The 55,383-nt window shown below is 64.6% G+C and carries 56 protein-coding genes and 1 tRNA gene (1 of these 57 cut by a window edge); 31 read left to right on the top strand and 26 right to left on the bottom strand.

Annotated elements, in window-relative coordinates; genetic code table 11:
• On the top strand, positions 1-832 hold the 3' portion of the coding sequence (locus I6F28_RS05270; RefSeq protein ID WP_225139399.1) for an MDR family MFS transporter. It extends 782 nt beyond the left edge of the window; the window shows 832 of its 1,614 coding nt (coding positions 783-1,614); its start codon lies off the left edge, out of view; it ends in the stop codon at positions 830-832.
• A 25-nt stretch (positions 833-857) separates the two neighbouring features.
• Positions 858-1,319 carry a carboxymuconolactone decarboxylase family protein gene (locus I6F28_RS05275; RefSeq protein ID WP_225139400.1) on the top strand — a complete coding sequence of 154 codons (462 nt, stop codon included), beginning with the start codon at positions 858-860 and terminating at the stop codon, positions 1,317-1,319.
• A gap of 133 nt (positions 1,320-1,452) precedes the next feature.
• On the opposite strand, the gene I6F28_RS05280 is transcribed toward I6F28_RS05275, so the two are convergent.
• The 6 genes from I6F28_RS05280 to I6F28_RS05305 all read right to left on the bottom strand — a co-directional run bounded on the left by I6F28_RS05280 (position 1,453) and on the right by I6F28_RS05305 (position 7,203).
• Entirely contained in the window at positions 1,453-2,313 is an 861-nt protein-coding gene (locus tag I6F28_RS05280) for a D-amino-acid transaminase (protein ID WP_225139401.1), read from the bottom strand.
• Between the two features lie 203 nt (positions 2,314-2,516).
• On the bottom strand, positions 2,517-3,248 hold the full coding sequence (locus tag I6F28_RS05285; RefSeq protein WP_036036333.1) for an amino acid ABC transporter ATP-binding protein: 732 nt from the start codon (positions 3,246-3,248) through the stop codon (positions 2,517-2,519).
• A 12-nt stretch (positions 3,249-3,260) separates the two neighbouring features.
• A complete protein-coding gene (locus tag I6F28_RS05290) occupies positions 3,261-3,953 on the bottom strand; it encodes an amino acid ABC transporter permease (RefSeq protein ID WP_035997282.1) in 693 nt (230 codons plus the stop codon).
• A gap of 3 nt (positions 3,954-3,956) precedes the next feature.
• Positions 3,957-4,688, bottom strand: a complete 732-nt coding sequence (locus I6F28_RS05295; protein WP_035997279.1) for an amino acid ABC transporter permease — start codon at positions 4,686-4,688, stop codon at positions 3,957-3,959.
• Positions 4,689-4,806: 118 nt separating this feature from the next.
• On the bottom strand, positions 4,807-5,718 hold the full coding sequence (locus tag I6F28_RS05300; protein ID WP_225139402.1) for an amino acid ABC transporter substrate-binding protein: 912 nt from the start codon (positions 5,716-5,718) through the stop codon (positions 4,807-4,809).
• A gap of 87 nt (positions 5,719-5,805) precedes the next feature.
• Complete coding sequence (locus I6F28_RS05305) at positions 5,806-7,203, bottom strand: M20 family metallopeptidase (RefSeq protein WP_225139403.1); 1,398 nt, start codon at positions 7,201-7,203, stop codon at positions 5,806-5,808.
• Positions 7,204-7,497: 294 nt separating this feature from the next.
• On the opposite strand from I6F28_RS05305, the gene I6F28_RS05310 reads away from it, so the two are divergent.
• Positions 7,498-8,877 carry an LLM class flavin-dependent oxidoreductase gene (locus I6F28_RS05310; RefSeq protein WP_225139404.1) on the top strand — a complete coding sequence of 460 codons (1,380 nt, stop codon included), beginning with the start codon at positions 7,498-7,500 and terminating at the stop codon, positions 8,875-8,877.
• Between the two features lie 161 nt (positions 8,878-9,038).
• On the opposite strand, the gene I6F28_RS05315 is transcribed toward I6F28_RS05310, so the two are convergent.
• The 4 genes from I6F28_RS05315 to I6F28_RS05330 form a co-directional block, all read right to left on the bottom strand.
• On the bottom strand, positions 9,039-10,700 hold the full coding sequence (locus I6F28_RS05315) for a thiamine pyrophosphate-binding protein (protein ID WP_225126588.1): 1,662 nt from the start codon (positions 10,698-10,700) through the stop codon (positions 9,039-9,041).
• A gap of 108 nt (positions 10,701-10,808) precedes the next feature.
• Positions 10,809-11,312, bottom strand: coding sequence for a GFA family protein (locus tag I6F28_RS05320; RefSeq protein WP_036021041.1), 504 nt, complete (start codon positions 11,310-11,312; stop codon positions 10,809-10,811).
• 151 nt (positions 11,313-11,463) lie between these two features.
• Complete coding sequence (locus I6F28_RS05325; protein WP_036021039.1) at positions 11,464-12,591, bottom strand: alkene reductase; 1,128 nt, start codon at positions 12,589-12,591, stop codon at positions 11,464-11,466.
• 236 nt (positions 12,592-12,827) lie between these two features.
• A complete protein-coding gene (locus tag I6F28_RS05330; protein ID WP_225139405.1) occupies positions 12,828-14,324 on the bottom strand; it encodes an aldehyde dehydrogenase family protein in 1,497 nt (498 codons plus the stop codon).
• Positions 14,325-14,505: 181 nt separating this feature from the next.
• Here I6F28_RS05330 and I6F28_RS05335 point away from each other — a divergent pair, with 181 nt between their 5' ends.
• The 6 genes from I6F28_RS05335 (at position 14,506) to I6F28_RS05360 (ending at position 20,857) form a co-directional block, all read left to right on the top strand.
• The gene (locus tag I6F28_RS05335; RefSeq protein ID WP_225139406.1) at positions 14,506-15,351 is read left to right on the top strand and encodes an SDR family NAD(P)-dependent oxidoreductase; all 846 of its coding nucleotides are present in this window, start codon (positions 14,506-14,508) and stop codon (positions 15,349-15,351) included.
• A 342-nt stretch (positions 15,352-15,693) separates the two neighbouring features.
• Positions 15,694-16,503 carry a crotonase/enoyl-CoA hydratase family protein gene (locus I6F28_RS05340; protein WP_035997250.1) on the top strand — a complete coding sequence of 270 codons (810 nt, stop codon included), beginning with the start codon at positions 15,694-15,696 and terminating at the stop codon, positions 16,501-16,503.
• Between the two features lie 10 nt (positions 16,504-16,513).
• Entirely contained in the window at positions 16,514-18,397 is a 1,884-nt protein-coding gene (locus tag I6F28_RS05345) for a feruloyl-CoA synthase (RefSeq protein ID WP_036021034.1), read from the top strand.
• Positions 18,398-18,422: 25 nt separating this feature from the next.
• A complete protein-coding gene (locus I6F28_RS05350) occupies positions 18,423-19,184 on the top strand; it encodes an SDR family NAD(P)-dependent oxidoreductase (RefSeq protein ID WP_225139407.1) in 762 nt (253 codons plus the stop codon).
• Between the two features lie 23 nt (positions 19,185-19,207).
• A complete protein-coding gene (locus tag I6F28_RS05355; protein WP_157283120.1) occupies positions 19,208-19,627 on the top strand; it encodes an acyl-CoA thioesterase in 420 nt (139 codons plus the stop codon).
• A 78-nt stretch (positions 19,628-19,705) separates the two neighbouring features.
• The gene (locus tag I6F28_RS05360) at positions 19,706-20,857 is read left to right on the top strand and encodes an ABC transporter substrate-binding protein (protein WP_035997239.1); all 1,152 of its coding nucleotides are present in this window, start codon (positions 19,706-19,708) and stop codon (positions 20,855-20,857) included.
• 261 nt (positions 20,858-21,118) lie between these two features.
• Here the strand turns inward: I6F28_RS05360 and I6F28_RS05365 are convergent, their stop codons facing one another.
• Positions 21,119-21,847: a glutathione S-transferase family protein gene (locus I6F28_RS05365; protein ID WP_036021027.1), complete on the bottom strand. Its 729-nt coding sequence runs from the start codon at positions 21,845-21,847 to the stop codon at positions 21,119-21,121.
• A 38-nt stretch (positions 21,848-21,885) separates the two neighbouring features.
• Positions 21,886-22,161, bottom strand: a complete 276-nt coding sequence (locus I6F28_RS05370; RefSeq protein WP_225126601.1) for a hypothetical protein — start codon at positions 22,159-22,161, stop codon at positions 21,886-21,888.
• A 113-nt stretch (positions 22,162-22,274) separates the two neighbouring features.
• On the opposite strand from I6F28_RS05370, the gene I6F28_RS05375 reads away from it, so the two are divergent.
• Together I6F28_RS05375 and I6F28_RS05380 are read left to right on the top strand one after the other, a co-directional pair.
• Entirely contained in the window at positions 22,275-22,973 is a 699-nt protein-coding gene (locus I6F28_RS05375) for a helix-turn-helix transcriptional regulator (RefSeq protein ID WP_225111545.1), read from the top strand.
• A 5-nt stretch (positions 22,974-22,978) separates the two neighbouring features.
• Positions 22,979-23,293: a YkgJ family cysteine cluster protein gene (locus I6F28_RS05380; RefSeq protein ID WP_035997229.1), complete on the top strand. Its 315-nt coding sequence runs from the start codon at positions 22,979-22,981 to the stop codon at positions 23,291-23,293.
• On the opposite strand, the gene I6F28_RS05385 is transcribed toward I6F28_RS05380, so the two are convergent.
• The gene (locus I6F28_RS05385; protein WP_035997226.1) at positions 23,290-23,688 is read right to left on the bottom strand and encodes a hypothetical protein; all 399 of its coding nucleotides are present in this window, start codon (positions 23,686-23,688) and stop codon (positions 23,290-23,292) included. The two genes, I6F28_RS05380 and I6F28_RS05385, sit on opposite strands and share 4 nt — an antisense overlap.
• Positions 23,689-23,968: 280 nt before the next feature.
• A complete protein-coding gene (locus I6F28_RS05390; protein WP_050995827.1) occupies positions 23,969-24,316 on the bottom strand; it encodes a DUF3307 domain-containing protein in 348 nt (115 codons plus the stop codon).
• Between the two features lie 403 nt (positions 24,317-24,719).
• On the opposite strand from I6F28_RS05390, the gene I6F28_RS05395 reads away from it, so the two are divergent.
• From I6F28_RS05395 to I6F28_RS05405, 3 genes are all read left to right on the top strand, one after another.
• Entirely contained in the window at positions 24,720-26,165 is a 1,446-nt protein-coding gene (locus I6F28_RS05395; protein WP_225139408.1) for a TAXI family TRAP transporter solute-binding subunit, read from the top strand.
• A 240-nt stretch (positions 26,166-26,405) separates the two neighbouring features.
• A complete protein-coding gene (locus I6F28_RS05400) occupies positions 26,406-26,624 on the top strand; it encodes a hypothetical protein (protein ID WP_035997220.1) in 219 nt (72 codons plus the stop codon).
• Between the two features lie 123 nt (positions 26,625-26,747).
• Positions 26,748-27,533 (top strand): enoyl-CoA hydratase/isomerase family protein, encoded by a 786-nt coding sequence (locus I6F28_RS05405; protein WP_225139409.1) that lies wholly within the window; start codon positions 26,748-26,750, stop codon positions 27,531-27,533.
• Positions 27,534-27,540: 7 nt separating this feature from the next.
• On the opposite strand, the gene I6F28_RS05410 is transcribed toward I6F28_RS05405, so the two are convergent.
• Positions 27,541-28,185 (bottom strand): glutathione S-transferase family protein, encoded by a 645-nt coding sequence (locus I6F28_RS05410; RefSeq protein WP_225139410.1) that lies wholly within the window; start codon positions 28,183-28,185, stop codon positions 27,541-27,543.
• Positions 28,186-28,271: 86 nt separating this feature from the next.
• On the opposite strand from I6F28_RS05410, the gene I6F28_RS05415 reads away from it, so the two are divergent.
• Positions 28,272-29,252, top strand: a complete 981-nt coding sequence (locus I6F28_RS05415) for a helix-turn-helix transcriptional regulator (protein WP_225139411.1) — start codon at positions 28,272-28,274, stop codon at positions 29,250-29,252.
• Between the two features lie 137 nt (positions 29,253-29,389).
• Positions 29,390-29,638 carry a hypothetical protein gene (locus I6F28_RS05420; protein ID WP_035997328.1) on the top strand — a complete coding sequence of 83 codons (249 nt, stop codon included), beginning with the start codon at positions 29,390-29,392 and terminating at the stop codon, positions 29,636-29,638.
• A gap of 56 nt (positions 29,639-29,694) precedes the next feature.
• Here I6F28_RS05420 and I6F28_RS05425 read toward each other — a convergent pair whose 3' ends face one another.
• From I6F28_RS05425 to I6F28_RS05435, 3 genes are all read right to left on the bottom strand, one after another.
• Complete coding sequence (locus I6F28_RS05425) at positions 29,695-30,642, bottom strand: fatty acid desaturase (RefSeq protein WP_225139412.1); 948 nt, start codon at positions 30,640-30,642, stop codon at positions 29,695-29,697.
• 15 nt (positions 30,643-30,657) lie between these two features.
• Complete coding sequence (locus tag I6F28_RS05430; protein ID WP_225139413.1) at positions 30,658-31,674, bottom strand: alpha/beta fold hydrolase; 1,017 nt, start codon at positions 31,672-31,674, stop codon at positions 30,658-30,660.
• A 160-nt stretch (positions 31,675-31,834) separates the two neighbouring features.
• A complete protein-coding gene (locus I6F28_RS05435) occupies positions 31,835-32,638 on the bottom strand; it encodes an MBL fold metallo-hydrolase (protein ID WP_035997206.1) in 804 nt (267 codons plus the stop codon).
• A 179-nt stretch (positions 32,639-32,817) separates the two neighbouring features.
• Between I6F28_RS05435 and I6F28_RS05440 the strand changes: the two genes are divergently transcribed.
• On the top strand, positions 32,818-34,017 hold the full coding sequence (locus I6F28_RS05440; protein ID WP_035997203.1) for an MFS transporter: 1,200 nt from the start codon (positions 32,818-32,820) through the stop codon (positions 34,015-34,017).
• Positions 34,018-34,214: 197 nt separating this feature from the next.
• Positions 34,215-35,165 (top strand): AraC family transcriptional regulator, encoded by a 951-nt coding sequence (locus tag I6F28_RS05445; RefSeq protein ID WP_035997200.1) that lies wholly within the window; start codon positions 34,215-34,217, stop codon positions 35,163-35,165.
• Between the two features lie 35 nt (positions 35,166-35,200).
• Here I6F28_RS05445 and I6F28_RS05450 read toward each other — a convergent pair whose 3' ends face one another.
• From I6F28_RS05450 to I6F28_RS05460, 3 genes are all read right to left on the bottom strand, one after another.
• Positions 35,201-36,814 carry an acyl-CoA synthetase gene (locus I6F28_RS05450; protein ID WP_225139414.1) on the bottom strand — a complete coding sequence of 538 codons (1,614 nt, stop codon included), beginning with the start codon at positions 36,812-36,814 and terminating at the stop codon, positions 35,201-35,203.
• 578 nt (positions 36,815-37,392) lie between these two features.
• The gene (locus I6F28_RS05455) at positions 37,393-38,619 is read right to left on the bottom strand and encodes an ABC transporter substrate-binding protein (protein WP_225139415.1); all 1,227 of its coding nucleotides are present in this window, start codon (positions 38,617-38,619) and stop codon (positions 37,393-37,395) included.
• A gap of 53 nt (positions 38,620-38,672) precedes the next feature.
• Positions 38,673-39,377 carry a DJ-1/PfpI family protein gene (locus I6F28_RS05460; protein WP_225139416.1) on the bottom strand — a complete coding sequence of 235 codons (705 nt, stop codon included), beginning with the start codon at positions 39,375-39,377 and terminating at the stop codon, positions 38,673-38,675.
• A 107-nt stretch (positions 39,378-39,484) separates the two neighbouring features.
• Here I6F28_RS05460 and I6F28_RS05465 point away from each other — a divergent pair, with 107 nt between their 5' ends.
• Positions 39,485-40,462 (top strand): GlxA family transcriptional regulator, encoded by a 978-nt coding sequence (locus tag I6F28_RS05465; protein ID WP_225126619.1) that lies wholly within the window; start codon positions 39,485-39,487, stop codon positions 40,460-40,462.
• A gap of 66 nt (positions 40,463-40,528) precedes the next feature.
• Here I6F28_RS05465 and I6F28_RS05470 read toward each other — a convergent pair whose 3' ends face one another.
• Positions 40,529-41,305 (bottom strand): cyclase family protein, encoded by a 777-nt coding sequence (locus tag I6F28_RS05470; RefSeq protein ID WP_225139418.1) that lies wholly within the window; start codon positions 41,303-41,305, stop codon positions 40,529-40,531.
• 74 nt (positions 41,306-41,379) lie between these two features.
• Positions 41,380-42,369 (bottom strand): fumarylacetoacetate hydrolase family protein, encoded by a 990-nt coding sequence (locus tag I6F28_RS05475; protein WP_074447727.1) that lies wholly within the window; start codon positions 42,367-42,369, stop codon positions 41,380-41,382.
• A gap of 109 nt (positions 42,370-42,478) precedes the next feature.
• Between I6F28_RS05475 and I6F28_RS05480 the strand changes: the two genes are divergently transcribed.
• The 5 genes from I6F28_RS05480 to I6F28_RS05500 are packed head-to-tail and all read left to right on the top strand — an operon-like array spanning position 42,479 to position 46,444.
• Positions 42,479-43,399 (top strand): ABC transporter substrate-binding protein, encoded by a 921-nt coding sequence (locus tag I6F28_RS05480; protein WP_225139419.1) that lies wholly within the window; start codon positions 42,479-42,481, stop codon positions 43,397-43,399.
• A gap of 12 nt (positions 43,400-43,411) precedes the next feature.
• Positions 43,412-44,116, top strand: a complete 705-nt coding sequence (locus I6F28_RS05485) for a GntR family transcriptional regulator (RefSeq protein WP_225139420.1) — start codon at positions 43,412-43,414, stop codon at positions 44,114-44,116.
• Positions 44,113-44,919 (top strand): ABC transporter ATP-binding protein, encoded by an 807-nt coding sequence (locus tag I6F28_RS05490; RefSeq protein ID WP_225139421.1) that lies wholly within the window; start codon positions 44,113-44,115, stop codon positions 44,917-44,919. Before I6F28_RS05485 ends, I6F28_RS05490 begins: the two co-directional genes overlap by 4 nt.
• Positions 44,916-45,680: an ABC transporter permease gene (locus I6F28_RS05495; protein WP_225139422.1), complete on the top strand. Its 765-nt coding sequence runs from the start codon at positions 44,916-44,918 to the stop codon at positions 45,678-45,680. Before I6F28_RS05490 ends, I6F28_RS05495 begins: the two co-directional genes overlap by 4 nt.
• Positions 45,677-46,444: an ABC transporter permease gene (locus I6F28_RS05500; RefSeq protein WP_225139423.1), complete on the top strand. Its 768-nt coding sequence runs from the start codon at positions 45,677-45,679 to the stop codon at positions 46,442-46,444. Before I6F28_RS05495 ends, I6F28_RS05500 begins: the two co-directional genes overlap by 4 nt.
• Before the next feature lie 72 nt (positions 46,445-46,516).
• Here I6F28_RS05500 and I6F28_RS05505 read toward each other — a convergent pair.
• Positions 46,517-46,593, bottom strand: a tRNA-Met gene (locus I6F28_RS05505).
• A 388-nt stretch (positions 46,594-46,981) separates the two neighbouring features.
• Between I6F28_RS05505 and I6F28_RS05510 the strand changes: the two genes are divergently transcribed.
• Positions 46,982-48,580 carry a GMC family oxidoreductase gene (locus tag I6F28_RS05510; protein WP_225139424.1) on the top strand — a complete coding sequence of 533 codons (1,599 nt, stop codon included), beginning with the start codon at positions 46,982-46,984 and terminating at the stop codon, positions 48,578-48,580.
• Positions 48,581-48,768: 188 nt separating this feature from the next.
• Here I6F28_RS05510 and I6F28_RS05515 read toward each other — a convergent pair whose 3' ends face one another.
• Complete coding sequence (locus I6F28_RS05515; protein ID WP_225139425.1) at positions 48,769-49,530, bottom strand: SDR family oxidoreductase; 762 nt, start codon at positions 49,528-49,530, stop codon at positions 48,769-48,771.
• Between the two features lie 121 nt (positions 49,531-49,651).
• Between I6F28_RS05515 and I6F28_RS05520 the strand changes: the two genes are divergently transcribed.
• Both I6F28_RS05520 and I6F28_RS05525 read left to right on the top strand, forming a co-directional pair.
• Complete coding sequence (locus I6F28_RS05520; RefSeq protein WP_035997319.1) at positions 49,652-50,164, top strand: CvpA family protein; 513 nt, start codon at positions 49,652-49,654, stop codon at positions 50,162-50,164.
• A 139-nt stretch (positions 50,165-50,303) separates the two neighbouring features.
• The gene (locus I6F28_RS05525; RefSeq protein ID WP_035997153.1) at positions 50,304-51,086 is read left to right on the top strand and encodes an SDR family oxidoreductase; all 783 of its coding nucleotides are present in this window, start codon (positions 50,304-50,306) and stop codon (positions 51,084-51,086) included.
• Positions 51,087-51,245: 159 nt separating this feature from the next.
• Here I6F28_RS05525 and I6F28_RS05530 read toward each other — a convergent pair whose 3' ends face one another.
• A complete protein-coding gene (locus I6F28_RS05530) occupies positions 51,246-51,722 on the bottom strand; it encodes a DUF3775 domain-containing protein (RefSeq protein WP_035997316.1) in 477 nt (158 codons plus the stop codon).
• Between the two features lie 125 nt (positions 51,723-51,847).
• Here I6F28_RS05530 and I6F28_RS05535 point away from each other — a divergent pair, with 125 nt between their 5' ends.
• The 4 genes from I6F28_RS05535 to I6F28_RS05550 all read left to right on the top strand — a co-directional run bounded on the left by I6F28_RS05535 (position 51,848) and on the right by I6F28_RS05550 (position 55,250).
• Entirely contained in the window at positions 51,848-52,696 is an 849-nt protein-coding gene (locus I6F28_RS05535; protein WP_225139426.1) for an MBL fold metallo-hydrolase, read from the top strand.
• A gap of 84 nt (positions 52,697-52,780) precedes the next feature.
• Positions 52,781-53,623 carry a fumarylacetoacetate hydrolase family protein gene (locus I6F28_RS05540; RefSeq protein ID WP_035997147.1) on the top strand — a complete coding sequence of 281 codons (843 nt, stop codon included), beginning with the start codon at positions 52,781-52,783 and terminating at the stop codon, positions 53,621-53,623.
• A 133-nt stretch (positions 53,624-53,756) separates the two neighbouring features.
• Positions 53,757-54,368, top strand: a complete 612-nt coding sequence (locus tag I6F28_RS05545; protein ID WP_225139427.1) for a glutathione S-transferase family protein — start codon at positions 53,757-53,759, stop codon at positions 54,366-54,368.
• 15 nt (positions 54,369-54,383) lie between these two features.
• Positions 54,384-55,250, top strand: coding sequence for an MBL fold metallo-hydrolase (locus I6F28_RS05550; protein ID WP_225139428.1), 867 nt, complete (start codon positions 54,384-54,386; stop codon positions 55,248-55,250).
• The last annotated feature ends 133 nt before the right edge of the window (positions 55,251-55,383 follow it).

The raw sequence follows: 55,383 nt of genomic DNA on the forward strand, positions 1-55,383 counted from the left end.
TGTTGCGCTGACGGCATTCCTGATCATCGAGCTCACGGTGAAGAAGCCACTGCTCAATCTGCGTCTGCTCGTGCGTCGCAATTTCGGCTTCGGCATGCTCGCGAACTTCCTGCTCGGCATTGCACTCTACGGCTCCGTGTTCATCCTGCCGCAATATCTGGCGCGTATTCAGGGCTACAATGCCGAGCAGATCGGCATGGTGCTGGCCTGGACCGGGCTGCCGCAACTCGTGCTGATCCCGCTGGTGCCGCGCCTGATGCAGAAGTTCGATGCGCGGATCATCATCGGCGTCGGCTTCGTTCTGTTCGCAGCATCCAACTTCATGAACATCAACATGACCAACGACTATGCCGCCGACCAGCTGCTGTGGCCCAATATCGTGCGCGCCATCGGCCAGGCGCTGGTGATGGCGCCGTTGTCGGCGGTCGCGACCGCAGGCATCGAAGCGGAGAATGCGGGCTCGGCCTCCGGCCTGTTCAACATGATGCGCAATCTCGGCGGCGCCGTCGGCATCGCGCTGCTGCAAACCGTGCTGTCCAAGCGCGAGCAATATCACTCCAACGTGCTGATGCAGTCGGTCTCTGTGTTCGAAGAGGCCACGCGCACGCGGCTCGAGCAGCTCACGCAATATTTCGTCAATCACGGCGTTATCGACCGTGCGGACGCCGCGCATCGCGCCTATGTCGCGATCGGCCATACCGTACAGAAGCAGGCCTTCATCTTCGCCTTCAGCGACACGTTCTACCTGCTCGGAATGGCGCTGATCGTCGCTCTCATCGCCGTATTCTTTCTGAAGAGGCCCGGCCAAGTCTCGGCCGGCGGAGCCCACTGATCAACCAACGAAAAGGAGAACGACCATGAAGCCCCGCATGAACTACTACCAGGCCGCGCCCGATACGATCAAAGCGCTGGTGGCGCTTGAGCAGCAGATCCAGTCGACCGGCCTGGAGAAATCGCTGATCGAGCTGGTCAAGATCCGGGCCTCGCAGATCAACGGCTGCGCCTTCTGCATCAACATGCACACCGAGGACGCCCGCAAGCGCGGCGAGACCGAGCAGCGCATCTACCTGCTCAATGCCTGGCGCGAATCCCCGCTCTATTCCGACCGCGAGCGCGCCGCACTGGCCTGGACCGAAGCGGTGACGCTGATCGCCGAGACGCATGCGCCCGACGAGACTTACGAACAGGTCCGCGCGCAGTTCTCCGAGGAGGAGACGGTGAACCTGACCATGCTGATCGGTGCCATCAATGCCTGGAACAGGATCGCGATCGCATTCCGCGCCGTGCATCCGCTGAAGGTGAAGGCGTCAGTGGCTTAAACCGACGGCAACGGACGGTCTCGTAGGGTGGGCAAAGCGTAAGCGTGCCCACCATTCTTCAGCAAAAACGGGAGAAGGCGTGGGCACGGCGCAAGCGCGCCTTTGCCCACCCTACGACAGCTACGTATGCCGCTTACACCGCCGTCGCCTTGGCGAAGTCCACGTAGATCTCGCGCAGGCGCGTCGCCATCGGGCCGGGCTTGCCGTCGCCGATCGTCTTGCCGTCGATGGCGACCACCGGCTGCACGAAAGAGGATGCGCTGGTGATGAACGCTTCCTTGGCGGCGAGCGCTTCGGCGACCGTGAAGGAGCGTTCCTCGACGCGGAGCTGACGCTCCTCGGCAAGCGCAATCACGGCCTTGCGGGTGCAGCCGGGCAGGATCGCGTTGGAGTTCTGGCGGGTGACGATGACGTCGTCCTTGGTCAGGATGAACGCCGTGGACGAGCCGCCTTCGGTCACATAGCCATCCTGCAGCATCCAGGCTTCGCCGGCGCCGGCTTCCGCCGCGGCCTGCTTTGCCAGCACCTGCGCCAGCAGCGCCACGCTTTTGATGTCGCGGCGCTCCCAGCGGATGTCGGGCACCGTGATGACATTGATGCCGGTCTTGGCCACCGCGGCGTTGATGATGTCCTTCTCGGACGTGAACATCACCAGGCTCGACCCGACGTCGGACTTGGGAAACGGGAAGTCGCGCCCCTTGTCGGCGCCGCGCGTCACCTGGAGATAGACGAGGCCGTTCACGAGCTTGTTGCGCGCGATCAGCTCCTTCTGCAGCTCGGTGATGCGCTCGATGGTCTCCGGCAGCTTCAACTTGATCTCGCCGACGGACCGCTCCAGCCGCGCCAGATGCGAAGCATTGTCGACCAGCTTGCCATCGAGGACGGCCGAGACCTCGTAGATGCCGTCGGCGAACAGGAAGCCGCGATCGAGCACCGAGATCTTGGCTTCCGAGAGCGGGACGAATGAGCCGTTGACGTAGGCGATCGAGTCCAAGGCAGATCTCCTGGGGAGGGAAGGGATTTGGCCACCGGTATAGGGGATTTGGCGGGCTGGATAAACCCTACCCTCGTCATCCCGGGACGCGCGTAGCGCGAGCTATGGTGCGCAATTGCGCACCTGAGGATCCATACCCCCGATGGTGGTTATGGATTCCGGGCTCACGACTGCGTCGCGCCCCGGAATGACGGTGGCGGTGATTAATGCGAAAGAATCTTCGACAAGAACTTCTGCGCGCGGTCGCTGCGGGGCTTGCCGAAGAAATCGTCCTTCGCCGCGTCCTCGACGATCTCGCCGCGGTCCATGAAGATGACGCGGTTGGCGACCTTGCGGGCAAAACCCATCTCGTGGGTTACGACCATCATGGTCATGCCCTCGCGGGCGAGATCGACCATGACGTCGAGCACCTCGCTGACCATTTCCGGATCGAGCGCCGAGGTCGGCTCGTCGAACAGCATCACGATCGGATCCATTGCGAGCGCGCGCGCGATGGCGACACGCTGCTGCTGGCCGCCGGAGAGCTGCGCCGGGAATTTCTGTGCCTGCTCCTTCAAGCCGACGCGCTCGAGCAGCTGCACGGCCTTGGCCTGCGCCTTGTCATGCCCCCTGCCCAGCACCTTCTCCTGCGCCAGGCAGAGATTGTCGATGATCTTAAGGTGCGGAAACAGCTCGAAATGCTGGAACACCATGCCGACGCGCGAGCGCAGCTTCGGCAGATCGGTCTTGGGATCGTTGACCTTGGTGCCGTCGACCAGGATGTCGCCGCTCTGGAACGGCTCCAGCGCATTGACGCATTTGATCAGCGTCGACTTGCCCGAGCCGGAGGGGCCGCAGACCACGACGACCTCGCCCTTGGTGACATTGGTGGTGCAGTCGGTCAGCACCTGGAAGGTGGGGCTGTACCATTTGTTGACGTGGCTGATTTCGATCATGAGCGGGGAGCCCTAGCGAATGATGGCGATGCGCGCCTGGAGGCGGCGGACGCCGTAGGACGCGATACAGGAGATGGTGAAGTAGACCACGGCGGCGAACAGATACATTTCGACCAGGCGGCCGTCACGCTGCGCCACCTTGCTCGCCGCGCCCAGGAAGTCGGTGATCGACAGGACGTAGACCAGCGAGGTGTCCTGGAACAGCACGATGGTTTGCGTTATCAGCACCGGCAGCATGTTGCGGAAGGCCTGCGGCAGCACGACGTAGCGCATGCTCTGGGCGTAGGTCAGCCCCAGCGCACTCGCCGCGGCCGGCTGGCCGCGCGAGATCGACTGGATGCCGGCGCGCATGATCTCGGAGAAATATGCCGCCTCGAACATGATGAAAGTGACGAGCGAGGACGTGAACGCGCCGACGCTGATCGGACGCGAGGCGCCTGTCACCCACTGCCCGATATAGGGCACCAGGAAGTAGAACCAGAAGATCACCAGCACCAGCGGCAGGGAGCGCATGAAGTCGACATAGATGCCGGCGATGCGCCCGAGAATCTTGAATCCGGACAGGCGCATCAGGGCGAGCGCCGTACCGAAGACTAGGCCGCCGAGAGCTGCGAGGAAGGTCAGCGTCAGCGTGAACGTCATGCCCTCGTAGAACAGATACGGCAGCGCGCGGCGGATGACGTCGAAATCGAGATTGCCGAGCATCGCTTATTTCCCCGTGATGTAGCCGGGGATCGCAACCCAGCGCTCGAGGAAGCGCATCGCGGTCACGACGACGGCGTTGACGAGGAGATAGAGGATGGTCGCGGCGGTGAAGGCCTCGAACACCTGGAACGAGAATTCCTGCATCGAGCGCGCCTGTCCGGTCAGCTCGAGCAGGCCGATGGTGATGGCGACGGCGGTGTTCTTGATGGTGTTGAGGAATTCAGACGTCAGCGGCGGCAGGATGATGCGGAAGGCCATCGGCAGCAGCACGTAGCGATAGCCCTGCACGGTGGTCAGGCCGAGCGCAGTCGCCGCCATCTTCTGCCCGCGCGGCAGCGAGGAGATGCCGGCCTGCAGCTGCACGGCTACGCGCGCCGACATGAAGAAGCCGACCCCGATCGCCGCCGTCCAGAACGGCGCGTTCGGCAATTGCTTCAGCCACAGCCCGGCCGCCCTCGGCAGAATTTCCGGCAGCACGAAAAACCACAGGAAGAGCTGCACCAGAAGCGGCATGTTGCGGAAGAATTCGACGTAGGCGAAGCCGAACCAATTGGCGCCCTTCGACGGCAGCGTGCGCATGACGCCGACGATCGAGCCTGTGATCAGCGCGATCACCCAGGCCAGCGCCGCGGTCTTGAGGGTCAGCGCCAGCCCCGACAGCAGCATGTCGAGGTAGGTGCCGGTCCCCATCGGGTTCGGCTGGAAGAAGATTCCCCAGTTCCAGTTGTAGTTCACGTGTCCCCCGCGCGAACGCGCCCGTCATTGGACGTCTTGAGCGCCTATGCAAATGTCCGGCCACCCCAGTGTCAAGAGTGGCCGGACATGATCCCGATCGAAAGATCGAGGTTTTAGCTTACTTGTAGTCGTCCGGGTTCGGCGAGTCCGTCGGCTTGGCGAACTCGTTCTTCAGCTCGGCCGAGATCGGCGTGTTGAGGTTCAGTCCCTTCGGCGGGATCTTCTGGGTGAACCACTTATCGTAGATCTTCTGGGCCTCGCCGGAGGTGTAGAGCGCAGCCGTGGCCGCATCGACGACCTTCTTGAACGCGGGATCGTCCTTGCGCAGCATGATGCCGTAGGGCTCCGGCTTGGAGAACGCATCCTTGGAGATAACGTAGTCGCCCGGGTTCTTCGAACCGGCGACGAGGCTCGCCAGCAAGATGTCGTCCATGACGAAGGCGACCGCGCGGTCGGTCTCGACCATCAGGAAGGCTTCGGCGTGATCCTTGGCCGGAATGATGTTAGCGCCGAGGCCCTTGGCGACATTGGCTTCGGTGAGCTGCTTAATGTTGGTGGTGCCGGCGGTCGAGACCACGGTCTTGCCCTTGAGGTCATCGATCGACTTCAGGCCGCTCGACTTCTTGAAGACATAGCGGCTGGCGGTCAGGTAGTGGGTGTTGGTGAAGGCGACCTGCTTCTGGCGCTCGGCATTGTTGGTGGTCGAGCCGCATTCGAGGTCGATGGTGCCGTTGGCCATCAGCGGGATACGGGTCGCCGAGGTCACCGGGTTGAGCTTGACCTCGAGCTTGTCGAGCTTGAGCTCCTTCTTCACGGCGTCGACGATCTTGTAGCAGATGTCCATCGCGAACCCGACGGGCTTCTGGTTGTCGTCGAGATAGGAGAACGGGATCGAGGAATCGCGGAAGCCGAGCGTGATCGCGCCGGTGTCCTTGATGTTCTTCAGCGTGCCGGTCAGCTCCTGGGCCCCGGCTTGGCTGACGACGAGGGTCGCGGCGAGCGCGAGCCCGATGTGACGGAAATGTTTCACGTTTTTCTTCCCCTTTCGGATGATGCGGCCCGGATGCAAGCACAAATCGGGCCGGATTAGAATGTAACTTTCGGCTGGATTATCGGCTCAGGTTAACGGGCCAGTCGGTGGCTTTGGCAACTCGCCGAGATCCCAGAACAGCCCGGCCATCACCGTCAAGGCCTCTTCGGTCAATGGCAGCAGGATGTGCTCATTGGGCGCATGCTGGGAGCAGCCGGGATAGGAATGCGGCACCCAGATCGTCGGCAGTCCCAGGATCTCGGAAAACACGTCGTTGGGCAGCGAACCGCCGAAATTCGGCAGCACGGCCGGCGCCTTGCCGGTGGTCTCTCGCACCGAATCCGCCGCCCATTTGATCCACGGGCTGTCGAAATCGGTGCGCGATGCAGCAAAACTCTGCGCCGCGCGCACCTCGACCATCGGAAAACCGCGTCCGACCAGATGCGCGCGGACAGCGTCGATCAGCCCCTCAACCTTCGTCCCGACCACGAAACGCAGTTGCAGCACGGCATTGGCCTGGCCCGGAATCGCGTTGGCCGGCTTCTCGATATTGCCTGAGGACATCGCCAGCACTTCCAGCGTGTTCCAGGCGTAGAGCCGTTCAGCGGCCGATAGACCCTCCTCGCCCCAATTTTCGGCCAGCGCCGGCTCGTCCGCAGTCGGCACCACCTCGACGTCGGCGAGATAGGAGCGGATCTGGTTGGTCAGCCGCGGCGGCTTCAAGGCATCGAGCTGGAGACGGCCGCGGCCGTCGACCAGGGTGGAGATCGCGTTGACCAGGATGGTCGCGGGGTTGGCGAGCACGCCGCCCCAATTGCCGGAATGGTGGCCGCCGTCGCGCAAGTTCACGTCGAGATGGATGCGGATGCCTCCACGACAGCCGAGAAACAGCGTCGGCCGATCGGCCGAGAGGCGCGGCCCGTCGGAGGCCATGAACAGGTCGGCCTTGAGCGCGTCGCGATGGAGATCGCAGACCTTGCCGAGATCGGGCGAGCCGATCTCCTCGCCCATCTCGATGATGAACTTGGCGTTGAAGCCGAGCTTACCGCCGCGCGCCTCGCGCACCGCACGCAGCGCGGCCATATTGATGCTGTGCTGCCCCTTGTTGTCGGCGGTGCCGCGGCCATAGAGGCGCGTCCCGGAAGCATTGGTGCGCCAGGGATCCCGGCCATCACGCCACTCGCCTTCCATGCCGTCGACGACATCGCCATGGCCGTAGACCAGCACGGTCGGCGCAGACGCGCTCTCGTGATGCTCGGCGAACAGGAACGGCGCCTTGCCGCTCGGGGATTCGACGATGCGGCTGGAAAAATCGAGCGCGGCGAAAGCCGGCTGCATCTCCTGCTCCAGATAGGCGCGCAGCTCGGGGCCGCGCTGCGGATTCTGGCTCTCGGTCTTGTAGGCGACGCGGCGATCGAGTTCAGCGAGGAACGCGCCGGACTTGAAATCCTCACGGGCGCGGGCGATGGCGTCGGCTCTGGTCATGCTTGCTTTTCGAGACTGTGAGACGAAGGACCTTACCCGACATGGGTTGGCCCTCGAAAGTGGCGGGGACTTGGATGGTTTCTTGTAGTTCTCTTGTAGCTCTCTTGGGATTTCGTTCTTGCTTCCTTGAGACTGGCTTGCCAGGCACAGCTGCGACGCTGACTTTGGCCTTGCCAAGCGCAAGCCTTCTATCTTGGCCCTTGCCAAGGGCCAATTATATGCAAGAACTTCGCCAAGTTGGGGCGCACATCTATCATTCGAAGAGCGCTCAGTACAGGGCGCCGAGGGACCAGCATGGCCAAAGAGATCAGGCTCAACGCCTTTGCGATGAATTGCGTCGCACACCAATCACCGGGCCTGTGGACCCATCCGCGCGACCGTACCGCGGAGTATAACCGCCTGTTCTACTGGATCGATCTCGCCAAGACGCTGGAGCGCGGCCGTTTCGACGGGCTGTTCCTGGCCGACGTGCTTGGCGTCTATGACGTGTATGGCAACAGCCCTGACGCAGCCTTGCGCAATGCAGCGCAGACGCCGTCGAACGAGCCGCTGCTGCTGCTGTCGGCGATGGCGGCGGTGACGCAAAATCTCGGCTTCGGCGTCACCAGCAATCTGTCCTTCGAGCCGCCCTATCCGTTCGCACGGCGGATGTCGACGCTCGATCACCTCACCGAGGGGCGGATCGGCTGGAACGTCGTCACCGGCTATCTCGACAGCGCCGCGCGCGGTGCCGGCAAGGACAAGCAGACCGGCCATGACGACCGCTACGACATCGCCGACGAATATATGGAGGTCGTCTACAAGCTCTGGGAAGGCAGCTGGGAAGACGATGCCGTGCTGCGCGACCGCAAGCGCGGCATCTTCACCGACCCGGCAAAAGTTCATCGCGTCAATCATGCGGGCGCGAACTACCGCATCAACAACACCATTCACCTCAGCGAGCCCTCGCCGCAGCGCACGCCCGTGCTGTACCAGGCCGGCACCTCGCCGCGCGGCCGGCAGTTCGCGGCCAGGCACGCCGAGTGCGTGTTCATGTCGGGACCGTCAGCCAAGGTGATCGCGCCGCGCGTCTCCGCAATCCGGCAGGAGGCGGCCGCACTCGGCCGCGATCCGGCGGAGATCCTGATGTTCTCGATGATGACGATCATCCTCGGACGGACGGAAGCCGAGGCGAAGGAAAAATACGCCGACTACCGCCGCCACATCAGCCCAGAAGGCGCGCTGGCGCTGATGTCGGGATGGACCGGCGTCGACTTCTCCGGCTACGACCTCGACCAGCAGGTGCGCCACGTCCAGAACGATGCCGGCCGCAGCGCGATGGACAACGTGACCCGCGCCGACCCTGACCGCGTCTGGACCGTGCGCGACGTCATCGAGCATGTCGGCATCGGCGGCGCTGGCCTGGTCGTGGTCGGCACGCCCGAGATGGTCGCAGACAAGATCGAAGCATGGTTCGAGGCGACGGATGTCGACGGCCTCAACGTCGCGTTCGCGATCTCGCCCGGCGATTTCGAGGATATCGCCGACATGCTGGTGCCCGAGCTGACGCGGCGCGGAAGGTACAAGAGCGAGTACGCCAAGGGCACGTTGCGGGAAAAACTGTTCGGCGAGGGCCGCGCGCGCCTCGACGCGCCGCATCCCGCGGCGGAGTATCGCGTGGGGAAGAAGGGGTAGGCGGAAGATCGCGCCACAGCCAGGCTGTCGTCCCCGCGAAGGCGGGGACCCATAACCACAGGAAGTAGTTTGGCGAAGACTCGGGAGCTCGATACGCCTACCAGCCGCAGTCGATAGATCACGCGGTATGGGTCCCCGCCTTCGCGGGGACGACTGCGGGGCTACACCTTCCCGTCCACCATCACCTCGATCAGCTTGGTTCCCGGCCGATTGAACGCTGACGTCAGCGTTGCCTTCAGTTCGCTAACATCGCTGACCTTGATCGCCTCACAGCCGAGTGCCTTGGCGACGCCGGCGAAATCGACCGGCGGATCGACGAAATCCATGCCGACGTAATTGTCATCGCCGTGGAAGGCGAGCAGGCGCTGCTTGATGATGCGATAGCCGCCGTTGTTGGCGATGACGACGTTGAGCGGCAGCTTGTGATGCGCTGCGGTCCAGAGCGACTGGATCGAGTACATCGCGCTGCCATCGCCGGAGAAGCACACCACGGGGCGATCGGGATTGGCAATGCTGGCGCCGACCGAGGCCGGCAGGCCCCAGCCGATGCCGCCGGAGGCGAGCCCGTGATAGCCGTAGCGGTCGCGATGCGGATGCAGGGCCGTGATCTGGCGGCTGGAGGTGAGACCTTCGTCGACCAGGATGGCGTTATCGGGCATGGCCTCGACCATTTGCAGCACCAGGAAGTCCGGATCAATCGGTGTGCGGCCGGCACTCTTGCCGATCTGCTCGACCAACGCGGCGCGGCGCGCGGTCCAGTTCTTCGGCGCGAGCTCGGCGAGACGCTGCTTGGCGCGGCTCGCGAGGGCCGCGCCGCCCATCTCCTTGAGTACCGGGATCAGCGCGCGCAGTGTTTCCTTCAGATCCGCCTTCAGCGCGATCTCGGCCCCGTAGTTCTTGGCAATCTCCCAATCGATGAGACCGATCTGCACGATGCCGAGGCCCTCAGGCAGCGCGTCGACCTCGCTATAGACCGACATCCGCAGCGGGTCGCCGCCGAGGGCGATCAAGAGATCGTACGGCGCGAGCGTATCGCGCGCGGCCTTCTGCACGCGCGCGAGCGTGCCGACGAAGCTCGGACTTTCGGACAGAAAGTGCGAGCCGTAGGGCGTCGAGGACTGATAGGCCGCAGCGCCGAGCAGCTCGGCCAGTTCAGCCGCCTCCGTCAAAGCATCGCTCTTGACCACCTCGTCCATGGTCACGATCACGGGACGCTCGGCCTTGAGCAGACGTGCGGCAAAGGCCTTCAGCGCCTCGTCCGAAGGTTTCGTGCGCGCATCGATGCGGGTGGAACGACCGAGATCGAGTCCCGCCTCGCTGTTGAGGATGTCGCCGGGCAGCGAGATGAACACCGGCCCGGTCGGCGGCGTCATCGCCACCTTGGCGGCGCGGCGCACGATGCGCGGCAGGTCCTCCAGCCGTGTCACCTCGACCGCCCATTTCACCAGCGGCTCGGCCATGCGCACCAGCGGACCATAGAGCACCGGCTCCATCAGACCGTGGCCCTGCTCCTGCTGGCCCGCCGTCAGGATCATCGGCGTGCCCGTGAACTGGGCGTTGTAGAGCGAGCCCATGGCGTTGCCGAGGCCGGGCGCGACGTGAACGTTGCAGGCGACGAGCTTGCCCGAAGCGCGGCTGTAGCCGTCGGCGATCGCGACCACTAGGCTCTCCTGCATCGCCATCACATAAGTGAGATCGGGATGGTCCTTCAGCGCATGCATGATCGGCAGTTCGGTGGTTCCAGGGTTGCCGAACAGATGCGTGATGCCCTCGTCCTTGAGCAGCGCGAGAAAGGCGGAGCGGCCGGTGATCTTGTTCTTCATGTTTCCTCCAGGAGCGGACCGTTGCCGCAAGGACCGAAAGCATGATGGCCGAGATGCTGGCAGAGGCGCAAGGAAGCGCGGTCATGGCTGCGTTGCGCGGGAGAGGCGCTACATCTCCTCCCGCCCGAGTTCGAACGGGTCGTCCCCGCCAGCGCGCTTCTTCCTTTTCGAGCGCTGCCAGACGACGCCGGGAAAGCCCTTCAGCGGCACCAGGGGCTCGCCGGTATAGGCCCATTCCTGCAGCTCCTCGATGGCGATGTGATAGAGCGGCTGGCGGCCGGTGCGCTCGTTGAACAGGGCGCGCGGGATGTTGACCATGTGCGGCCCGCGCGGGCGCTCGTACATGATCGGCGTGCCGCAATGCGAGCAGAAGCTGCGCGCGATCTTCGTCGCCTTGTCCTCGTAGCGGGTCAGCGCGGTCTTGCCTGAGGTGATGCGGAAGCGCTTCTTCCAGCTTCCGACATAGGTGGCGTAGGCCGCGCCATGGGCGCGGCGGCTGGCAGCGGAATGATCGTGCCAGGCCCAGCGCGCGGGAACGTCGATCTCGAAGGCGACCTTGCCGCAGAGGCATTGGCCGGTGGCGATCCCTGCGGCGGCTGCGGCTTTGGCCATGGACGTCTCTCCGTCGTCATTGCTAGCGCAGCGAAGCAAGCTCGTCATTCCGGGGCGATGCGAAGCATCGAGCCCGGAATCCATCCCACGTCCAGGTATGCGGCCCGATGGATTCCGGGTTCGCGACTTCGTCGCGCCCCGGAATGACAGATCAAGCCGGCGTCAGCTCGTCATACACCGGATAATCCGTGTACCCCTTCTCCTCGCCGCTGTAGAACGTCGCGCGATTATACGGCGTGATCGGGTAGCCGTGCTCGAGACGACGCGGCAGATCAGGATTGGAGATGAAGATGCGGCCGAAGGCGATGATGTCCGCATGTCCGTCGGCGATCGCCGCATTCGCGGTCTCCCCGGTGAAGCCGCCGGCGGTCATCAGCACGCCGCTGTAGAGCGGACGGAACAGCACCATCGCCGATGGCACGTTCTGCCAGTTGACCTCGGCGCGGCCCGAGCCGCTGGAGCGCGGTTCGATGAAATGCAGGTACGCCAAACCCAGCTTCTCGAGCGCCTTCACGACATGGGTATAGAGCGGCATCGGATCGGGCTCGCCGGAATCATTGGCGATGCCGTAGGGCGACAGCCGCACAGCGACACGGTTCGAGCCCCAGACGTCGATCGCAGCCTGCGTGACCTCGAGCAGAAGGCGCGCGCGGTTCTCGATTCCGCCGCCATATTGATCGGTGCGCTGGTTGCTGCGCGATTGCAGGAATTGCTCGAGCAGATAGCCGTTTGCGCCGTGGATCTCGACACCGTCGAAGCCGGCGGCGAGCGCATTCTTGGCACCCTGCCGGAACGCCTCGACGATGCCCTTCACCTCATCAGTCTCCAGCGCGCGCGGCGTCTCGTAGTCGGCGATCTTTCCGTCGGCCGTCATCGCCTTCATGCCTTCGGCCTTGATCGGAATTGCCGAGGCCGAAACCGGCAGCTCGCCGCCGTGGAAGGAGGAATGAGAGACGCGGCCGACATGCCAGAGCTGGAGAAAGATGATGCCGCCCTTGGCGTGCACGGCATCCGTCACCTTGCGCCAGCCCGCGACTTGCGCCTCCGAATAGATGCCGGGTGTCGCCGGATTGCCGCGGCCGTGCGAGAGCACCGGCGAGGCTTCGGCGATGATCAGGCCGCCCTTCGTCGCACGCTGGCCGTAATATTCGGCGTTGAGTGGCCGCGGCGCGAAAGTGTCGCGCTCGGCCCGCATGCGCGTTAGCGGCGCCATCGCGACGCGATGCGCGAGCTGGTAGGGACCGACCTGCAACGGCTTGAACAAGGCTTCGAATTTCATGTGGTCCCCGGATGTCTTTGAAAGGATGCAGATGATTGTGAGGGAGACTGACCGCCTGAAGGCGGTGGTTGTTCTCCCTCTCCCCGTTCTTACGGGGAGAGGGTTGGGGTGAGGGGGCTGCCCCGGCAATCGCGGTGAGAGTTGGACTCGCGGAGAGTCCCCCTCACCCGGAATCCGCGCGTTGCGCGAATTCCGGCCTCTCCCCGCAAGCGGGGAGAGGCGAAGGAGAGCCGGCCTTACGCCGTCTTGATCCAGACGGCCTTCACGTTGAGATATTCCTCGACGTGCTGCTTGCCGGATTCGCGGCCGTAGCCGCTCATCTTGTAGCCGCCGAACGGCACGGCCGGATCCATCGCCTGGTAGCAGTTGACCCACACCGAGCCGGCACGCAAGCGTTTCGCCACCGCATGGGCCTTGCTGACGTCGCGCGTCCACAGACCGGAGCCGAGGCCGAACGTGGTGTTGTTGGCGCGTTTGACCAGCTCGTCCATGTCCTTGAACGCGATTGCGGAGATGACGGGGCCGAAAATCTCCTCCTGCGCGATGCGCATGTTGTCCTCGACACCCGCGAACACCGTCGGCGAGACGAAGAAGCCCTTCGACAGCGCGCCTTCGGTGACCCGTCCGCCGCCGGCAAGCGCCTTCGCGCCCTCCTTCTGGCCGATGTCGAGATAGCCGGTGACGCGTTCGAGCTGCTGCTCGGAGACGAGCGGCCCGATCTGCACGTTGGGATCGAGGCCGTTGCCGACCTGCAGCTTCTTGCCGAACTCGGCGACGCGGCCGACGAACTCGTCGTAGATCGAGTGCTCGACGAACAGGCGCGTTCCGGCGCTGCAGATCTGCCCTGAATTGGCGAACACCGCCATCGCCGCGCCGGGCACGGCGGCGTCGAGATCGGCATCGGCGAACACGATGTCCGGCGACTTGCCGCCGAGCTCGAGCGAGACGCGCTTGAGGTTGCCGGCCGAGGCACGGATGATCGACTGGCCCGTGACATGCGAGCCGGTGAAGGCGACCTTGTCGACGTCGTGATGCGAGGCGAGCGCCGCGCCCGCGGTCTCGCCATAGCCGGGCACGACGTTGATGACGCCGGGCGGGATGCCCGCTTCCATCGCGAGCTCGGCGATGCGCAGCGAGGTCAGTGGCGCCTCTTCGGCGGGCTTGAGCACCACGGTACAGCCGGTCGCGATCGCCGGTCCGATCTTCCAGATCGTCGCGGTCAGCGGTCCATTCCACGGGATGATGGCGCCGACGACGCCGATCGGCTCCTTCAGCGTGTAGGAGAATATCTCGCCGGGTAGCGAGTTCTCGATGGTCTCGCCGTGGATCGCGGTGGTCTGGCCGGCGTAATAGCGCAGCATGCCGACGGCGCGCAGGCGGTAGGCACGGGTGCGGCTCAGCGGCGCGCCCATGTCGAGCGTGTCGAGCTGCGACAATTCGTCGAAATTCTTCTCGACGAGATCGGCGAGCCTCAGGAGCAGGTTCTGCCGCTCGAACGGCTTGACCTTGCTCCACGGGCCTTCGAAAGCGCGACGCGCGGCCGCGACCGCACGATCGATGTCTTCCTTGTCGCCTTCGGCAACGGTTGCGAGCAGCTCGCCGGTGGCGGGATTGCGGGTCTCGAAGCGCTTGCCCGAGGCTGCATCGACCCACTTGCCGCCGATCAGCATCTGCTTGTAGGACCCGTTGGCGAACGGATGGCGCGTGATCGGAATAGCCTGCGACACAGCCATGGCTGCACTCCCTGTCAGGTGATTGATTGGTTCGATCTGGGCGGGATCGTTCGGCCGAGGATACAGCCGCGCCTGATAGGCGTAAAGGCAGCGGGGAACGAAGACCTCCCATGCCGACTTGTGCAGGGTCGCACGGCTGCCATGCTATAGCTCGGCTGAAGGCTTTCCACGGAGACGCTCGATGTCACATCCCGCCATCGTCAAGGACAATGTTGCCGTGATCACGGGTGGCGCAGCCGGCATCGGATTTGCCGCCGCCGCGGCATTTGCGCGCGCTGGAATGAAGGTGTGTATCGCGGATGTCGACGAGACACGCTTGGCAGAAGCTGCAACAAAATTGTCATCCGTAACATCGGCCGCAAACGTCATGACCTCGGCCGTCGATGTCAGCAGGATCGAGAGCGTGACGGAACTCGAGCGCGCCGTCCACGCGCGGTTCGGCGGCACCGATGTCCTCATGAACAATGCCGGCATTCAGCCCGGCAGCACCTTGTTCGACGCGCCGGACAATTGGCAACGCATCATCGCCGTCAACATGTGGGGCATCATCAACGGCTCGCGCATCTTCGCGCCAAACATGATCGCCCGTGGCAGGCGCGGCCTCATCATCAACACCGGTTCCAAGCAGGGCATCACCACGCCGCCCGGCGATCCCGCCTACAACGTCTCCAAGGCCGGCGTGAAGGCCTTCACCGAGGCGCTCCAGCACGAGTTGCGCAACACGAATGACTGTCGCGTCACGGCGCACCTGCTGATCCCGGGCTTCGTCTTCACCGGCCTGACCGCAAAGGGACGCACCGAGAAGCCGGCCGGCGCCTGGACGCCGGAGCAGACGGTCGATTTCATGCTGGCGCGGCTGGAGGCCGGCGACTTCTACATTCTCTGCCCGGACAATGACGTGCCGCGCGCGCTCGACGAGAAGCGCATGCTCTGGGCGGCCGGCGACATCGTCGAGAACCGCCCGCCATTGTCGCGCTGGCATCCGGATTACGCCGATGCGTTCGCGAAGTTTGTGACGCGAGAGTAGGCCTGCACCGCTTTCTCGCTCGCCCCCAGGGCTATCGCATATGACTTGTGGCGGCGGTCTGCGCGCACGCCTCGTCCTTCGAGACGGCGCTGACGCGCCTCCTCAGGATGAGGCAAATCGGCGTCAGTGCCCGTTGAAACTGCTGCCGCGCACTCCGACCTCATCCTGAGGAGCCCGCCTCAAGCGGGCGTCTCGAAGGATGGCCGCAGGGAAATCTCAAATGCGATAGCCCTGCGCTCGCCTCGGCCTCCCGGGAGGGTGGGGTCACGGCCACCTGGCCTTGCCCCACCTTGACTCCCCCAAAATTCGTTATACAACATAACTATTCTGACAAGGACGCAAATGACACAAGGAAACGCCGAGACCGCGAATGCGGGTCCCTCCGGGCTGTTGAGGATCGAGCGGGCGGACCGGGTTCTGACCGTGGGTCTGAACCGGCCGGCCAAGCGCAATGCGCTCAATGACGGCATCATCCTGGAAATCGGCGAGTGTTTTGCGAACCTGCCCGAGGATATCGGCGCGGTCGTCATCCACGGTATCGGCGACCATTTCTCCAGTGGCCTCGACCTCTCCGAGCTGACCGAGCACGACGCCACCGGCGGGCTCCTGCACTCCCAGATGTGGCACCGGGTGTTCGACCGCATCCAGTACAGCCGCGTGCCCGTGATCGCAGCGCTCCGGGGCGCCGTGATCGGCGGCGGGCTGGAGCTTGCCTGCGCGGCCCATATCCGCGTCGCCGAGCCCTCGACCTATTTCGCGCTGCCGGAGGGGCAGCGCGGCATTTTCGTCGGCGGCGGCGGCTCGGTGCGGCTGCCGCGGCTGATCGGCGTTGCCCGGATGATGGACATGATGCTGACGGGACGCGTCTACAGCGCGACCGAGGGCGCGTCCTACGGCTTTGCGCAATATCTGACGGAGGCCGGCAACGGGCTCGGCAAAGCGCTGGAGCTTGCGACCAAGGTGGCGTCCAACGCCCCGCTGACGAATTTCGCCGTGCTCCAGGCGCTGCCGATGATCGCAGAGGCCAATCCGCAGACCGGCCTGTTGATGGAGTCGCTGATGGCCACCGTCGCGCAGAGCGACAAGGAGGCCAAGCGGCGGATCCGCGAATTCCTCGAGCACAAGACCGCGAAGGTGAAGCCCAAATCATGAGCGTAAAGTCATGAGCGCCCAGCCGTCCTCTTCCGGCATCGAGCGCGGCGCGAGCAATTTCCCGCTGCGGCCCATCTCGTTCGGCGATCCCGTCGTCAACATCGAGCGGCGCGACGACGGCACGATTTACCTGCGGCCAAAGCAGCCGCTCGGCGACTATCCGGTCCGCATCACCGACCGCCTGCATCATTGGGCCACGACGACGCCGGACCGCGTCTTCATGGCCGAGCGCGAAGGCGGTCGCGGCTGGCGCAAGATCACCTATGCCGAGCTGCTCACCGCGAGCCGTCACATCGCCTCCGCATTGATCCAGCGCGGCCTGTCGGCCGAGCGGCCGGTCGTCATCCTCTCTGGTAATTCGATCGACCACGCGCTCCTGGCGTTCGGCGCGTTCTATGCCGGCGTTCCGTTCTGCCCGGTGTCGCCGGCCTATTCGCTGGTGTCGAAGGATTACGGCAAGCTGTCCTATCTGATGAAGCTGCTCACGCCGGGCCTCGTCTTCGCCGACGATGCCGACAAGTTCGCCGATGCGCTCGCCGCCAACGTCTCGCTCGGCACCGAGATCGCCGCGTCCTATGGCCACGTGCCGGGCCGCGACGTCACCCTGCTGGCCGATCTGATGGCGACGCCGATCCGTGGCGATCTCGACGACGTTCACGGCAGGATCGGCCCCGACACGATCGCAAAATTCCTGCTGACCTCGGGCTCGACCGGCAATCCCAAGGCCGTCATCAACACCCAGCGCATGATCTGCGCCAATCAGGTGATGCTGCGCGAGACGCTCGCCTTCCTGAAGGACGAGCCGCCGGTCATCATCGATTGGCTGCCGTGGAATCACACCTTCGGCGGCAATCACAACATCGGCCTGACGCTCTACAACGGCGGCTCGATGTATCTGGACGCCGGTAAGCCGGTGCCTGGGGGCATCGAGGAGACCGTGCGCAATCTCCGGGAGATTTCACCGACGGTCTATTTCAACGTGCCCAAGGGTTATGAATCGCTGCTGCCCTATCTGCGCGACGACCAGGGCTTGCGCGCCAAGTTCTTCGACCGGCTGCATGCGATGTTCTTCTCCGGCGCGGCGCTGTCGCCGTTCGTTTGGGACAGCCTCGATGAGCTCGCGGCGAAGGAGAAGGGCTATCGCGTGCCGATGCTGACCGGTCTCGGCGCGACCGAGACCGCGCCGTTCTTCATGTCGGTCAATCCGCGCACCAGCCGCTCCGGCCATGTCGGCCTGCCCGTCTCCGGCAACGACGCCAAGCTGGTGCCGAACAACGGCAAGCTGGAAGTGCGCGCCAAGGGGCCGAACGTGATGCCCGGCTACTGGCGCCAACCCGACATCACGGCAAAATCCTTCGACGAGGAAGGATTTTACAAGATGGGCGATGCGCTCAAGCCCGCCGATCCCGATGATTTCAACGCCGGCTTCGATTTCGACGGCCGCGTCAGCGAGGACTTCAAGCTCGCGAGCGGCACCTGGGTCAGCGTCGGCCCCTTGCGCGCGCGCCTCACCGCGGCCTGCGCGCCCCTGGTGCGCGACGTCGTCATCGCCGGCATCAATCGCGACGAGATCTCCGCGCTGGTCGTGCTCGATCTCGACGGCTGCCGGCTGATCAACCCGACGCTGCCGCCCGACGATCTCGTCGTCGCGACGCGCGACCGCCTGGTGCGCGAGGCGTTCCGCGAGCGTCTGACCCGTTTCCTCGGCCAGGCCACGGGATCCTCGACACGGATCACGCGCGCGATCCTGATGGACACGCCGCTCTCGATCGACAAGGGCGAAGTCACCGACAAGGGCTCGATCAACCAGCGCGCAGTGCTGGAGCATCGCGGCGAGCTGATCGAGGAGCTCTACGCTGCCAATCCGTCGAACCGTGTGATATCGGTCACCTAGAAAAATATCGCCAAAGGAGAACGCCATGTTGTTGAAGGATCAGGCAGCCATCGTCACCGGCGGCGCATCGGGATTGGGCGCGGCCACCGCGCGAAAACTGGCGGCGCAGGGCGCCAAGGTCGCGGTGTGCGACCTCAACACCAAGCTGGCCGAAACGGTCGCGGCGGAGATCAAGGGCATTGCCGTGACCTGCGACGTCTCCGATGCCGCGTCCGCTGAAGCTGCGATCGCGCAGGCCACCAAGGCCCACGGCCCGGCCCGCGTGCTGGTCAATTGCGCCGGCATCGGCGTCGCCAAGCGCGTGGTCGGCCGCGACGGCCCGATGGCGCTTTCGGATTTCGACAAGGTGATCAAGGTCAACCTGATCGGCACCTTCAACATGCTGCGCCTCGCCGCCACCGAAATGTCCAAGCTGGAGCCGCAGGCGACCGGCGAGCGCGGCGTCATCATCAACACCGCCTCCGTTGCCGCCTATGACGGCCAGATCGGCCAATCCGCCTATTCGGCCTCCAAGGGCGGCATCGTCGGCATGACGCTGCCGATCGCGCGCGAGCTCGCGCAGTTCGGCGTCCGCGTGCTGACGATCGCCCCCGGCCTGTTCCTGACGCCGCTGCTGGCGAACCTGCCGCAGGAGGCCCAGGACTCGCTCGCCGCCGCGATCCCCTTCCCGCGCCGGCTCGGCCAGGCCGACGAGTTCGCCGCGCTCGCGCTGCACATGGTCGAGAATGCCTACCTGAACGGCGAAGTGGTGCGCCTCGACGGTTCGCTGCGCATGGCGCCCAAGTAGATTCGTCGAGCAAGGCCAGCCAGATGTTCGTGAACCGGCGCGAGGTCCAGATCCAGTGGGGCGATTGCGACCCCGCAAACATCGTCTACTACCCGCGCTATTTCGCGATGTTCGACGATTCGACCTCGACCCTGTTCGAGGCCGCCGGTTTCTCCAAGCAGGACCTGGTCCGCAAATACGGCCTGGTGGGCATCCCCATGGTCGACACGCGTGCCAAGTTCTACATCCCCTCGACCTATGGCGACTGGATCACCATTGAAACCAAGATCGAGAGCATCAAGCGCTCGAGCTTCGAGGTGAAGCACAACGTCTACAAGGGCGAGGCGCTCGCGATCGAGGGTTTCGAGACCCGCGTCCTGGTCGGCCGCGATCCCGTTAACCCAGACAAATTGAAATCGGCACCATTCCCGGCGGAAATGGTAGCCAAGTTCACGGGAAGCTAAATCGCCGCATCACCAAAAGAGGGGGCTGAATTACCCCCCGATTTCTGCTTTCAAATAAACACGTCAAGGGAGGAATAGATGAAACGCTTTTATTTGACCGCTGCCATCACTGCGGCTGCGCTGGCCCTGCCGGCATTGCCCGCGCTGGCCCAGACCAGCGAAGTCACCATCGGCATCACCACGACCACGACCGGGCCAGGTGCGGCACTCGGCATTCCCGAGCGCAACGCGCTGGAATTCGTGCCGAAGGAGATCGGCGGCGTGCCGTTGAAGGTGATCGTGCTCGACGACGGCGGCGATCCCACCACCGCCACCACCAACGCCCGCCGCTTCGTCACCGAATCCAAGGCCGACATCATCATGGGCTCGGCGCTGACGCCGCCGACCATCGCGGTCTCCAATGTCGCCAACGAAGCCGGTATCCCCCACTTCGGTCTGGCACCCTTCCCGATCACGCCGGAGCGCATGAAGTGGTCGGTGGCGATGCCGCAGCCGATTCCGATCGTCGGCAAGGTGCTGTATGACCACATGAAGGCCAAGGGCGTGAAGACGCTCGGCTACATCGGCTATTCCGATTCCTACGGCGACCTCTGGTTCAACGATTTGAAGGCGCAGGCCGTGCCGATGGGGATGACGATCGTCGACGAGGAGCGCTTCGCTCGTCCCGACACCTCGGTGACCGGCCAGGTGCTGAAGCTCGTCGCCGCCAATCCCGACGCCATCCTGGTCGGCGCGTCCGGCACCGCGGCCGCGCTGCCGCAGACCGAGCTGCGCGAGCGCGGCTACAAGGGCCTGATCTACCAGACCCACGGCGCCGCCAGCATGGACTTCATCCGCATTGCCGGCAAAGCAGCGGAAGGCGTGCTGATGGCCTCGGGTCCCGTGATGGCCCCCGAGGAACAGCCGGACAGCGCGCTGACCAAGAAGCCCGGCCTCGCGCTGAACTCCGCCTACGAGGCAAAGTACGGCCCCAACAGCCGCAGCCAGTTCGCCGGCCATTCCTTTGATGCGTTCGAGATCCTCAAGCGCGTCATTCCGGCGGCGTTGAAGACGGCCAAGCCCGGCACGCCGGAATTCCGCGAGGCCATCCGCCAGGCGCTGCTGACGGAGAAGGAGCTGGCGGCGAGCCAGGGCGTCTACAACTTCACCGAAAAGGACCGCTACGGCCTCGACGAGCGCTCGCGCATCCTGCTCACGGTGAAGGACGGCAAGTACACGCTGGTGAAGTAGGCGTCGCCAAGATTCGAGACAACGAGAGCCGGCCCACTGGGCCGGCTCTTTGTTTTGGTTAGTGGAGTGAGCTGCAGCTCCGGCACCGGTGCGCCCCCTCTCCCGCTTGCGGGAGAGGGTTGGGGAGAGGGTGCCTCCGCGTTGGGACCCTCCGAGACTTACGGAGAAAACCCCCTAGAGGAGAAAACCCTCACCCGGCGCTTCGCGCCGACCTCTCCCGCAAGCGGGAGAGGTTGCACCGAGTCAGCCGATGCACCGCGGCTACGCCGCCTGCCGTAGCGGCGTCCAAGCGAATTCCGGATAATAGTCGTCCATCATGCGGTCGACATAGGCGGTGAGGTTCGGAAATCCCTCGGCCCGCTCGCGCAAGGCGGATTCGAAGAACGGTGAGAGGACGCCGGCGAGCATACCGAACGCAGTGGCATCGACGCCGCAGGGCCTGTTGCCCATCAGGAAGGCTTTGTCGCCGAGCTGCACCGACAGCGCGAACAGCGAACGCACGGCAAGATCGACGTCGTCATCCGGCGCATGGCGGCCGAGGCCAGAGAGCAGATAGTTCTCGGCGACGCGGAATTGAGCGTCCTCGCGCAGCTTCTCGCGATTGTGCTCCGGCGCACCGTCGAAGAAATGCGCGGGCCCCTTGGCGAAATTGACCGGATCGACCCAGCGCGCGCCCACCAGCGCCCAATAGACGTGGTGCTCGATCATGCGCTCGAACGCCCAGGCCTGCGCACGCTCGGCCAAGGTGAGGCCGGCATCGAAATCGAAGCCGTAGCGGCGCTCGATATGGGCCCGGATGAAGGTGGAATCGGCCACCGCCTCGCCGCCATCGTCGATGAAGGGCAGCTGCCCCTTGGGCGAGGCCGGCGGCATCGCCCGCTCTTTCCGATAAGGCAGTCCCGCCATCTTGAGCTGCACCTCGGTCTTGGTGACGAAGGGGCTGATTTCCGGCAGGCCGAAGCCGGCGCCAAAACCGTAAAGCGTGATCATGCAAGCTCTCCTGAACCTGTCGAACGAGTGGAAGGAACCTAGCGGCCGGCTGCTGCCACCATGGTGGCAGCAGCCGTGATATCTTCTGCGAAGCGGGCCCCGCGCCAGGCGCGGCCCATCAGATGGCGGACCAGCGCATTCGCGGCATGGTTCAGCGAGCGTGTCACCACGCTTGCGAGCGCAAATCGGAGATCAACGGCCATGAGATCGAGCGGAACGAGGCGGCCAAACGCCCAAGCCCGCAACATTTGGCCGTGCCACAGCTGCGCCCGCCACAGTGGACCGGCCTGGCCGAAATGGGTTGGAATGATCATGGACAAATCCTCTTCAGTCGATGTGTTGTCCCGGTATAGAACCCCCCTGCTGCCAACATCCTGTCAGCAGCCGCGCGCCGATTTCTGATCCGTCGTTCGAGAAGAGAATTGTCATGAGACGCGCCGACCGGCTGTTTCAAATCATCCAGGTGCTAAGGCGCACGCGTAAGCCGCTGACGGCAGACGCGATCGCGGCCGAGCTCGAGACTTCGAAGCGCACCATCTATCGCGACATCGCAACCCTGATCGGCCAGCGCGTGCCGATCCGCGGCGAAGCCGGCATGGGTTACATCCTGGAAAAGGGTTTCGACCTGCCGCCCCTGATGCTGACGCCGGACGAGATCGAGGCGGCCGTGCTGGGCGCGCAATGGGTCGCAGGCCACGCCGATTCCGCGCTGGCGCGCGCGGCCGAAGACTTGATGGCCAAGATCGCCGATACCGTCCCGGAGCGCCTGCGCCCCTTCGTACTGGAGCCGGCGAGCCGGGCGCGTCCGAGCTGGAACCGGGAACCGGACCGCCTGGACATGGCGCGCACCCGGACCCAGATCCACGAAGGCAAGAAGATCATGCTGCGCTATCGCGACGAACAGGGCCGCCCCAGCGAGCGCATGATCTGGCCGATCTCGGTCGGCTATCTCGAAGCCGTGCGGCTGCTGGCGGCCTGGTGCGAGCTGCGCGGCGACTTCCGCAGCTTCCGCACCGACCGCGTGGTCGATGCGACCTACCTCGACGAGAAATATCCGGAACGGCGCGACGTGCTGCGCGCGAGATGGCGGCAGAGCCTGGTCTGGGGTCCGCCGAAGGACACGTGAGGACGATGGACGAGACCGAGCTGTCGAGCTGTTGCCAGGGCTGCGGCGCCTGCTGCGGCTATTCGCAGAACTGGCCGCGCTTCTCGATCGAGAGCGACGAGGAGCTTGCGCTGATCCCGGAGGCGCTCGTCAACGACCGGCAATCGGGCATGCGCTGCGAGGGCGATCGCTGCGCGGCATTGCAAGGCGAGATCGGAAGGATGACGGCCTGCGGCATCTATGACGTGCGGCCGGAGGTGTGCCGCACCTGCATGCCTGGTGACGCCGAATGCGCGATGGCGCGGCGGAAGTTCGGCCTGCCCGTTATCGAGGCCGCTTAGGCGGGGACGGCTTCGCCGATCTCGTCGTCGAGCTCGTCATCGAGCGGTGCGAGCACCGAGAGCGGCTTGGTCGACAGCGTGATCGGCTTGCGCCCACCCGTCAGCGACGTCGAAGCTTTCGCGGTACCTTCGCGCGACAGCGCGAAGAGCGTCGAGCCGACGCGGCCGCCATTCTCGATCAGGTCGCGCTCGCTGCAGCTCGCTGCGATCGCGACCGCCAGCGAGTGCAAATGGCTACGGCGGTAGCAGAACAGCGCCAGCCTGGCGCGCACGTCAGGGGAAACACTCTCAACCAGCCTCGGCAAGCCACTCTCGCTGGCGCGATACATCTCGCCAAGGAGCTCGTCGCGGACCGGGCAGAAATCGCTTTCAAAGGCGTCGCGGCTTGAAAACATTGCAGTTCTCCCTCGTGTAAGGAAGATGCAGCGCAATTCTCTAACGAAAGGTTAACCACGCTGCCCGGTAGTCACCCGGGGTGGTTGCGCGTCGGCCGCGAATCGGTGGGACGCCTTGGTGGGGTTTTCAAAGTCTTCCGCGGCGTCATGGCCGGGCTTGTCCCGACCCTTCACGGAAAGCCAGGAGGCACGAAGAACGTGGAGGCCCGGGACAAGCCCGGGCATGATGATCCCTCGTGCTGATGGCGATTGCCTCTCCCCGAAGGCCCAAAGGCGACCTTCAGTTCGCCGCCATGAAGATCGCGAGGCCGAAGCCGGTCAGGTGGTGCAGCGCCTGGTCGACGCCGATCAGGGTCCAGAACCAGGGATGGGCGAGGTCGACGCCGAAATTGGCGGAGACGTATCCCTTGGCGCGGTCGATCGTGATGTGGATCAGGAAGTCGAAGAAGGCCACGAACCAGAATCGCGGCGCCACGATCACGATCAGCGGCAGCGCGACGGCAAGGTGGACCAGGCAGTGCACCAGGAGCGGCAGGGCCCAGCCATGCTTCTGATCCTTGCCGTGCGCCATCCAGGCGGTTTGAAGAACGAAATCGGCGATGACGTGCTTGAAGGTGAGCAGCAACATCCAGCCAATGAGCGCTTCAACCGGAATCGCCGATGACATGGGTGGAAACGACAAAGCTGACGCCCTCATTGACGTGACGAGAAGAATTGGAGCGTTCAGCGCAACTTCTTCTTGGACCGGTCAAATCGCCGGGACGCGCAATTTATGACATCTCCCGCGGCGGAATGCAGCCGGGTGGAACCGGAAAATCGCCAAGTGTGGCTAACCGGTGATAGGATGGCCAATCGCCGCGGACATATCGACTAAGGTTACCTCCGGCTCGAAATTTGCATTCCGCTGCCTTCGCGCTATCATCGGCGATCGGGAATATCGTTCTTTTTTCAGGCGTTTACGAATTACCGGGCCCGCCGCGCTTCCAAGCCACGCGCCGCCGCCAGCCAAACGATAAGGCCAGAGTGCCGCCATGAGTACCGAAGGCCCCATCGCATCGCCGACCATGCCGCCGCCCCGGCGCCCCAAGGTGATCAAGACCAACCAGCAGCAGGTTCTCCTCTACGTCGTGCTGACCCTGCTGCTGTCGTTCGCCACCGTCTGGGCCGGCCGCACGCTGGTGCACAATTCGGAGACGCTGACCTTTGCCGTCGGCGGCCCCAACAGCGATGAGGCGCTGTTCGCGGCCAAGCTCGCCGCCCTCCTGAAGAACAACGCTTCGCGCTTGCGGATCAACATCGTCAACAACGCCGACAATGCCAAGGCGCTCGCGCAGTTCGACCGCAGGCAGGCCGACCTCGCCGTGCTGCGCACCGACGCCGAGGTGCCGCTGCGGGCGCGCACGCTCGCGATCCTCGAGCACGATCTCGTGCTCCTGCTCGGTCCCGGCAACAAGAAGATCAAGTCGCTGGCCGAATTGAAGAAGAAGAAGGTCGCGGTCGTCGCCGAGAACGAATCCTCGCTCGCCTTCGTCCGCAGCATCCTCGACGTCCCCGATGGCCCTGAGGCTGCGAAGATCCAGATGGCGCCGCAGGGCGCGACGCTCGACAAGCTGTTCGCCCCGGCAAACGGCTTCAGCGCGGTGATCGCGATCGTCCACGCCTCGAAGGCGGTCCGGGACAAATCCTATGAGCAAGCCGCCAAGCGCGGCGGCTTCACACTGAACACCATCGAAGAAGCCAAGACGCTGGCGCGCAAATTTCCCGGCATTTCCGATGAGACCGTGACAGCCGGCTCGGTGTCGACATCCCCGCAGATTCCCGACGACGATCTCGACACGATCGGTCTCGAATGGCTGCTGGTCGCGCAATCCCGGATGTCCCCAAGCACGGCCGGCGAGCTCGCCCGCATCGTCTACGAGAACAAGGCGGCGCTCGGGCTCGACAACGGCTTTGCCACCAGGATCGAGCCGGCCTCGGTCGAGAAGGACGCCTTCGTGGTCGCGCATCGGGGCGCCGCCGACTACATCAACGACGATACCAAGTCGTTCGTGGATAAGTACAGCGACTTGATGTATCTGGCCGCCGCAGCGCTCAGCGTCATCGGCTCGATCTTCGCCGCGATCTACGCCAAGATCACCCGCATCGCGCCGGAGAAGGCCAGCGAGCTCTCGACCGCCATCCTCGACATCGGCGAGCGGATCGAGCACGCCCATTCGCTGGATCAGCTCGAATGTCTCCAGGATGAGCTCGAGACCATCTTGCGCGGTGCCGTCATCGGCCTCAGGGACGGCACGATCAGTACCGACGGGCTCGACACCTTCAAGCTCGGCTACGAATTCGTCCGTGACGAGATCGGCATGCGCCGCGACTATCTGAAACGTCATGCCGGCGAAGCCGACAAGACGGTATGCGATGCCGGCCCGGCTCCGTCAGACGACAGCAATGTCGTGGTGGTGAAGACCGCCCAGAGCGCCTGACAGCCGCCCCACCGTTGTCGTGTCCCGGACAGCTGCAATGCCGAAGGCATCGCAGCGCTGAGCCGGACCCAGGAACCGGCACAATATCCGTGACCACATGGACCCCGGTCCTGCGGTGCATCACTTCGTGCTGCGCCGCGTCCGGGGCACGAGACGGAGGCTACCCGTCCGATCGCCAGCCAGTCTGGAACCCTGCCCACCCGCAACCGTTGGTTTCCGGTTGCAACCGGAGAACGCGGCATGCGTGCACTCCTCATCATCCTCCTTCTGGCAATGCTGGCGGCGGCCGGCTACTTCGCCTATTCCGCAATGGCGGTCGAAGGTGAGCCGATCCCGACGGAAGGCTATGTGGCACTGGCGCTGGGCGCGGGGTTTTCCGTCATTGTCGGCGTCGGGCTGATGGTGCTGCTGTTCTTCAGCAGCCGCCGCGGCTACGACGAGCCGCCACATTTCAGGTAAGGCACCCCGCCAGGGACGGCGACGTGGACGGCAGGCCCGCTGCAGCGGCGCGGCAAACGACCGGCGCCGTCGTTGACGGCCTCCGCCCGGGCGGGCACTTTGGCGCCGACAACGGAGACGAGAATGTCGGACATAGCCGACGCAGCATCTAGCCCCCTGCTCGAAATCATCGGCGCCCGCGCCACCATCCGCCTCAACCGGCCGAAACATCTCAACCGGCTGCAGGCGGAGGATCTCGACGAGCTGACGAGACTGTTCGACCGGGTCGAGGCCGATCCCGATATTCGCGTGCTGGTGCTGACCGGAACCGGGCGCGCCTTCTCCGCCGGCTACGATCTCAATTCGGTCGCGGAACGCGCGGTCAGCGCGGGCGAGCAGCAGAGCGCGGGCTCGGCGTTCGAGGCCGTCGTCAACCGGCTCGAGGATCTCGGCGTGCCGACCATCTGCCGGCTCAATGGCGGCGTCTATGGCGGCTCGACCGACCTCGCACTCGCCTGCGATTTCCGCGTCGGCGTCGATACCGCGGAAATGTTCATGCCGGCGGCGCGCCTTGGGCTGCATTACTACCCGAGCGGCATCAAGCGCTACGTGACCCGCCTCGGCGTCGACAATGCGAAGAAGCTGTTCCTCACCGCGCAGAAGATCGACGCCCCGGAAATGCTGCGCATCGGCTATCTCACCACAATGGTGCCGGTGGAATTCCTGGACGAGGAGGTCGACACGCTCGCTGCGATCCTCGCCGGCAACGCCCCCCAAGCGATGCGCGGCATGAAGCGCGCGATCAACGAGTTCGCCCGCGGCGAGCTCGATGAAGGCGCCGCCGACCGGCGCCACCGCGACAGCATGCGCGGCGACGAGATCAAGGAAGGCATCAAGGCGTTCGCCGACAAGCGGGCACCGCGATTTTGACGCCCTCTCATCCACCCGCCGCGGCGGCATGCTGCGCCGCCATCTCCGCATCTGCGGCATTGATGCGCTGGAACGCCGGCCGCGCCGTCATGCGCTCCGCATAGCGGACGAAGACATCCTTCTTCGGCACGATGCCGAACATCATGGTCCAGCTGAACGCGACGCCCCACAATACGTCGGCCGCCGTCATGCGCTCGCCGAGCAGATAGGGCCCGTTCGCCAGCTGGGCCTCGAGCCCACCCAGCATCGTATCGTAATCGGCATAGGGCGATTGCGTGATCGGCGCCGGCTCTCGCTGCATGAACTTGTCGATCAAGGCCGGCTCGAACGACGACCCATAATAGGCGATCCAGCGCAGATAAGGCCCGCGCAGCGGATCGTTCAGGGCGGGGGTCAGCCCCGCTTGCGGGAACAGGTCGGCGAGATAGATGGTGATCGCGACCTGCTCGGTCACCAGCGCCTCGCCGTGGCGAATCGCCGGCACCTTGCCGAGCGGGTTGAGGGCGAGATAGGCGGGCTTGCGCTGATCGCCGGCCTTCATGTTGAGGACATGGAGATCGTAAGGTGCCCCCAGCTCCTCGAGCAGCACGCGCGTGCCGGTGGCGCGCGTCTGCGGCGAATAGAACAGGGTGATGCGGTTCGGATCGGTCATGGCAGTCTCCATCTGGCCGGCTGGCGATGGCGCCGCTTGTAGCGGACCATACCTGACATCTTGTGTCAGGTATGGTCTAAGGGATCATGCGCGCGAGCCGGATGCTGTCGATCCTCACCACCCTCCAGGCCAGGGGACAGGTCACCGCGCCCGAGCTCGCGCAGGCCTGCGAAGTGTCGGTGCGCACGATCTATCGGGACATCGACGCGCTCGCGGCGTCCGGCGTTCCCGTTTATGCCGACCGCGGCGCGGAAGGCGGCTATCGGCTGCTCGAGGGCTATCGCGTGCGGCTGAACGGGCTGTCGCAGAGCGAGGCGGGCGCGTTGTTCCTGGCGGGATTGCCAGGCCCGGCCGCCGCACTCGGGCTCGATGCTGCGATGATCGCCGCCCAAAACAAGCTGATGGCGGCACTGCCACCGAATTTGCGTGAGGATGCCGGGCGGATGCAGGAGCGTTTCCACCTGGACGCGCCCGGCTGGTTCGGTGAAGCGGAAGACCCGAAGCACCTGCGCACCATCGCTGGCGCTGTGCTGCGCGGGACGCTGATCAGGATTCGGTACCAGAGCTGGCGATCCGAGAAGCAGCGCCGCGTCGCGCCGCTCGGCCTCGTGCTGAAGGGCGGCAGCTGGTATCTCGCAGGACAAGTCGACGGCAGCGTGCGCACCTATCGCGTCGCACGCGTGCTCGACTGCACAGCCCTCGGCGACCGCTTCGATCGTCCAGCCGGCTTCGACCTCGCCGCCCATTGGCGGGCCGCGACGCTGCGGCTCGAAGCGGAGATGCACCCCAATGTTGCGATCGTCCGGCTGTCGCCGTTCGGCGTGAAGCTGCTCGACGCGCTCAGCCAGCCCTATGTCAAGGCACGCACGCAGCTCGAGGAGACAGCCGATGCAGACGGCTGGCGCATTGCGCGCGTGCCGGTCGGAAAGACATCGTGGCATGCCGCGGCCGAACTGCTGCGGCTCGGCCCGGAAGCCGAAGTCCTTGAACCGGCCGATCTCCGCGACAAGATGGCCGAGCTGACGCAGGCGATGGCGGTGCGCTATCGCGCGGCGCAGAAAGCCTGATCGCGGCGCATTCTGCCGCAGCCCACGAAACATTCCTGAAACACGATTCTTCCCGCTTGCCATGAACGCGATCGCGTCTCGTCTCGACGGAAATGCAGGGACGCAACAATGGCCCTAGCGCCGAATGGAGAATGAAGATGTTTCGTAAGCTTGCACTTGGTCTGATCGCCGCCGGCACGCTCGGCGTTGCCGCTCTCGCCCCCACCGCGGCCTCGGCCGGCGGCTTCCATCACCATCATGGTCATCACCACTGGGGTCCCGGCTGGGGCTTTGGCGGTATCTACCTCAACACCGGCGTCAGCAATTGCTATCAGGAGCGCCTGGTCCGGACCCGTCACGGCCTGCGCGTGCGCGTCGTGAACGTCTGCGCCTACGGGATCTACTGATATCTCGATATCACGACAAAGCTCCGGTCGCACCGCGGCCGGAGTTTTGCGTTGAGCTAGCCGGCCTGCCGCTGCCGGCGAAACCAGGCCCAGGTCTCGCGCGTCGTTCTGATGTAGCCGCGGCCGCGATGGACGATCTCGCCGTCGACGATCGCGTTCAGCTTCGGCAGGGCGTGAAAGGGGATCGAGGGATAAGCGTGGTGCTCGACATGATACGGCATGTTCCACGCGAACCATTTGACGATAGCACCGGTGTAAGTCGTGCGGGTGTTCTGAAAGGCGCTGCGGGTGCGGTCGCAACCGGTATGCTCGGCGTAGAGATAGGGCCGCAGGAAGAACTGCCCGATCACGAGCGGCACGATCCAGACCCAGAGCAGCAGCGCTGAAGAGAACCACAGCGACAGCGCGAGCAGCAGGGCGTAGAGCGCGACATAGGCGCGCGCCTCGGCAACGATGGTGCTGCGCTTGCTCTCGGGAATCCATGGCACGACGACCTTGCCGGTGATCGCGTGGCCGAGCATCAGCCGCAGACGGCCGGCGACCTGGAGCAGGCCGCTATAGGCGAGCGCAAGCTGGGTGTCGGACGTCGGCTTCACGCCAACGATCAGCTCGGGATCCCTTTCCGGGTCCTGCGTGTAGCGATGATGGTCCCAGTGAAACAGACAGTAATATTCGTAAGGCAGCCCGATGATGAACGCCGAGAGATAGCCGACGCCGAGATTGAGGCCCCGGCTCCTGAACGCCGTCTTGTGCGCGGTCTCGTGCACCGCCATGAACAGGAAGGCGACGACATAGCCCTGCACCACCATCAGCGGCAGCGCCCAGAGCGCGCCCCAGCTCGACGAAACCGTCCAGATCAGCACGCCCACCAGCACAATCACGCTGTAATGGCCGAGGCTCTGCACCGCACCTCTGATGTTGGAGCGAACCGACAATTCGCGCAGCGTGGTGGGCGTCAGGGGCTTCAGGCGATGGCCGGCGTCCGGAATGGTTGCGTCGCTCATGGTCGGTTGCGTGCCCTACTTGCGGAGAAGCTCGGCGATCTCGGCCTTGATGAAGGCCTGGTCGCGGGGATTGTTGATGGGATTGCCGGCGCGATGGCCATGCAGCGACGGGATCGGATGCAGCACCGCCGATCTCGCGTTGACGAGCTTGCCGAGCTCGTCCTCGTTGTCGTGCACGTCGAAATAACGGTCGGTCGCGCCCGGCATCAGCAGCATGTGTGCCTTGATCGCCGCCAGCGCGCGATCGAGATCGCCGGCGAATGCCGCACACCGACTGATATCGCCACGCTGCCAGATGCCGATCTGCGCCAGAAGATCGTTGGCATCGCGCCGCGCGAAGGAAGCATCCCAGGCACGGGCGAGATAATCCTCGAGTGAGGTGAAGCCGGCCTCGCGCCAGAGCTCGTCGCGATAGAAGCCGTGCGACATCGCCCAGCCGGCATAGACGCGCCCCATGGCGCGGTAGCCGGCGACGGGTTTTTCGAGGAAACGACCATCGCGGAAGGCGGGATCGGCCGTGAGCGCGGCCTTCACGCTTTCGAGGAAGACGTAGTTGTAGGGTGAGCAGCGGGCGCTGCCGCAGACGATCGCGGCGCGCTCGACCATGTCCGGATGCAGCGCCGACCAGTGATAGGCCTGCATGCCGGCCATCGACCAGCCATAGACCAGCGCAAGCTTCGAGATGCCGAAGCGTTCGGTGAGCAGCCGGTGCTGGACCGCGATGGCATCGTGATAGCTCACCTCGGGGAAGGGCGCGGGCGTGTTGGAGGGCGACGACGACAGGCCGTTGCCGAACAGGTTCGGGATGATGATGAAGTAGTGCGTAGGATCGAGCACGCCGTCGGGCCCGATCAGCCATTCAATGTCGGTGTGCTGGGCGCTGAACGAGGTCGGATAGAGGATGACGTTGTCTTTGGCCGGGCTCAGCGTGCCGTAGGTCTTGTAGGCGAGCTTCAGCCCGGGAAACACGGACCCGGATTGGAGCGTGACGTCGCCAGCCTCGAAGATGTCGTAGTCGCGCTGCGCCGTCATGCACTCAGCTCCCGCTCACGGAGGCCGCTAGACCTCACGGCTTCTTCGATGCATCGATCATGCCGGCTCCCGCCAGATGCGCCGTTTGCGCCCGATCTTATAATGTACTTATAGTACACTAATTAGAGGCCGGCAAGATAAATCCGATCCGCAACCCGGCTCAGGCGATGGCCGCGAGATAGCGCGCGACCGACGCAGCAAACGCCGCCTTGGCACCGCTGGCGATGTTGCGGCCCCACCAGGCGCCATAGATCCGGTCGAAGGCGAACGGCTCGACGGCTGACGCAATCCGCCGCACCGCGGCGGCGTTGAGCGGCATGTAGTTCGGATAGGAATACATGAAGCTGACGAAGCGCCGGTCCATCGTCACCTGCGCGATATCTCCCGTGAGCAGCGCGCCCTTGCCGTCCGCACCACGCGCATAATGCAGCACGGTGGCGCCGGCGAAGTGGCCTCCGGTGCGCAGCAGCAGCACGTCGCCGGAGAGGCGATGGCTTTCGCCGGTCCAGTGCACGATCGCCGGATGAGGCCGCGTGACAAAGGCGCGATCGTCGGCGTGCAGATAGACCGGCACGCCACCGAACCTGTCGCTCCAGTCGGCGACCGCGCCATAGTAATGCGGATGCGAGATCGCGATGGCCTTGAGACCGCCGAGTGCTGTGATGTGATGGATGGCCTCGTCGCTCGCGAGTGGAATGCAGTCCCACATTACGCAGCCGCCGCCGTCGGGCACCAGCAGCGCTCGCTGCCCGATGGCAAAGCTCGGCTCCATGCCGATCCCGGTCAGGCCGAGATCGTCGCGCCCCACCAGTCGGTGCTTGCGCGCGAGCTCCTCGCGCGTGAGGAACGCTTGACCGTCCCAGCCGACGAACTGGCGCTCGTCCTCGCAGATCGGACAGGCCGCAGGGGGTTTTCCGCTATCCGGGAATTGAGCGCCGCAGGTTGCGCAGGTCCAGAGGGGCATCGCGCTGATCCATCATGATCCAGTCTTGCAAGACATGACGTCGCACTCGCCGGATCGCAAGAGCAACCGGAACCAACGCCATGAGAGCAGGTTAAGTTCTGGTCCGCCCGGGCACCCGCCCGCCGAGTCCGCATCATGCGAGATCCGATTCGATCGGCAGCATCAAGTTCAGCGTCTCGATGACATCTCGCCCTTCAACGTCTCGCATCTGGCCCCTGTTCGCGCTCAATTTCTTCATGGCCGACATGCAGTCGGGCATCGGGCCGTTCGTCGGGGTCTTCCTTCAGGAACGCGGCTGGGCGACCGGCCTGATCGGCACGGCAATGACGATCGGCAACGTCGCGGGCATGCTGGTCACGACTCCGATCGGCGGCTTCATCGATTCCAGCCGCAACAAGCGGCTGTGGGTGATCATTCCCGGCATCTGCGTTGTCTCGGCGTCCGCAATCATCCTGATCTCGCAAAACTTCTGGGCGGTGACGTTCTCGCAAGTGGCGCAATCGCTGGCGAGCGCCGCAATCGTGCCGGCCGTCACGGGCATCACGCTCGGCATCGCCAAGCAGAAGGGCTTCAATGCGCTCAACGGCCGCAACCAGGCGTACAACCACGCCGGCAACATGGTCGGAGCCGCGCTCTCAGGCTATCTCGGCTACAAGTATGGCTATTTTGCCGTGTTCGCGCTGGCGGCCCTGTTCGGCGCCATCGCGATCGCTTGCGTGCTGATGATTCCGGCCAAGGCGATCGACGATCGCGCCGCGCGCGGCAGCAAGGAGGACGATTCCAAGGCGCCGCCGGATGCGATGACGATGCTGCTGAAGCACAAGGCGTTGCTCGTGCTTGCTCTCGCCCTCGCGCTGTTCCACCTCGGCAATGCCGCGATCGTGCCGCTGTACGGACTTGCCGCGGTCGCCGAGGGACAGGCCAACGGCCCGAGCTTCGTCGCAACCACCGTGGTGATCGCACAGGGCGTGATGATCGTGACCTCGCTGATCGCGATGAAGGCCGCGAGCAAGCGCAACTACTGGCCGATCATCTTGGTCTCCTTCATGTTCCTGCCCATCCGGGGCGTGCTCGCCTTCTTCGTCACGGGATGGTGGGGCGTCGTGCCGATGCAGGTGCTCGACGGCATCGGCACCGGGCTTCAGACGGTTGCCGTCCCCGGCATGGTCGCGCGCTCGCTCAACGGCACCGGCCGCATCAATCTCGGCCAGGGCGCCGTGATCACCGTGCAGGGCGTCGGCGCGAGCCTCAGCCCGGCTCTCGGCGGCTGGATCGCGCAATGGATCGGCTATGGGCCGACCTTCCTGCTGCTCGGCGGCTTTGGCCTGGCGTCGATCGCGCTGTGGCTGGCCTTCAGTGCGGCGGTGAAGAAGTATTGAGGTTCTCCGGCGCCTGGCGGTCGCGGCGCAGCGTGCTCGATTTGCCCAATAAGGAGGCTGCGGCACCTCGTCGCTGGCTCAGCGCGTAGGTGCGAGTGGTTTTTTGCGCAATCTGGCGCATTTCTAGTTGCCGCATCCCCGGCGCGCCGACGAAAGTGCGGACCGCAATGAATCGGCAATAGGCGTTCCGGCGATCGATGACCCAGCCGCAGCTCTCATTCGATGGCGACCCGAACGGTGCGGCCTATGAACAATGGCGCGAGCAGTTTTGCCGTCAGGTAGCGAACGTCGATTTCGTGCCGGTTGGTGAAGGGCGCGTTCACCGAACCATTGCGCCTGCCATTCTTCCCCGCCTCAGACTCTCGGCCTCGTTCGGCACGCCGATGTCCTTCGTGTCATTGGGAACGAACGACGAGTTGGTGATCACGACGTCGCCCAATTCGGCATTGCGTGGGGCCATGGGGAAACGGCCACTGGAGGTCGCCGCCGGCGACATCACGATCGGCGATCCCTCGATCAAGGGGGCCCAAATCACGCAACTGGCGTATGGTAATTTCCAGACCGCGCTGCTGCCGCGAAAGGCCCTGCTGCGCGCCTGCCCGAATGCCGAGGACCTGATCGCGGGGTCGATCTCCGGCGCCAACCCGATCACATCGATGTTCCTGCGATATTACGATCTCGCGCATGCGCACGCGGACAAGCTCGCGCCGGCGGAGCTCGACGCGGTCTCGCAGCACCTGTTCGACCTCGCCGTCCTGATGCTCGGCGCACGCGGCGATGCCGCCGAAGAGGCTCGATTGCGCGGCCTTGCGGCGGCGCGCTTCGAAGCGCTCAAGTCCGACATCCTGGCGCAGCTGGACAGCCCCGCATTGTCGCTGTCCGACCTTGCAGCCACGCACCGCATCAGCGCGCGCACGATCCAGTTACTGTTCGAGAAGGCCGGCATCACCTATAGCGGCTTCGTGCTGGAGCAACGATTGCTGCGCGCCGAACGACTGCTGCGAAATCCTGCGATGCGCAGCCGCAAGATCATCGAGATCGCGCACCTCGCCGGATTTCACGACGTCTCTTACTTCCATCGCGCGTTTCGCCGCCGTTTCGGAGCGACGCCCGACGACGTCAGGAAGCTGGCTGGCGAGGCCGAATAGGCGAGTTCGCCGCGACGGCGCCGGAACGGCGCCTGCTACGTCCCAAAGCTCTTCTGCACCGCCTTGTCGAGCGTCTCGCCGCCGACGAAGCGCTGGCGCAGCTCGCGCTTGAGCAGCTTGCCGCTCGGATTCTTCGGCAGGGCGTCCACGAAGATCACGCGCTTGGGCACCTTGAAGTGGGCCATATGGCCGGCGCAATGTCTGATGACGGTTTCTTCGTCGAGCTTTGCCCCGGTCTTGACCACGACGATGGCGGTCACCGCCTCGATCCAGCGCGGATCGGGCAGGCCGACGACCGCGACTTCGGAGACCTCCGGGATGCGATAGACCATCTCCTCGACCTCGCGGCTGGCGACGTTCTCGCCGCCGGTCTTGATCATGTCCTTGACGCGGTCGACCACGGTGATGTGGCCTTCCTCGTCGACCGTGGCGAGATCGCCGGAATGAAACCAGCCGCCGGTGAATGCCGCTGCGGTCCTGACCGGATCGTTGTAATAGCCGGAGAGCAGATGCGGCGAGCGATGCACGATCTCGCCGACTTCGCCGACCTTGACGTCCTCCATCGCTGTGTTGACGACGCGCGTCTCGACGTTGAGCACGGGCTTGCCGGCGGAGCCGGCCTTGCGGAGCTGATCCTCCGGCCGCAGCACGGTCGCGAGCGGCGCGATCTCGGTCTGGCCGTAGAAATTCCAGAACTTTACGGCCGGCAGCCGGCGCTGCAATTCGAGCAGCACCTCCACCGGCATGATCGAGGCGCCGTAATACCCCTTCTGCAACGTCGACAGATCAGTCTTGTCGAAGTTCGGCGAGCGCAGCATCGCGATCCAGATCGTCGGCGGCGCGAAGAACGAGGTGATCCTGTGCGCCTGGATCAGCGCCAGGATGTTGTCGGCCGTCGGCTTGCCCGTGATCACGCCGGAGGCGCCGAGATACACCTGCGGGCCCAGGAACACATCCAGCTGCGCGCAATGATAGAGCGGCAAGGCGTGCAGGAACTTGTCGTCCACGCTCATGCCGCCGTCGATGATGCAGCTGACATACTGCCACATCACGGCTTCATGGGTCAGCATCGCGCCCTTGGGCAGCGATTCCGTGCCCGAGGTGTAGACGATCTGCGCTAGATCGCGGCTGTCGACCGAGGCGTCCAGGAACGAGCCGTCGGGATGCAGGAGATCGTCGAAGGTGGTGAGGTCTGCAGGCGGCGCGGCCGGATCCTCGCCCGGCAGCCAGATCATCTTCTCGACCGCGCAATCCTTCGCGCTCGCCGCGCGTGCCGGCCCGACGAAATCGGGTCCGGTCGCGAGCAGCCTTGCGCCGGAGCTCTTCAGGATGAAATTGATCTCGTCCGGATTGAGCATGAAGTTGATCGGCACCAGCACCGCGCCGATCCGCGCCGCCGCGAAGCGTAGCGCCGCAAAGGCGTGCGAGTTGCGCGAGAGCACGGCGAGGCGGTCGCCCTTGCCAACGCCGAGGCCGAGCAGGCCGCGGCCGAGCCGGTTGCAGATCGCATCCATCTCGGCAAAGCTCCAGCTGACATCGCCGCAGCTCACCGCGAGCTTGTTCGGCTCGCGGCCTGCGGAGCGGCGCAGAAGATCGCCGATGGAATGCTCGCGCGCTTTCGAGATGGTGGCTGCAATGTCGCCGGTCATTTCTTCCCCGTGGAATTTCGCTCGGCTCAACGCTCGCGAGCTTTCGTGTTTCGCGGAACGTAGTCGGCGCTGTCAGCGACGTCAAATTGCACGGGGCAGATCAAAACTCGCGAAAACAACCCCATGCACAGTAGACGGGGGCTGCAAGATCAATGGGTTAGGTGTGGAGCCGGATTGGGTGCGGGTCGGGCAGGCTTTCAGGAGCCAAGAGGCCGAGGAATCGTGGTGACTCGCCTGTCCGGCTCGCCCAAGCGAGCCGAGGCGAATTGGCCGCGATCGTTGCCGCCCATTCCGAATGGGGTCTCTCGCGATTTGCTTCGTCGGGCAAAACAGGAGCATAGTGGCATCATCGCAGGAGGTCGGGCGGGCCGGGATGTGGCGGCGCCTTTCGGCGAGCGAGTTGCGCGGTTGAGGCTCGTCAGGCCTTTTTGTTTTCTCCAACGTTGGCCGATGCACAGTCGGAGTTGGCGCGGTCCAGCACTGTCACCGTGGCGCGGTCCAGCACCGTCACCGTAATGCGCGCCGACCAAGCCCGCGATCACGATTATCCATCAGATCGCGGGTTTGGCACTCCAACCTCAATTGCCCCGCTTGACCAGCGGGCATTCGCTGTCAGCCAGCGAAGCGTAGACTTCGCCGCTTGGGATTTTCTCGAGCACGTTATAGTACTCCCAGGGCGCCTTGACCTCGGACGGATCCTTCACCTGTACCAGGTAGAAGTCGTGCACGAGCTTGCCGTCCTCGCGCAACCTCGCGCCGCGTGCGTAGAAGTCGTCGACGGGCGTCGCGCGCATCTTCTCCAGCACTGGATCAGTTGCATCCGTGCCTACGGCAGCGACTGCTTTCAGATAGTGGCTGACGCCGGAATAGACCGCGGCTTGCGGTGCCGTGGGCATGGCGCTGCGAAGCTTGAAGAAGCGCTGGCCGAACGCCCTGCTCTCGTCATCCAACGCCCAGTACCATGCCGTCAGCGTGGTCAGGCCCTTGGCGGTTTTCGGGCCCATCGCATGAACATCGGTGTCGAACATCAGTTCGGCCACCGGCTTCTGGCTTCCCGTGTTCATGCCGAACTCGTTCCATTGCTTCATCAGATTGACGAGCTGGTCGCCGGCATTGGCGAAGGCGACCGCCTTGGCGCCCGAGGCCTTCGCCTGCAGGATGAACGAGCTGTAGTCCGCGTTGCCGATCGGGTGATACACCGCGCCGAGCGACTTGCCGCCGGCCGCCGCCAGCACGCGCTGCGATTCCGACACCATGTTCTTGCCGAACGCGTAGTCGGCCGCGATGAAGAACCAGGTGTCGTAACCCTGGCTGACCAGGGTGCGGATCGGTCCCGATACCAAATTGTAGGAATCGTGCAGCCAGGCCAGGCCGTTTCGCGAACATTGCTTGCCCGTCAGTTCGGTGGTCGCCACCGCCGAATAGACCGCAATCTTGTTCTTGTCGCGCGCCAGCGACTGGATCGCCAGCCCCACGGCCGAATTGGACACGTCCGCGACCATGTCGACGCCGTCGACGTCGAACCATTTGCGGACAATGCCGACTCCGATATCGGGCTTGTTCTGGTGATCGGCGGCCAAAATCTCGACCTTGATCGACGGCACCAACTTCTGAAAATCTTCCGCCGCCATCTTGGCTGCCGTGACGGAGCCCGATCCCGACAGATCCGACAATGGCCCGGTCTGGTCATTGATGATGCCGATCCGCACCACGCCACCGGAGAGTTCGGCGGCGCGAGTGGCCGGAAAAGATGCGATGAAAGTACCAACGACGAGAAGGGTAGCGATGCGGCCGTGCCAGTTCATGCGAACACCTTTCTAACAGCGTCTGTTGCTTTCCTCCCTGTTTGCGAACGAGCTTAAGCCGCCGTTGCTTTCGCCTTCAGTTTAGATACCGCCTTTTGCACCGCGGCTGCGCGCTTTTGCAGCCAAGGTTCGGCCTCGCGGCGCATGCGGGATATCAGCTCACGCGGCGCATTCTGCACGGTGATATCGAACGGCGGCTGCGGCTGATATTCCAGCATCAGTTGGAGGTTCTTTGCGACGTCTTCGCCGCAGAGTTCGGCGGCAACCTGAAAACCGAAATCGATACCGGCAGTGACACCGCCGCCGGAGATGCGGTTGCGGTCGACCACGACGCGTTCGTCGACAGCGATGGCGCCAAAGGCAGCAAGCTGGTCGCTCATCAGCCAATGGCAGGCTGACCTGTATCCATCGATGAGGCCCGCTGCGCCGAGGATCAGACAGCCGGCGCAAACCGAGGTGATGTAGCGCGCCGATCCACCCTTGTCGCGAACGAAGTCAATCACCTCGTCATCGTCCATGGTGGCAACCTGTCCCGGGCCGCCGCCGATACAGAACACGTCCAGATCCGGGCAGTCGGCAAAGGTCGTGGTTGGCAGCAGCGGCAGGCCGACGTCGCTGACGACGGGCTCGAGGCGCTTCCACAGCAGGTGCATGCGGACGTTCGGCAGACGGGCAAAAACTTCGAATGGTCCGGTGACGTCCAGTTGCGTCATCCCGGGATAGTACAGAATTCCGATCTCGATCCGCTTGCCGGACATGGAGCCCTCCTAACGTTGGATAACCCATGTTGACAGCGGAGGGCCTTTGCCGAAATGTCATAACACACGCAATTCCTGCCAAGCCTTCCCTGCTCAAGGCGCTGCTAATGGCCCGTTCCGCCCCCCGCCGCGTGGTCTTCGTCCTTTTCGACGACTGTCTGCTGCTCGACTTTGCCGGACCGCTACAGGCCTTCGAACTGGCCTGCGAAACGTCGAAAGCGGGGCGCGCGCCCTATGTCTGGCAGATCTGCTCGTTGAAAGGCGGGTCGGTCAAAACCTCGTCCGGTCTGGAGGTGATGACGACCGCCCTCGCTGACTGCGACCACAAGAACATCGACACCCTCATGGTGGGTGGCGGTCCCGGCGTCCATCGCGCCGCTGCCGAAGCCGCGCTGGTCGATTGGTTTCGCCTGGCAGCGCCGAAGGCAAGGCGCGTCTGCTCGGTCTGCACGGGCACATTCATCCTCGCCGCAGCCGGGCTGCTGCGCGGGCGGCGCGCGGTCACCCATTGGGGTTCCTGTGACCTGCTGCGCGCAAAACATCCCGACGTTTCGGTTCAGGTCGACCCGGTCTTCGTGCATGACGGCGGCATCTGGACATCGGCAGGCGTGACGGCCGGCATCGATCTGGCGCTCACGCTGCTGGAAGATGATCTCGGCCATCGCGAGGCCATGCGCATCGCGCGGCGCCTCGTCGTTTTCCTCAAGCGGCCCGGCGGGCAGGCGCAATTCAGCGTGCCGCTGTCAATGCAGGCCTCGGAAGATCGGGCTCTCGAAAAAATTTCGAGCTGGATGCAAGAAAATCTCGGCCGCGATTTGCGTGTCGAAAGTCTCGCCGAACGAGCGGGCATGAGCCCGCGCACCTTCGCGCGCGTGTTTCGCCAGAAGACCGGCCGCACGCCCGCCAAGGCGGTCGAAGAGCTTCGCGTCGAGGCTGCCCGGCGCGCGCTGGAAGAGTCCGCCTCCCCTATCAAGGAAATCGCCGCGCGCGCAGGCTTTCAGAGCGAGGAGCATCTACGCCGCGCGTTCCGCCGCCGCCTGAACGTGCTGCCGCATGACTACCGGGTTCGATTCCATCAAGGGTAGAGACAACAAGCGACGGGCGGGGTGGCTCGACCTTTTGACACCATGGGCGCCCAACGGGACAATAAGCTACCCCTCCAAAATCGCGACCGCTCGCGTCCATCCCGCCGAGGCTCGCTCGATCTTCACGGGGAAGCATGACACCTTGAAGCCGGTTGGCGGCAGCTGTTCGAGATTGTGCAGCTTCTCGAGATGACAATAGCCGATATGGCGTCCGGCCTTATGGCCTTCCCAGATCAGGCTGGCGTCTTTCGTCTCGGCATATTTCTTCGCGGTGTGAACGAACGGCGCGTCCCAGCTCCAGCCATCGGTGCCGGTCAGGCGCACGCCGCGCTCGAGCAGGTACATGGTTGCCTCATAGCCCATGCCGCAGCCCGAGGTGACGTAGTCCTGCCGGCCATATTTGGCGCCGGCGCTGGTGTTGACCACGACGATCTCGAGCGGCCTCAGCTCGTGGCCGATGCGCTTGAGCTCGGCCTCGACGTCTTTGGCCGTCGCGACATAGCCGTCCGGCAAGTGCCGGAAGTCGAGCTTCACGCCGGGCTGGAAGCACCATTCCAACGGCACCTCGTCGATGGTCCAGGACCGCTCGCCGCGATTCATGGTCGGGTGAAAATGCCAGGGCGCATCGAGATGCGTGCCGTTGTGGGTGGAGAGACTGACCTGCTCCACCGCCCAGCCCTGGCCATCAGGCAGATCCTCGGCCTTCAGTCCATCGAAGAACTGCAGCATGCGCGGCAGGCCCTGCTGATGATTGATGTACTGGATCGTCGGATGATTGCCAGGCGGGTCGGCCGGCACGTCGTTCTGGAGGGGGACGGAGATGTCGATCAGCTTGCTCGTCATGGCGCTTCCTCGTTGATTGTTCTCGTTGTGGCGGCAGTCAGGCGTCGCTTCAAGCGCGCCTTCAGACGCCCCCTTCAGGTTTCTTGCCGCTCGACGCGATTCTTCAAAATGCCGATCTTCTCGACCTCGAGCTCGATCGTATCGCCATGCTCGAGAAACCAGCCGAGCTCGAGGCCGCAGCCATTGCCGACCGTGCCGGAGCCGATGAATTCACCGGGCATCAGCGTCTCGTCCTGGGAGACGTGCGCGATGATCTCCTCGAACGAAAACAGCATGCCCTCGGAGATGCCCTTGGAGCGGGTCTCGCCGTTGACGCGCGCTTCCATCTTCAGCTTGTAGGGATCACCGATCTCGTCCGGCGTCACGATCCAGGGCCCCATCACGTTGCCGCCGTCAAAACTCTTGCCCTTGGCAGGGCCGAGCCGCCCCTCCATCTCGATGCGCTGGGCGTCGCGCGCGGAGAAATCGTTGAAGATGGTGTAGCCGAAGATGTGATCCCCAGCCCTCGCAGGCGTGATGTTCGCGCCCTTGTTCTTGGTGATGATGCCGAATTCGAGCTCGTAGTCCATCACCTTGCTGTAGCGCGGCCATTTCACCGTGGTGTTGGTGCCGCGGACGCTGAAGCGGTTGGTGATGTAGTAGATCGGCTGCTTGCGATAGACCTCGGGCAATTCGCCGAGCGGCTCGGCGTCGATGCGCGCCAATTCCGCCATGTCGCCCTTGGCACGCGCGGCGAGCTTTTGCTGCCCGCGCGGCGCCTGCAGGATGTGCAGGGGGAACGACATGCCGTCGCGCATTTGCCTCGGCTCCGGCACCGGCGCGAGGATGTCGACGGTGGTGACCGCCGCCGACAGCGTCGCGTCCTTTCCGTGCTTGTCGAGCAGCACCCGGGCCCGATCGAGCGCGCGGGGCCCGGCGTCGATCAGCGCCAGCATCGAGCCGAAGGCCGGATCGGCTCCGCCGTCCCGTGCGGCCGCGGCGGCGAGGTCAAGCACCTGGCTGTCATTGCTATGGACGGCTCCGATCTTCTCCTGGCCGGCCGATCTGAACGTTGCGAGCTTCACCTTGGGCACCCCTTGTCATCGTTTCAAATATATGATCAGATAAAATATCGATAAACAAGACTGAAAAATACAAAACGGGGAGAGCGCAGTGAGGCGAACGAGCAGAACGATGTTGGCGGGCCTCGTGCTCGGGATGTCTGCTGGCCTGACGGCACCTGCGCTGGGCCAAGCCAAGATCCAGATTGGCTGCACCGCGACCTCCGACTGCGCCTCGGCCATGGTCGCGGTCGACGAAGGCATCTTCAAAAAGCACGGGCTGCAAGTCGAGATGACGCCGATCGCGATCAACTCCAACATCCCGGCGGCGATCCTGTCGAACTCGATTCAGGTCGGCGGCCCCACCTCCACCGTCTTCCTCCAGGCCGTCGACGGCGGCCTCGACCTCGTCGCGATCGCCGGCGCCTCGGTCATGAATCCGACCTCGAACACCGCCATCGCCGCCTTCGTCCGCAACGGCATCACCATCAAGGATCCCAAGGATTTCATCGGCAAGAAGGTCGGCGCGCCCGGCCTGAACGCCTTTCTCCATGTGCTGTTCGTGAAATGGCTGGTCGAAAAAGGCGTCGATCCCAAAAGCGTCAATTTCGTCGAAGTCACCTTCCCCACCATGGCCGACATCATCAAGTCGGGCGGCGTTGATGCCGTGCTCACGGCCGAGCCGTTCGTCACGCGCATGAGCAATGCGGGGCTCGGCTCGGTCGGCGCGCGCTACGGTGCCGAGCTCGGCCGCACCGATCCGATCATCTTCTATGCCGCATCGCGCGACTGGGCGGAGAAGAATGTGGCCACCGTGAAGAAGTTTCGCGAGGCCGTCGCGGAGGCCGCCGCGATCGTCAACAGCGACCGCGAGAAGGCCTCGGCCTCGATCGCCAAGTTCACCAAGCAGCCGCTCGATCTCGTCAAGGCGACGCCGCCGAACCAGTCCGAGCCGAACCTCAAGCCGCAAAACCTCAGCTGGTGGATCGAGGTGATGTCGTCGCAGAAGATGCTGCAATCGAAGCTCGACACCGCGAAACTGGTGCTGAACTAAGGGATATCGACGATGCCAGCTCCCGAGCGCACTCTCGAACGCCTGCCGACGGAAGCCGGCACCTTGAGCGAGCGTGCCGCAAACCTCATCGAGCAGGACATCCTGGCAGGAGATCTCGCGCCGGGATCGCGGCTGGGCATCGTCGACCTCGTGCAACGTTACGATATCGGCGCCACGCCGCTGCGTGAAGGCCTGTCGCGGTTGATGTCGCGCGGCCTCATCGTCGGCATCGGCCAGCGCGGCTTCCGCGTCGCCGAGGTCAGCCGCGAGGATCTCGCCGACATCACCTGCATGCGGACGGCGGTCGAGATCGAGGCGGTCAAGCTCGCCATCCTCCACGGCGATGCTGCCTGGGAGGCCGGCATCATCAGCGCGCTGCATCAGATGCGCCGACACATCGAGCGCACCGGCGACGAATTCCGCGAGGGCGCGGCGGAGTTCGACCGGCTGCACAAGGGCTTCCACACCGCGCTGCTCGCCGCCTGCGGCTCGCGGCGCATGCTGGCCGCCCACTCCGACCTCTACGACCAGGCCTACCGCTACCGCCGCGTGATGATGGGCGCCATCGACAGCGGCGAGAGATTCATCCGCAGTCACCAGATGCTCGCCGACCTCGTGCTCGCCCGCGACGTGGCCGCCGCGCAAAAAATGCTGGCGGCGCATCTGCACTCGACCATCGATTTCGTCTATCCGCAGGCGGGCGGGGAGCAATCATGACCGTCGTTGCAAGGCTCAGCGAGGCGCGCGCCGCGCGGCGGCAGAAACCGCTGATCGCGTTCAATGCCGCGACGCTGCGGCTCGGCGGCAAGACCATCATCGAGAATCTCGATCTTCAGGTGCGGCCGGGCGAATTCCTCTGCATCGTCGGCGCCTCCGGCTGCGGCAAGACCACGGCGCTGCGGCTCGCCGCAGGTCTCTATCGCCCCACCAGCGGCGCGGTGACGTTTGAGGGCGAGCCGATCACCGAGCCGCGGCGTGAGGTCGCGATCGTGTTCCAGGATTACGGCAAGGCGCTGTTGCCGTGGCGGACCGCGGCCGGAAACATCTCGCTGGCGCTGGAAGCCTCGCGTGTGCCGGCGCGCGAACGCGGCGCGCGCATCGAGGCGCTGCTGCGCAAGGTCGGACTGCCCGGCCATGCCGACAAATATCCGGCCGAAATGTCCGGGGGCATGCAGCAACGCCTGCAGATCGCGCGCTGCCTTGCGCAGGAGCCGACCACGCTGCTGATGGACGAGCCGTTCGGCGCGCTGGATGCGATGACGCGGCAGGGCTTGCAGGACGAGGTCCTGTCGCTGACGCAGGCGAGCGAGACCACCGTGATCTTCGTGACCCACGATCTCGACGAGGCGATCTATCTCGGCGACCGCGTCATCGGCCTCTTGCCGCATCCGGGCCGGATCGGGATCGAGCTCGACGTCGACCTGCCGCGTCCGCGCGACCAGCTCGCCACCCGCGAGCATCCGGAATTCCTGCGGCTGCGCCGGCAATTGTTCGACTTCATCAAGGCGACCGAGCATTGAGCCTCGACCGCGCGAAGCCCTTGCTGCTGCCGCTGGCGCTGGTGCTGGCGTTTGAGCTCTGGGCGCGCCTCACCCATCTGCAAAGCGACAGCCTGGCGCCGCCGAGCGCAATCCTCGCGGCGCTGGCCACGGCGCTCGCCGATCTCTCGATCCCGATCGCGACCCGCGACACGCTGTTCGCTGCCTTCGCGGGTCTTTCCATCGGCAGCGCCATCGGGCTTGCGCTCGGCATCGCCTTCGGCATTTCGCGTCCGCTTGACCGGCTGATGGAGGTGACGGTCGAGGCGATCCGCCCGATTCCCTCGATCGCGCTGCTGCCGATTGCGTTGATCGCGCTCGGCTTCGGCTACCGGATGGAGATCGTGATCGTGGCGTTCGCCTGCGTCTGGCCGATGCTGATCATGACCCGCAGCGCGGTGCGTAGCATCGAGCCGCGATTGATGGAAGTGTCGCGGGCCTTGCGGCTGAGCGCGCCGCAACGGATCGCGAAGATCGTGATCCCGGCCGCACTGCCGCGGATCTTTGTCGCCTTCCGCCTGTCGGCCGGGATCGCCCTGATCGTCGCGGTCACCGTCGAGATCGCCATCAACCCGATCGGCTTGGGTGCCGGCATCATGCTGGCACAGCAGGCCCTGCGCGCCGACCTGATGCTCGCCTATCTCGTCTGGATCGGCGCGATCGGCTACGCGCTGAACATGCTGTTGATCGCCGCCCAGCGCCGTCTGTTCGGCCGCGCCGCGCTCGCCGGAGACCATCCATGAAGCGCACCGCGATCCTCTGGCGTTTGGCAAGCGCCCTCGTCGCAGCCGGCTTCATCGCGGCGTGGCAACTCGTCGCCAATCTGAAGCTAGTGTCGCCGGTGTTCCTGCCCGGTCCGGACCGCGCCTGGGCCGCTTTGGTGCGCGGCTTTTCCAGCGGCGATCTCGCGGGCAAGCTCATCGGCACGCTGGAGCACATGGCCTATGGCTGGTTCGCCGCCTCGATCGCCGGCATTGCGCTTGGCGCGCTGATCGGTTCGTCCCGGATGATGCGCGCCTATGTCGCGCCGTCGCTGGAATTTTTGCGGCCCCTGCCGGTCTCGGCGATCATCCCGGTCGCAATCGCGATGCTCGGGCTGACGCAAGGCATGGCGCTGTTCGTGATCGCCTTCGGCGCGATCTGGCCGATCATGCTCGCAACCGTTCACGGCTTTGCCGCAGTCGAGCCGCGGCTCTATGAGGTCGCCCGCTCGCTGCAGATGTCGCGCACCGCAATCATCGCCAAGATCGCCCTGCCCTCGGCATTGCCGGATATCCTCGCGGGCATGCGGCTCAGCCTGACCGTCGCGCTGATCCTCTCGGTGGTCTGCGAGATCCTGGCCGGCCTCGACGGCCTTGGTCACTGGGTGCTGCTCTCGGCACGCGCGTTCCGGTCCGCCGACCTCTTCGCCGGCGTCATCCTGCTCGGCGCGACCGGATATTTGACGTCGATTGCGATGTCACTGGTCGAGCAGCGGCTACTCGCCTGGCAGACCGCGGCGAGGTAGCGCGGCGATCCCATCGCCAAACAAAAACGGCCCGCATCAAGCGGGCCGTTGTCGTCTCGGATCCGGTCAATTTGGTTGCGGGGATAGGATTTGAACCTATGACCTTCAGGTTATGAGCCTGACGAGCTACCGGGCTGCTCCACCCCGCGTTAAAGCTTTGCGTGCCTTCGGTTAAATCCTGGGGACGGTCGGTTGAGGCCGGCGCTGGTCGCGCTGGCTTTCCACTTCCGTCCCAAAGGCTTCCTTGGAAGGCGACCCGAGGGGCAATGCCCGTCGGGTGCGGGGGGTATGTATCAAGGCGGGCTGCCTTTGGAAAGGGCTGCGGGAACGTTTTTTTCGACTTTATGACAGGGGAATCGACGAGTTTCCGCGCCGTTCCGCGCGCTCTTGCCAGAAGTTCCACAAACGGCCAGCCTGCGGCAACAAGATTAAGGCCGAAAACGCCGGGGTGCCGTTCCGGGAGGCGAAGCGAACCTCGAGATTCCGGGTTCGCGCTTCGCGCGCCCCAGAATGACAGTAAACGGGGGGGAAACAACATTGACCGACACATTCGATTTCGTCGTCGTGGGCGCGGGCTCGGGCGGCTGCACAATTGCGGGGCGGCTGTCGGAGGATGCGGGCACATCCGTCGCGCTGCTTGATGCAGGGGGACGCAACGACACCTGGCGGATCACGACGCCATTCGGGCTCGCGTTGCCCTATGCCGCGGCCAACTGGGCGTTCGATACCGTGCCGCAGAAGGGATTGAACGGCCGCATCGGCTATCAGCCGCGCGGCAAGGGCCTCGGTGGGTCCTCGGCGATCAACGCCATGGTCTATATCCGCGGCCACAAATGGGATTACGACCATTGGGCCGCGCTCGGCAATTCCGGCTGGTCGTATGCGGACGTGCTGCCCTACTTCAAGCGCTCGGAAGACAACGCCGATTTCGACGGCGAGTATCACGGCAAGGGCGGACCGCTGCATGTCAACCGGCTGCGCTCGGACAATCCGATTCACGACATCTTCCATCAGGCCGCACGCGAGGCGCAGTTCCGCATCCGCGAGGACTTCAATGAAGAGGACCACGAAGGGCTCGGCAGCTACCAGGTGACCCAGCGGGGCGGCGAGCGCTGGAGCGCGGCGCGGGCTTATGTGGCTCCTCATCTCGGCAAGCGGCCGAATCTGCGGGTCGAGACGGGAGCGCAGGCAACGAAGATCCTGTTCGAAGCTGGGCGCGCGGTCGGCATCGAATATGTGCAGGGCAAACAGACAAGGCAGCTGCGCGCCCGCCGCGAGGTGATCCTCGCCGCCGGCGCCTTCCAGTCGCCGCAGCTGTTGATGCTGTCGGGCATTGGCGATGGCGATGCGCTTGCCGCCCACGGCATCGACGTCGTGCATCACCTGCCGGGGGTCGGGCGCAATCTGCAGGACCATCCGGATTTCGTATTCGTCTACGCCTCCGACTATCCGCACTTCGTTCACGCCTCGCTCGGTCGGTTGCCATCCCTGCTGCGCGGTATCCAGCGATATCGCCGCGAGCGGCGCGGCGTGATGACCACCAATTTCGCCGAATGCGGCGGCTTCCTGAAAACCCGGCCTGATCTCGACGTGCCTGATATCCAGCTCCACTTCGTCATCGCGATGCTCGACGATCACGGCCGCAAGAAGCACAAGGAGGCGGGCTTCTCATGCCATTTCTGTCTGCTCAGGCCGAAGAGCCGCGGCAGTATTGGGCTGAAGAGCGCCGATCCGCTCGCAGCGCCGATGATCGACCCGAACTTCTTGGGCGAGGCGGAGGATCTCGAGGCGATGGTCGCCGGCTTCAAGACGACGCGGCGACTGATGGAGACGCCTGCGATGCGGGCGCTACAGAAGAAGGACATGTTCACATCCGACGTGAAGACGGACGAGGACATCCGCGCCATTCTGCGCGCGCGTGTCGACACCGTCTATCACCCCGTCGGCACCTGTAAGATGGGCACCGACGCGATGGCCGTGGTCGATCCGGCGTTGAAGGTGCATGGCGTGGCAGGATTGCGCGTCGTCGACGCCTCGATCATGCCGACGCTGATCGGCGGCAACACCAATGCGCCGACCATCATGATCGGGGAGAAGGCAGCGGATATGATCCGGGGGGAGATGCGGGCGAGTTAGGCGACGGTGTCGCGTCATATGCCGCTGTCGTCCCGGACAAGCGTAAGCGCCGATCCGGGACCCATAACCACAGGGAGAAGTCGTGCCGCGAGATGGCAACTCCGAGTCTTCGGCAAACCACGTCCTGTGGTTATGGGTCCCGGATCGGCGCGCGCTTGGGGCGCGCTTGTCCGGGACGACAGTTGGGCTCAATTCAGCAGGAACCCGCCGTCCACGGTCACCACGCTGCCCGTCATGTAGCGCGACGCATTCGACGCCAGCAGCAGAATCGCGCCGTCGAGATCGGACTCGGCGCCGACGCGGCGTTGCGGGATGCGCTTGGCGAGGCGCTCGCCTGCCGGCGTCGACCAGAAGGCGTGGTTCATCTCGGTGTCGATATAGCCGGGCGCGAGCGCGTTGATGCGGATGTTCTGGCCAGCGAGCTCGAGCGCCATCGCTTTCGTCGCCTGGATGATGCCGGCCTTGGAGATCGCGTAAGGCGAGAGCGCCTTCAAGACGCCGGTGCCGAGCACGGAGGCGATGTTGACGATGTTGCCCGGCTGCTTGCGCGCGATCATGCGCCGCGCCACTTCGGTTGCGAGGAAATAGGCGCCTTTGAGATTGGCACCGATCACGGCGTCCCAATCCGCCTCGGTCTGCTCGGTCGCGAGCTTCTCGATGGCGATGCCGGCATTGTTGATCAGCACGGTGACGGGGCCGAGCGCGGCCTCGGCGGCATCGACCGCCCTGGCGATCGAGGCGGTGTCGGTGACGTCGAGCGCGACCGCCGCGGCGCGGCCGCCCTTGCCGCGAATCTCCTCTTCCAGGCCCTTCAATTTGTCGGCCTGCCGCGCGGCGAGCGCCACGGCCGCACCATGCGCCGCCAGCACCCGGGCAAATTGCCGGCCGAGCCCCTGGCTCGCACCCGTGACGAGGATGGTTTCTTTACTGACGTCGAATAGGTCTGACATGACGCGTTCCTTGGACGGTTCCTTTAAGCTTTGGAGCCACCAATACAGACGATTTTAGCGATCTGAAACCGGAATGATCGGCTCGGCGTTCATTCGTTCCGTCGAGGCAGGGCTTTCGCGCATGAACAGTTTCGATCTCGCCGTCTATGCCGCGCTGGCAGTCGCGGTCGGCTTGGGGTTCAGGACCGGGCTGCTACGCAGCGCCATGACCATCCTCGCCTATCTGCTCGCCGCCCCGATCGCGGTGGCGCTGATGCCGCTGATCGCACCGCAGATCGCCGGCAATCCGAACTCGCCGCTGCTGCAGAACTGGATCTGGTTCTTCGCCATCTTCGTGGTCGTCGGCATGCTGTTCGGCCATATCGGCCGCATCGCGCTGAACGACACGATCGGCGAGGCCGGCATCGGCGACCGGCTCGGCGGCGCGGCGCTCGGCGCCGTCAGGGTCGGCCTCGTCGCCACCACCTTGGTGCTGGTGTTCGATCAGATCGTGCCGACGAACCGCCAGCCGCCCTTCCTCGCCGGCTCGCATCTGCGGCCGCTGTTCTCGACCGCGGGCCAGATGGGCTTCAAGTCGCTGCCGCCGGAGGCTGCCGCCGCAATCGACCGCCTCAAGCAGGAGCGGCGGATCTAGTCCAGATCATGCCCGCGCATTTGCATCGCCGCAGCGCACGCCATGCATTTTGGTGCGGGCCGATCCCTTATCAGCGGCATCACAGTTGGCTAATGTAGCCGCCGTCCAAAACCTGCCTGACATTTACGGGAGTGAAACAGTGGATCTTGGGATCAAAGGTCGCCGCGCCATCGTCTGTGCATCCAGCAAGGGCCTCGGGCGCGCCTGCGCCTTCTCGCTGGCGGAGGCCGGCGTTGACGTCACGCTGACCGCGCGCGGCGCTGATGCGCTGAAGAAGACCGCCGACGAGATCCGCAAGGCCTATCCCGACGTGACGGTCACCGAGATCGTCGGCGACATCACGACGCCGGCGGGCCGCGAGGCGGTGCTGAAGGCCTGCCCCGAGCCCGACATCCTGATCAACAATGCCGGCGGCCCGCCGCCCGGCGATTTCCGCAACTGGACCCGCGACGACTGGATCAAGGCGATCGACGCCAACATGCTGACCCCGATCGAGCTGATCAAGGCGACGGTCGACGGCATGATGGCACGCAAGTTCGGCCGCATCGTCAACATCACTTCGGCCGCGGTGAAGGCGCCGATCGACATTCTCGGCCTCTCCAATGGCGCGCGCGCCGGCCTCACCGGCTTCATCGCCGGCCTGTCGCGCAAGACGGTGATCAACAACGTCACCATCAACGGCTTGCTGCCGGGCCCGTTCGAGACCGATCGCCTGACCAGCACCGCGAAGGGCGAAGCCGACAAGCGCGGTGTCACACCGCAGCAGATCCTGGCCGAGCGCGCCAAGCTCAACCCCGCGGGGCGCTTCGGTCAGCCCGACGAATTCGGCTATGCCTGCGCCTTCCTGTGCGGCGCCAAGGCCGGCTTCATCACCGGACAGAACATTCTGCTGGATGGTGGCGCGTTCCCGGGGACGCTGTAGTCGCGTTTGCAGATGTACTCCCTCGCCCCGTTCTTACGGGGAGAGGGTTGGGGTGAGGGGCTCTCTCCGCAAGCACGGTGACAGTCGGACTCGCGGAGACTCCCCCTCACCCGGCGCTTCGCGCCGACCTCTCCCCGCAAGCGGGGCGAGGTAAAATCATCACCGCTGCTTGGTCGGCTCGTCCTCATCCTGCTGGCTCGGAGCGGAGGAATCGGCGGTGGTGCGCTCATCGGTCCAGTCGATGCCGAATTCGTCGAGCCCGTTCGCGAGCAGATCGCCCAGCATGGGCTCGCCGAGCAGATAGTGCACCGTTTCGCGGCGTGGGCTGCCATATTCACGGCGCGCCTCCGACGCGCGGGCGCGCAGATCGTCCCAGTCATCGATCGTGCCGTCGCCGCGGCCGAGCCAGGTCAGCGCGACGAGGTCGAGCTGCTCGTCCTCGTTCAGGGCGATCATGAAGCTTCCGAGCTCCTGGACGACAGGATCGGAGCCATCGTCGTCGAGGACGTCCATCATATCGTCGTCGGCCGCGTTCGAGCCGGAGTCCGGATCAGAAGCCCCCTCCTTGACGTCGAATTCGCGCGCCTTCTCGATGATAAAGGCGACCTTTTCCGCGGAAATCGCAAGCTCTGGCATGGCGTCCTCTTCGGCTAGCATCCAGTTCCCCGCGATAACGCCACATCACCTCAGATGATCCATTGCGCCCGATGGCAGAAAACGTGCATGTTCCAGCGCAAGAGCAAGAAAATGGGAGGCGGCGGATGCAGTGGAAGGTCGGCAAGGTCAGGATCACGAAATTCGTCGAAATGGAGACGGTCGGCTCGACCCGCTTCATCCTGCCGGCAGCCACCCATGACGAGATCCAGAAGCTGCCCTGGCTGATCCCGCATTTCGCCACCGACGAAGGCCGGCTGAAAATGTCGATCCACTCGCTGGTGGTGGAGACGCCGACGCGCCGGATCGTGGTGGACACCGGCCTCGGCAACGACAAGCAAGGCCGCGGCGTCCCCACCTGGAACAACCGCAGCACGCCGTTCTTGGAGACCATGACCGCGGCGGGGTTTCCGCCTGACAGCATCGACACCGTGCTGTGCACGCATCTTCACGTCGACCATGTCGGCTGGAATACGCGGCTGGTTGACGGCGGATGGGTGCCGACGTTCCCGAAGGCGCGCTATGTTTTCGGCAGGACCGAATATGATCATTGGCGTGATTACACGGCCGAGCCGGACAAGGTCGCGGTGTTCAACGACTCCGTGAAGCCAGTGGTCGATGCCGGCCAGGCCGATCTGGTTCCGAGTGACCATCGGCTTTGCGAGGAGATCGAAATGATCCCAACTCCCGGTCACAGCCCGGGGCACATGAGCGTCCTGATCGAGTCCGACGGCGAGCAGGCGCTTCTGACCGGCGACGTTGCCCATCATCCCTGCCAGATGGCCCATCTCGACTGGTGCTCGACTGTGGATACTGATCCCGCGCGTTCGGCGGCAAGCCGGCATGCGGTGTTCTCGCGCTTTGCCGACACACCCACACTGGTGATCGGCGGTCATTATTCCGCCGGACATATCAAGCGAGACGGCGACGCATTCAGGTTCGTGGCGCTGGGGTGATGCCCGTTTTGGGCGGTTGAATTTCCCGCCGCCCTGTTCCATGAAGCAGTTAACCGATCGGTCCATTCCCAGGGAGAAACGAGAATGAAGCTTGTTCGTTATGGCGAGAAGGGTGCGGAAAAGCCCGGCCTGATCGACAGATCCGGCCAGTTGCGCGACCTGTCGGCGCATCTGAAGGACCTCACCGGCGAGGCCTATTCGCCTGAATCCCTGAAGAAGCTGGCCGCGCTCGATCCCGCCTCGCTGCCCGCCGTCTCCGGCAAGCCCCGGTTCGGCGCCCCCGTCACCGGTATCTCGAAATTCGTCGCGATCGGCCTCAACTATTCCGACCATGCCAAGGAGACCGGCGCCGAGATTCCGAGCGAGCCGATCATCTTCATGAAGGCCAATACCTCGCTGTCGGGCCCGAATGATCCCGTCGAGAAGCCGCGCGGCTCGACCAAGCTCGACTGGGAGGTCGAGATCGCCGCCATCATCGGCACCCGCGCCAAATACGTCTCGGAAGCCGACGCGCTGAACCACGTCGCCGGCTATTGCGTCTGCAACGACGTCTCCGAGCGCGCTTTCCAGATCGAGCGCCTGGGCCAGTGGACCAAGGGCAAGTCGCACGACACGTTCGGCCCGCTCGGGCCGTGGCTCGCCACCAAGGACGAGATCAAGGACGTGCAGAACCTGTCGATGTGGCTCGACGTCAACGGCCAGCGCCGCCAGACCGGCTCGACCAAGACCATGATCTTCTCGATGGCCAAGTGCATCTCCTATGTCTCGCAGTTCATGACGCTCCTGCCCGGCGACGTCATCACAACGGGCACCCCGCCGGGCGTCGGCCTCGGCATGAAGCCACCGACCTTCCTCAATGTCGGCGACGTCGTCACGCTCGGCATCGAAGGCCTCGGCGAGCAGCGCCAGGAGATCGTGGCGGCGTGAGCCTCCGCCCTCTCGCCGTCATTGCGAGCGAAGCGAAGCAATCCAGAATCCCTCCGCGGCAACACTCTGGATTGCTTCGTCGCTTCGCTCCTCGCAATGACGAAACAAAACGTTCATTTGTGGGATACTCTCCATGAAGCTCACCTTCTCCCCCGCCTCGCCCTTTGCCCGCAAGGTGCGCATCGCTGCGATCGAGCTCGGGCTGATCGACAAGATCGAGCTCGTGCCCGCGAGCGTCACGCCGGGCACCGCCAACGAGGATTATTCGAAGATCACGCCGCTGAAGAAGCTGCCGGTGCTGATCACCAATGACGGCGACGTGATCCTGGATTCCTATGTCATCGTCGAATATCTCAACGAGATCGCCGGCGGCAGCCTGATCCCGGATTACGGCCCGCGGCGCTGGAAAGCCAAGACCAATCACTCGCTGATCAACGGCATGCTCGATTCCATGCTGCTGTGCCGCTACGAGAAGATGGTGCGGCCGCAGGGCCTGCAATGGCAGGCTTGGTCGGACGACCACTGGAACAGGGCCTGGACCGGCATGGCGCGCTTCGAGAACATGCCTGACGTGCTGAACGGCCCGTTCGACATCTCGCAGATCGGCCTCGTTTGCGTGCTCGGCTATGCCGACTTCCGCTTCGCCGATTGCGGCTGGCGTAAGGCCTTTCCGAAGCTCGACGCATTCCACCAGAGGATGCTGGAGCGGCCCTCCGTCAAGATCTCGGTGCCGCCAGCGGCATAAGTCTCGGGAGTTCTCATGAGCCTCAGATTCTCGGTCGGCGATCTCACCATCCATCGCATCATCGAGCAGGAGACCTCGTTCGTCCCGGCGCTGGAGATGCTGCCTGGACTGACGCCGGACGTGCTGGCCGAGAACCGGGCTTGGATGCGCGAGGCGAAGGCACTGGACGATGAGGACGTGCTGCTGCTGTGCTTCCAGTCCTACGTGGTGAAGACGCCGCACCACACCATCCTGGTCGACAGCTGCATCGGCAACGACAAGCCGCGGCCGCGGCCGAAATGGAACATGAAGACCGACGACACCTATTTGCGCGGCCTCGGCGCCGCGGGGTTTTCGGTCGACGACATCGACTTCGTGATGTGCACGCATCTGCATGTCGATCACGTCGGCTGGAATACGCGGCTTGAGAACGGCCGCTGGGTGCCGACCTTCCCCAAGGCGCGCTATCTGTTCGCCAAGCAAGAGTTCGATCACTGGTCCGCGCAGAACGCGAAGACGGAGATTCCGCCCTTCGTCGACAGCGTGTTGCCGGTCGTCGAGGCCAACAGGCACGAGCTCGTCGGCAATGACCACGAAATCGGCGACCACGTCCGCATCCTGCCGACGCCGGGTCACACGCCCGGCCATATCGCCATCACGATGGGCCGCGGCAAGGACGATGCGGTGTTCTCCGGCGATCTCATGCACTCGCCGCTGCAGACGCTCTATCCGGAGCTGTCGATCAAGTTCGACGTCGATCCGGCCGCAGCCGCGAAGACGCGCCGCAGCTTCCTGGAACGCTATTGCGACACCGACACGCTGTGCTGCACCGCGCATTTCCCCTCGCCGTCGGTCGGGAAGATCAGGAGCAAGGGCAACGCGTTCGAATGTGTGGCGGTTTAGTCTGGCTGTCGTAGGGTGGGTTAGCTCTGCGGCTGCGCGAAGCGCAGACGCCGAGCGTAACCCACCACTTCTGCCTCCGCGGAGAATAAAGAGGTGGGTTACGCCGCGCGGCTTGCGCTTCGCGCAATCCCCG

This window comes from Bradyrhizobium sp. NBAIM14, from assembly GCF_020193895.1.
GTDB lineage: Bacteria > Pseudomonadota > Alphaproteobacteria > Rhizobiales > Xanthobacteraceae > Bradyrhizobium > Bradyrhizobium yuanmingense.

What these genes read in the sequence shown, in the direction of transcription:
- I6F28_RS05275 (WP_225139400.1), top strand. Translation starts at nt 858, where the DNA reads ATGAAGCCCCGCATGAACTACTACCAGGCCGCGCCCGATACGATCAAA.
- I6F28_RS05285 (WP_036036333.1), bottom strand. Translation starts at nt 3,248, where the DNA reads ATGATCGAAATCAGCCACGTCAACAAATGGTACAGCCCCACCTTCCAG.
- I6F28_RS05290 (WP_035997282.1), bottom strand. Translation starts at nt 3,953, where the DNA reads ATGCTCGGCAATCTCGATTTCGACGTCATCCGCCGCGCGCTGCCGTAT.
- I6F28_RS05305 (WP_225139403.1), bottom strand. Translation starts at nt 7,203, where the DNA reads ATGACCAGAGCCGACGCCATCGCCCGCGCCCGTGAGGATTTCAAGTCC.
- I6F28_RS05310 (WP_225139404.1), top strand. Translation starts at nt 7,498, where the DNA reads ATGGCCAAAGAGATCAGGCTCAACGCCTTTGCGATGAATTGCGTCGCA.
- I6F28_RS05315 (WP_225126588.1), bottom strand. Translation starts at nt 10,700, where the DNA reads ATGAAGAACAAGATCACCGGCCGCTCCGCCTTTCTCGCGCTGCTCAAG.
- I6F28_RS05320 (WP_036021041.1), bottom strand. Translation starts at nt 11,312, where the DNA reads ATGGCCAAAGCCGCAGCCGCCGCAGGGATCGCCACCGGCCAATGCCTC.
- I6F28_RS05325 (WP_036021039.1), bottom strand. Translation starts at nt 12,591, where the DNA reads ATGAAATTCGAAGCCTTGTTCAAGCCGTTGCAGGTCGGTCCCTACCAG.
- I6F28_RS05330 (WP_225139405.1), bottom strand. Translation starts at nt 14,324, where the DNA reads ATGGCTGTGTCGCAGGCTATTCCGATCACGCGCCATCCGTTCGCCAAC.
- I6F28_RS05335 (WP_225139406.1), top strand. Translation starts at nt 14,506, where the DNA reads ATGTCACATCCCGCCATCGTCAAGGACAATGTTGCCGTGATCACGGGT.
- I6F28_RS05340 (WP_035997250.1), top strand. Translation starts at nt 15,694, where the DNA reads ATGACACAAGGAAACGCCGAGACCGCGAATGCGGGTCCCTCCGGGCTG.
- I6F28_RS05345 (WP_036021034.1), top strand. Translation starts at nt 16,514, where the DNA reads ATGAGCGCCCAGCCGTCCTCTTCCGGCATCGAGCGCGGCGCGAGCAAT.
- I6F28_RS05350 (WP_225139407.1), top strand. Translation starts at nt 18,423, where the DNA reads ATGTTGTTGAAGGATCAGGCAGCCATCGTCACCGGCGGCGCATCGGGA.
- I6F28_RS05355 (WP_157283120.1), top strand. Translation starts at nt 19,208, where the DNA reads ATGTTCGTGAACCGGCGCGAGGTCCAGATCCAGTGGGGCGATTGCGAC.
- I6F28_RS05360 (WP_035997239.1), top strand. Translation starts at nt 19,706, where the DNA reads ATGAAACGCTTTTATTTGACCGCTGCCATCACTGCGGCTGCGCTGGCC.
- I6F28_RS05365 (WP_036021027.1), bottom strand. Translation starts at nt 21,847, where the DNA reads ATGATCACGCTTTACGGTTTTGGCGCCGGCTTCGGCCTGCCGGAAATC.
- I6F28_RS05370 (WP_225126601.1), bottom strand. Translation starts at nt 22,161, where the DNA reads ATGATCATTCCAACCCATTTCGGCCAGGCCGGTCCACTGTGGCGGGCG.
- I6F28_RS05375 (WP_225111545.1), top strand. Translation starts at nt 22,275, where the DNA reads ATGAGACGCGCCGACCGGCTGTTTCAAATCATCCAGGTGCTAAGGCGC.
- I6F28_RS05380 (WP_035997229.1), top strand. Translation starts at nt 22,979, where the DNA reads ATGGACGAGACCGAGCTGTCGAGCTGTTGCCAGGGCTGCGGCGCCTGC.
- I6F28_RS05385 (WP_035997226.1), bottom strand. Translation starts at nt 23,688, where the DNA reads ATGTTTTCAAGCCGCGACGCCTTTGAAAGCGATTTCTGCCCGGTCCGC.
- I6F28_RS05390 (WP_050995827.1), bottom strand. Translation starts at nt 24,316, where the DNA reads ATGTTGCTGCTCACCTTCAAGCACGTCATCGCCGATTTCGTTCTTCAA.
- I6F28_RS05395 (WP_225139408.1), top strand. Translation starts at nt 24,720, where the DNA reads ATGAGTACCGAAGGCCCCATCGCATCGCCGACCATGCCGCCGCCCCGG.
- I6F28_RS05400 (WP_035997220.1), top strand. Translation starts at nt 26,406, where the DNA reads ATGCGTGCACTCCTCATCATCCTCCTTCTGGCAATGCTGGCGGCGGCC.
- I6F28_RS05405 (WP_225139409.1), top strand. Translation starts at nt 26,748, where the DNA reads ATGTCGGACATAGCCGACGCAGCATCTAGCCCCCTGCTCGAAATCATC.
- I6F28_RS05410 (WP_225139410.1), bottom strand. Translation starts at nt 28,185, where the DNA reads ATGACCGATCCGAACCGCATCACCCTGTTCTATTCGCCGCAGACGCGC.
- I6F28_RS05415 (WP_225139411.1), top strand. Translation starts at nt 28,272, where the DNA reads ATGCGCGCGAGCCGGATGCTGTCGATCCTCACCACCCTCCAGGCCAGG.
- I6F28_RS05420 (WP_035997328.1), top strand. Translation starts at nt 29,390, where the DNA reads ATGTTTCGTAAGCTTGCACTTGGTCTGATCGCCGCCGGCACGCTCGGC.
- I6F28_RS05425 (WP_225139412.1), bottom strand. Translation starts at nt 30,642, where the DNA reads ATGAGCGACGCAACCATTCCGGACGCCGGCCATCGCCTGAAGCCCCTG.
- I6F28_RS05430 (WP_225139413.1), bottom strand. Translation starts at nt 31,674, where the DNA reads ATGACGGCGCAGCGCGACTACGACATCTTCGAGGCTGGCGACGTCACG.
- I6F28_RS05435 (WP_035997206.1), bottom strand. Translation starts at nt 32,638, where the DNA reads ATGCCCCTCTGGACCTGCGCAACCTGCGGCGCTCAATTCCCGGATAGC.
- I6F28_RS05440 (WP_035997203.1), top strand. Translation starts at nt 32,818, where the DNA reads ATGACATCTCGCCCTTCAACGTCTCGCATCTGGCCCCTGTTCGCGCTC.
- I6F28_RS05445 (WP_035997200.1), top strand. Translation starts at nt 34,215, where the DNA reads ATGACCCAGCCGCAGCTCTCATTCGATGGCGACCCGAACGGTGCGGCC.
- I6F28_RS05450 (WP_225139414.1), bottom strand. Translation starts at nt 36,814, where the DNA reads ATGACCGGCGACATTGCAGCCACCATCTCGAAAGCGCGCGAGCATTCC.
- I6F28_RS05455 (WP_225139415.1), bottom strand. Translation starts at nt 38,619, where the DNA reads ATGAACTGGCACGGCCGCATCGCTACCCTTCTCGTCGTTGGTACTTTC.
- I6F28_RS05460 (WP_225139416.1), bottom strand. Translation starts at nt 39,377, where the DNA reads ATGTCCGGCAAGCGGATCGAGATCGGAATTCTGTACTATCCCGGGATG.
- I6F28_RS05465 (WP_225126619.1), top strand. Translation starts at nt 39,485, where the DNA reads ATGGCCCGTTCCGCCCCCCGCCGCGTGGTCTTCGTCCTTTTCGACGAC.
- I6F28_RS05470 (WP_225139418.1), bottom strand. Translation starts at nt 41,305, where the DNA reads ATGACGAGCAAGCTGATCGACATCTCCGTCCCCCTCCAGAACGACGTG.
- I6F28_RS05480 (WP_225139419.1), top strand. Translation starts at nt 42,479, where the DNA reads ATGTTGGCGGGCCTCGTGCTCGGGATGTCTGCTGGCCTGACGGCACCT.
- I6F28_RS05485 (WP_225139420.1), top strand. Translation starts at nt 43,412, where the DNA reads ATGCCAGCTCCCGAGCGCACTCTCGAACGCCTGCCGACGGAAGCCGGC.
- I6F28_RS05490 (WP_225139421.1), top strand. Translation starts at nt 44,113, where the DNA reads ATGACCGTCGTTGCAAGGCTCAGCGAGGCGCGCGCCGCGCGGCGGCAG.
- I6F28_RS05500 (WP_225139423.1), top strand. Translation starts at nt 45,677, where the DNA reads ATGAAGCGCACCGCGATCCTCTGGCGTTTGGCAAGCGCCCTCGTCGCA.
- I6F28_RS05515 (WP_225139425.1), bottom strand. Translation starts at nt 49,530, where the DNA reads ATGTCAGACCTATTCGACGTCAGTAAAGAAACCATCCTCGTCACGGGT.
- I6F28_RS05520 (WP_035997319.1), top strand. Translation starts at nt 49,652, where the DNA reads ATGAACAGTTTCGATCTCGCCGTCTATGCCGCGCTGGCAGTCGCGGTC.
- I6F28_RS05530 (WP_035997316.1), bottom strand. Translation starts at nt 51,722, where the DNA reads ATGCCAGAGCTTGCGATTTCCGCGGAAAAGGTCGCCTTTATCATCGAG.
- I6F28_RS05535 (WP_225139426.1), top strand. Translation starts at nt 51,848, where the DNA reads ATGCAGTGGAAGGTCGGCAAGGTCAGGATCACGAAATTCGTCGAAATG.
- I6F28_RS05540 (WP_035997147.1), top strand. Translation starts at nt 52,781, where the DNA reads ATGAAGCTTGTTCGTTATGGCGAGAAGGGTGCGGAAAAGCCCGGCCTG.
- I6F28_RS05545 (WP_225139427.1), top strand. Translation starts at nt 53,757, where the DNA reads ATGAAGCTCACCTTCTCCCCCGCCTCGCCCTTTGCCCGCAAGGTGCGC.
- I6F28_RS05550 (WP_225139428.1), top strand. Translation starts at nt 54,384, where the DNA reads ATGAGCCTCAGATTCTCGGTCGGCGATCTCACCATCCATCGCATCATC.